General features: G+C 53.5%; 57 protein-coding genes (2 of these 57 only partly in view). 20 read left to right on the top strand and 37 right to left on the bottom strand.

All coding sequences use genetic code 11. The annotated features are described in order from the left end of the window. The 10 genes from Q0955_RS07220 to Q0955_RS07175 all read right to left on the bottom strand — a co-directional run. Positions 1–1601: the 5' portion of a sulfotransferase family 2 domain-containing protein gene (locus tag Q0955_RS07220; protein WP_299421884.1), read on the bottom strand. The gene continues 115 nt to the left of window position 1, outside the view; 1601 of the gene's 1716 nt are visible here — the first part of the coding sequence; the start codon lies at positions 1599–1601; its stop codon lies off the left edge, out of view. Between the two features lie 106 nt (positions 1602–1707). Continuing rightward, positions 1708–2379, bottom strand: a complete 672-nt coding sequence (locus Q0955_RS07215; RefSeq protein WP_299421881.1) for a hypothetical protein — start codon at positions 2377–2379, stop codon at positions 1708–1710. Between the two features lie 29 nt (positions 2380–2408). Further along, a complete protein-coding gene (locus Q0955_RS07210) occupies positions 2409–3377 on the bottom strand; it encodes a GDP-L-fucose synthase (protein ID WP_299421879.1) in 969 nt (322 codons plus the stop codon). Positions 3378–3392: 15 nt separating this feature from the next. After that, the gene (gene gmd, locus Q0955_RS07205; protein ID WP_299421876.1) at positions 3393–4517 is read right to left on the bottom strand and encodes a GDP-mannose 4,6-dehydratase; all 1125 of its coding nucleotides are present in this window, start codon (positions 4515–4517) and stop codon (positions 3393–3395) included. A gap of 166 nt (positions 4518–4683) precedes the next feature. Then, positions 4684–5634, bottom strand: a complete 951-nt coding sequence (locus Q0955_RS07200) for a hypothetical protein (protein ID WP_299421873.1) — start codon at positions 5632–5634, stop codon at positions 4684–4686. Further along, entirely contained in the window at positions 5631–7157 is a 1527-nt protein-coding gene (locus Q0955_RS07195) for a hypothetical protein (RefSeq protein WP_299421870.1), read from the bottom strand. Before Q0955_RS07195 ends, Q0955_RS07200 begins: the two co-directional genes overlap by 4 nt. Before the next feature lie 124 nt (positions 7158–7281). Beyond that, positions 7282–10608 carry an exostosin family protein gene (locus Q0955_RS07190; RefSeq protein ID WP_299421868.1) on the bottom strand — a complete coding sequence of 1109 codons (3327 nt, stop codon included), beginning with the start codon at positions 10606–10608 and terminating at the stop codon, positions 7282–7284. A gap of 272 nt (positions 10609–10880) precedes the next feature. Further along, complete coding sequence (locus tag Q0955_RS07185) at positions 10881–11201, bottom strand: hypothetical protein (protein WP_299421865.1); 321 nt, start codon at positions 11199–11201, stop codon at positions 10881–10883. A 13-nt stretch (positions 11202–11214) separates the two neighbouring features. After that, on the bottom strand, positions 11215–12417 hold the full coding sequence (locus Q0955_RS07180; RefSeq protein ID WP_299421862.1) for a DUF2793 domain-containing protein: 1203 nt from the start codon (positions 12415–12417) through the stop codon (positions 11215–11217). A gap of 183 nt (positions 12418–12600) precedes the next feature. Beyond that, entirely contained in the window at positions 12601–15654 is a 3054-nt protein-coding gene (locus tag Q0955_RS07175) for an FG-GAP-like repeat-containing protein (protein ID WP_299421860.1), read from the bottom strand. Positions 15655–15779: 125 nt separating this feature from the next. On the opposite strand from Q0955_RS07175, the gene Q0955_RS07170 reads away from it, so the two are divergent. Further along, positions 15780–16412 (top strand): sulfotransferase family 2 domain-containing protein, encoded by a 633-nt coding sequence (locus Q0955_RS07170; RefSeq protein WP_299421857.1) that lies wholly within the window; start codon positions 15780–15782, stop codon positions 16410–16412. Here Q0955_RS07170 and Q0955_RS07165 read toward each other — a convergent pair. The 6 genes from Q0955_RS07165 to Q0955_RS07140 all read right to left on the bottom strand — a co-directional run bounded on the left by Q0955_RS07165 (position 16409) and on the right by Q0955_RS07140 (position 22627). After that, positions 16409–17134, bottom strand: a complete 726-nt coding sequence (locus tag Q0955_RS07165; protein WP_299421855.1) for a hypothetical protein — start codon at positions 17132–17134, stop codon at positions 16409–16411. The genes Q0955_RS07170 and Q0955_RS07165 overlap by 4 nt on opposite strands. Before the next feature lie 77 nt (positions 17135–17211). After that, the gene (locus Q0955_RS07160) at positions 17212–18354 is read right to left on the bottom strand and encodes a hypothetical protein (RefSeq protein ID WP_299421852.1); all 1143 of its coding nucleotides are present in this window, start codon (positions 18352–18354) and stop codon (positions 17212–17214) included. A gap of 46 nt (positions 18355–18400) precedes the next feature. After that, positions 18401–18835, bottom strand: coding sequence for a hypothetical protein (locus Q0955_RS07155; RefSeq protein WP_299421849.1), 435 nt, complete (start codon positions 18833–18835; stop codon positions 18401–18403). A gap of 172 nt (positions 18836–19007) precedes the next feature. Then, the gene (locus Q0955_RS07150) at positions 19008–20198 is read right to left on the bottom strand and encodes an SEL1-like repeat protein (RefSeq protein ID WP_299421847.1); all 1191 of its coding nucleotides are present in this window, start codon (positions 20196–20198) and stop codon (positions 19008–19010) included. Then, entirely contained in the window at positions 20195–21796 is a 1602-nt protein-coding gene (locus Q0955_RS07145) for a tetratricopeptide repeat protein (protein ID WP_299421844.1), read from the bottom strand. Before Q0955_RS07145 ends, Q0955_RS07150 begins: the two co-directional genes overlap by 4 nt. 78 nt (positions 21797–21874) lie before the next feature. Continuing rightward, the gene (locus Q0955_RS07140) at positions 21875–22627 is read right to left on the bottom strand and encodes an A24 family peptidase (RefSeq protein ID WP_299421840.1); all 753 of its coding nucleotides are present in this window, start codon (positions 22625–22627) and stop codon (positions 21875–21877) included. A 149-nt stretch (positions 22628–22776) separates the two neighbouring features. Here Q0955_RS07140 and gspG point away from each other — a divergent pair, with 149 nt between their 5' ends. Genes gspG through gspM form a run of 7 tightly spaced genes read left to right on the top strand, consistent with a single transcriptional unit; the run spans position 22777 to position 27411 of the window. Beyond that, on the top strand, positions 22777–23235 hold the full coding sequence (gene gspG / locus Q0955_RS07135) for a type II secretion system major pseudopilin GspG (protein WP_299421837.1): 459 nt from the start codon (positions 22777–22779) through the stop codon (positions 23233–23235). Continuing rightward, positions 23220–23669, top strand: coding sequence for a prepilin-type N-terminal cleavage/methylation domain-containing protein (locus Q0955_RS07130; protein WP_299421834.1), 450 nt, complete (start codon positions 23220–23222; stop codon positions 23667–23669). The genes gspG and Q0955_RS07130 overlap by 16 nt, the downstream gene beginning before the upstream one ends. After that, positions 23660–24031, top strand: coding sequence for a prepilin-type N-terminal cleavage/methylation domain-containing protein (locus tag Q0955_RS07125; protein ID WP_299421832.1), 372 nt, complete (start codon positions 23660–23662; stop codon positions 24029–24031). The genes Q0955_RS07130 and Q0955_RS07125 overlap by 10 nt, the downstream gene beginning before the upstream one ends. Continuing rightward, the gene (locus tag Q0955_RS07120) at positions 24031–24717 is read left to right on the top strand and encodes a type II secretion system protein GspJ (RefSeq protein ID WP_299421829.1); all 687 of its coding nucleotides are present in this window, start codon (positions 24031–24033) and stop codon (positions 24715–24717) included. Before Q0955_RS07125 ends, Q0955_RS07120 begins: the two co-directional genes overlap by 1 nt. Continuing rightward, entirely contained in the window at positions 24714–25649 is a 936-nt protein-coding gene (gene gspK, locus Q0955_RS07115) for a type II secretion system minor pseudopilin GspK (RefSeq protein ID WP_299421826.1), read from the top strand. The genes Q0955_RS07120 and gspK overlap by 4 nt, the downstream gene beginning before the upstream one ends. 50 nt (positions 25650–25699) lie before the next feature. After that, positions 25700–26917 (top strand): type II secretion system protein GspL, encoded by a 1218-nt coding sequence (gene gspL / locus Q0955_RS07110; RefSeq protein ID WP_366140658.1) that lies wholly within the window; start codon positions 25700–25702, stop codon positions 26915–26917. Further along, on the top strand, positions 26914–27411 hold the full coding sequence (gene gspM / locus Q0955_RS07105) for a type II secretion system protein GspM (protein WP_299421821.1): 498 nt from the start codon (positions 26914–26916) through the stop codon (positions 27409–27411). The genes gspL and gspM overlap by 4 nt, the downstream gene beginning before the upstream one ends. 15 nt (positions 27412–27426) lie before the next feature. Here gspM and Q0955_RS07100 read toward each other — a convergent pair whose 3' ends face one another. Further along, a complete protein-coding gene (locus tag Q0955_RS07100; protein WP_299421818.1) occupies positions 27427–27933 on the bottom strand; it encodes a tetratricopeptide repeat protein in 507 nt (168 codons plus the stop codon). Between the two features lie 108 nt (positions 27934–28041). On the opposite strand from Q0955_RS07100, the gene Q0955_RS07095 reads away from it, so the two are divergent. Beyond that, entirely contained in the window at positions 28042–28515 is a 474-nt protein-coding gene (locus tag Q0955_RS07095; RefSeq protein ID WP_299421816.1) for a type II secretion system protein N, read from the top strand. A gap of 16 nt (positions 28516–28531) precedes the next feature. On the opposite strand, the gene Q0955_RS07090 is transcribed toward Q0955_RS07095, so the two are convergent. The 8 genes from Q0955_RS07090 to hrcA form a co-directional block, all read right to left on the bottom strand. Then, positions 28532–29746 (bottom strand): type II secretion system F family protein, encoded by a 1215-nt coding sequence (locus Q0955_RS07090; RefSeq protein WP_299421813.1) that lies wholly within the window; start codon positions 29744–29746, stop codon positions 28532–28534. Next, positions 29743–31209, bottom strand: coding sequence for a GspE/PulE family protein (locus tag Q0955_RS07085; RefSeq protein WP_299421811.1), 1467 nt, complete (start codon positions 31207–31209; stop codon positions 29743–29745). Before Q0955_RS07085 ends, Q0955_RS07090 begins: the two co-directional genes overlap by 4 nt. Before the next feature lie 41 nt (positions 31210–31250). Then, positions 31251–33227 (bottom strand): secretin N-terminal domain-containing protein, encoded by a 1977-nt coding sequence (locus Q0955_RS07080; RefSeq protein ID WP_299421809.1) that lies wholly within the window; start codon positions 33225–33227, stop codon positions 31251–31253. A 235-nt stretch (positions 33228–33462) separates the two neighbouring features. Continuing rightward, positions 33463–34074, bottom strand: a complete 612-nt coding sequence (locus tag Q0955_RS07075) for an NUDIX hydrolase (protein WP_299421807.1) — start codon at positions 34072–34074, stop codon at positions 33463–33465. Then, the gene (locus Q0955_RS07070) at positions 34049–35377 is read right to left on the bottom strand and encodes a UDP-glucose/GDP-mannose dehydrogenase family protein (protein WP_299421805.1); all 1329 of its coding nucleotides are present in this window, start codon (positions 35375–35377) and stop codon (positions 34049–34051) included. Before Q0955_RS07070 ends, Q0955_RS07075 begins: the two co-directional genes overlap by 26 nt. 116 nt (positions 35378–35493) lie before the next feature. Further along, positions 35494–36588: a YgcG family protein gene (locus tag Q0955_RS07065; protein ID WP_299421802.1), complete on the bottom strand. Its 1095-nt coding sequence runs from the start codon at positions 36586–36588 to the stop codon at positions 35494–35496. 12 nt (positions 36589–36600) lie between these two features. Next, a complete protein-coding gene (locus Q0955_RS07060; RefSeq protein ID WP_299421799.1) occupies positions 36601–37161 on the bottom strand; it encodes a nucleotide exchange factor GrpE in 561 nt (186 codons plus the stop codon). A 9-nt stretch (positions 37162–37170) separates the two neighbouring features. Further along, a complete protein-coding gene (gene hrcA / locus Q0955_RS07055; protein ID WP_299421795.1) occupies positions 37171–38235 on the bottom strand; it encodes a heat-inducible transcriptional repressor HrcA in 1065 nt (354 codons plus the stop codon). A gap of 116 nt (positions 38236–38351) precedes the next feature. Here hrcA and rph point away from each other — a divergent pair, with 116 nt between their 5' ends. The 4 genes from rph to Q0955_RS07035 are packed head-to-tail and all read left to right on the top strand — an operon-like array spanning position 38352 to position 41177. Then, complete coding sequence (gene rph / locus Q0955_RS07050) at positions 38352–39065, top strand: ribonuclease PH (protein ID WP_299421792.1); 714 nt, start codon at positions 38352–38354, stop codon at positions 39063–39065. After that, positions 39062–39673 carry an RdgB/HAM1 family non-canonical purine NTP pyrophosphatase gene (gene rdgB / locus Q0955_RS07045; protein ID WP_299421789.1) on the top strand — a complete coding sequence of 204 codons (612 nt, stop codon included), beginning with the start codon at positions 39062–39064 and terminating at the stop codon, positions 39671–39673. The genes rph and rdgB overlap by 4 nt, the downstream gene beginning before the upstream one ends. Further along, positions 39666–40823 carry a radical SAM family heme chaperone HemW gene (gene hemW / locus Q0955_RS07040; protein ID WP_299423206.1) on the top strand — a complete coding sequence of 386 codons (1158 nt, stop codon included), beginning with the start codon at positions 39666–39668 and terminating at the stop codon, positions 40821–40823. The genes rdgB and hemW overlap by 8 nt, the downstream gene beginning before the upstream one ends. After that, positions 40824–41177, top strand: a complete 354-nt coding sequence (locus tag Q0955_RS07035) for a YbaN family protein (RefSeq protein WP_299421786.1) — start codon at positions 40824–40826, stop codon at positions 41175–41177. Here the strand turns inward: Q0955_RS07035 and Q0955_RS07030 are convergent. The 7 genes from Q0955_RS07030 to Q0955_RS07000 form a co-directional block, all read right to left on the bottom strand. After that, positions 41167–42060 carry a ParB/RepB/Spo0J family partition protein gene (locus tag Q0955_RS07030; protein WP_299421785.1) on the bottom strand — a complete coding sequence of 298 codons (894 nt, stop codon included), beginning with the start codon at positions 42058–42060 and terminating at the stop codon, positions 41167–41169. The genes Q0955_RS07035 and Q0955_RS07030 overlap by 11 nt on opposite strands. A gap of 12 nt (positions 42061–42072) precedes the next feature. Then, positions 42073–42882, bottom strand: coding sequence for a ParA family protein (locus Q0955_RS07025; protein WP_299421782.1), 810 nt, complete (start codon positions 42880–42882; stop codon positions 42073–42075). Then, positions 42860–43432: a 16S rRNA (guanine(527)-N(7))-methyltransferase RsmG gene (rsmG, locus tag Q0955_RS07020; RefSeq protein ID WP_299421780.1), complete on the bottom strand. Its 573-nt coding sequence runs from the start codon at positions 43430–43432 to the stop codon at positions 42860–42862. Before rsmG ends, Q0955_RS07025 begins: the two co-directional genes overlap by 23 nt. 65 nt (positions 43433–43497) lie before the next feature. Then, on the bottom strand, positions 43498–45360 hold the full coding sequence (gene mnmG, locus Q0955_RS07015) for a tRNA uridine-5-carboxymethylaminomethyl(34) synthesis enzyme MnmG (RefSeq protein WP_299421778.1): 1863 nt from the start codon (positions 45358–45360) through the stop codon (positions 43498–43500). A 23-nt stretch (positions 45361–45383) separates the two neighbouring features. Next, positions 45384–46682 (bottom strand): tRNA uridine-5-carboxymethylaminomethyl(34) synthesis GTPase MnmE, encoded by a 1299-nt coding sequence (gene mnmE, locus Q0955_RS07010; protein ID WP_299421776.1) that lies wholly within the window; start codon positions 46680–46682, stop codon positions 45384–45386. Between the two features lie 10 nt (positions 46683–46692). Then, the gene (gene rho / locus Q0955_RS07005; protein ID WP_299421773.1) at positions 46693–47964 is read right to left on the bottom strand and encodes a transcription termination factor Rho; all 1272 of its coding nucleotides are present in this window, start codon (positions 47962–47964) and stop codon (positions 46693–46695) included. A 122-nt stretch (positions 47965–48086) separates the two neighbouring features. Then, on the bottom strand, positions 48087–48536 hold the full coding sequence (locus tag Q0955_RS07000; protein ID WP_299421771.1) for a CopD family protein: 450 nt from the start codon (positions 48534–48536) through the stop codon (positions 48087–48089). Positions 48537–48950: 414 nt separating this feature from the next. Here Q0955_RS07000 and Q0955_RS06995 point away from each other — a divergent pair, with 414 nt between their 5' ends. Genes Q0955_RS06995 through dnaQ form a run of 4 tightly spaced genes read left to right on the top strand, consistent with a single transcriptional unit; the run spans position 48951 to position 51697 of the window. Beyond that, on the top strand, positions 48951–49550 hold the full coding sequence (locus Q0955_RS06995; protein ID WP_299421768.1) for a Maf family protein: 600 nt from the start codon (positions 48951–48953) through the stop codon (positions 49548–49550). Beyond that, entirely contained in the window at positions 49547–50380 is an 834-nt protein-coding gene (locus tag Q0955_RS06990; protein ID WP_299421765.1) for a shikimate dehydrogenase, read from the top strand. Before Q0955_RS06995 ends, Q0955_RS06990 begins: the two co-directional genes overlap by 4 nt. Next, positions 50377–50970, top strand: coding sequence for a dephospho-CoA kinase (gene coaE / locus Q0955_RS06985; RefSeq protein WP_299421763.1), 594 nt, complete (start codon positions 50377–50379; stop codon positions 50968–50970). Before Q0955_RS06990 ends, coaE begins: the two co-directional genes overlap by 4 nt. Continuing rightward, positions 50963–51697 carry a DNA polymerase III subunit epsilon gene (gene dnaQ, locus Q0955_RS06980; RefSeq protein ID WP_299421760.1) on the top strand — a complete coding sequence of 245 codons (735 nt, stop codon included), beginning with the start codon at positions 50963–50965 and terminating at the stop codon, positions 51695–51697. The genes coaE and dnaQ overlap by 8 nt, the downstream gene beginning before the upstream one ends. A 57-nt stretch (positions 51698–51754) precedes the next feature. Here dnaQ and secB read toward each other — a convergent pair whose 3' ends face one another. Continuing rightward, positions 51755–52252: a protein-export chaperone SecB gene (gene secB, locus Q0955_RS06975; RefSeq protein ID WP_299421757.1), complete on the bottom strand. Its 498-nt coding sequence runs from the start codon at positions 52250–52252 to the stop codon at positions 51755–51757. A gap of 53 nt (positions 52253–52305) precedes the next feature. Continuing rightward, positions 52306–52848 (bottom strand): FxsA family protein, encoded by a 543-nt coding sequence (locus tag Q0955_RS06970; protein ID WP_299421754.1) that lies wholly within the window; start codon positions 52846–52848, stop codon positions 52306–52308. A 104-nt stretch (positions 52849–52952) separates the two neighbouring features. On the opposite strand from Q0955_RS06970, the gene Q0955_RS06965 reads away from it, so the two are divergent. Genes Q0955_RS06965 through Q0955_RS06955 form a run of 3 tightly spaced genes read left to right on the top strand, consistent with a single transcriptional unit; the run spans position 52953 to position 55230 of the window. Continuing rightward, on the top strand, positions 52953–53612 hold the full coding sequence (locus Q0955_RS06965; RefSeq protein WP_299421752.1) for a Tim44/TimA family putative adaptor protein: 660 nt from the start codon (positions 52953–52955) through the stop codon (positions 53610–53612). Next, the gene (locus Q0955_RS06960; RefSeq protein ID WP_299421749.1) at positions 53609–54646 is read left to right on the top strand and encodes an MltA domain-containing protein; all 1038 of its coding nucleotides are present in this window, start codon (positions 53609–53611) and stop codon (positions 54644–54646) included. The genes Q0955_RS06965 and Q0955_RS06960 overlap by 4 nt, the downstream gene beginning before the upstream one ends. Then, entirely contained in the window at positions 54643–55230 is a 588-nt protein-coding gene (locus tag Q0955_RS06955; RefSeq protein WP_299421746.1) for a Smr/MutS family protein, read from the top strand. The genes Q0955_RS06960 and Q0955_RS06955 overlap by 4 nt, the downstream gene beginning before the upstream one ends. Here the strand turns inward: Q0955_RS06955 and Q0955_RS06950 are convergent. The 3 genes from Q0955_RS06950 to hslU all read right to left on the bottom strand — a co-directional run. Then, positions 55219–56439, bottom strand: coding sequence for an MFS transporter (locus Q0955_RS06950; RefSeq protein WP_299421744.1), 1221 nt, complete (start codon positions 56437–56439; stop codon positions 55219–55221). The two genes, Q0955_RS06955 and Q0955_RS06950, sit on opposite strands and share 12 nt — an antisense overlap. Further along, on the bottom strand, positions 56436–57212 hold the full coding sequence (locus Q0955_RS06945; protein ID WP_299421741.1) for an alpha/beta fold hydrolase: 777 nt from the start codon (positions 57210–57212) through the stop codon (positions 56436–56438). Before Q0955_RS06945 ends, Q0955_RS06950 begins: the two co-directional genes overlap by 4 nt. A 389-nt stretch (positions 57213–57601) precedes the next feature. Continuing rightward, positions 57602–57671: the 3' portion of an ATP-dependent protease ATPase subunit HslU gene (hslU, locus tag Q0955_RS06940; protein WP_299421739.1), read on the bottom strand. 1241 nt of this gene lie beyond the right edge of the window; the window shows 70 of its 1311 coding nt (coding positions 1242–1311); the start codon falls outside the window, past its right edge — the gene reads right to left on this strand; it ends in the stop codon at positions 57602–57604.

The raw sequence follows: 57671 nt of genomic DNA, 5'->3' as shown, positions 1-57671 counted from the left end.
CTGTCAGTCACTTCCGGTTTCACTGAACGACCGGCGACGCGAAAATAATAACAGTGGATATCAAAACAATCGACGACTTCTTCTTGCTTGTCCAAGCATACATTCAAGACGCTTGTTGTAGGTCCCATTGAAACGATTAATCCACAGACTTCTTGAGCTTGAGATAGTTGGAAAGTTACTGTTTCCCCTTCTCGGATTCGCACCATTTCAGTTGAGAACCCGTTTCTGGAAAACATCTGGCGGACTCCACAATCCGACACGACATCCGCGACGGCGTAGCAGTCAAAAATCGGCAATTTCTTTCCAGCAGGAAGCGCTTTTGGTGTATGCACCAGAACCTCTGACAACAAATGATTTAGAGCCTGCGCATATACTGCCTTTCCACTTGCCGTGGGATGAACATTGTCTTTCAGGTTCTCCTTCTGCAAGTCGACAATAACTCTTGGGACTTTGTATCTATCACAAATCTCTTTGTGAACGCGGAACATCCAGTCATTCTGAGGAACAACTCCTGTCTGGGGAAGGTCCAAAAACCCAATGCTGATACCGCGCTCCTGACACACGCCAAGCAAGCTCTCGATGGTCGCAGCGTGATCTGCACGTCTTTCTTTTGTGTCTGGTTGCAAGCGTGATATCGCGGTGGAAATTTCGACGATCAAATGATCGGGCTGCCAACGGTCCAAAAGATCCCGTACCAAATGGCGCGCGTGGTGCGGTTGCAATCCGCCTATACCAGCTTTATCCAACCTCAGATCGGGAAAATTCTTTGCAAATGTTTTTTGCCACTCTTCCACATATCCCGGCGTGTCAGCTGTGACACTAAAACCGTACACCAAACACCTAGATCGCGTATCTTTCAAGGCTTGCATATAGGGCGCGTCTGGCGCTTCTATCGCATTAATAATTGGACCATTTTTTTTCAAATCCTGAAATAGACCAAAGTCATTTTTTGCTGCTGGTCGGAGGATTTTTGCCAGATCATCGCGTTCCGATGCTTCAATGAACGGTACATCAGCTGGCTTGATTTCAGGAAGATTTGGGGCAACAAGCTCAGCGGTTTTGAGGAAGGATAAAAGCTGTGGCAATTGTTCTACCGTACCACAAAACGACAAATTCTTCTTACAGAACTCAAATATGGTATCCTGCTGCTCGGGTACACCCTTGCAACTGGACACAATACCAGATGTTTGTGAACTACGCCCTACGTCAATCTGATTTTGGACTGCCCAGTGGCAAGCTTCAATCAAAGAACGCTCAGAGAACACCTGATATAATGGGTGTTTTGGAGAAGCACATACCTCTAAATAACTACTTACAAACCGATCTACAGGATTTTGCACAACTGTGAACCGATTACACTTTGTTAAAAGGTCTCTGACAGGCGTATGTGCCGCCGAGAAACGTCCCCACAGCACGGACCAGTTTTTGACCGTGACCGTATCCACAAATTTTCCCTGATGTGCCGGATTAAAGTGCACGCATTTGGGACCGAGAAAATCAATTAGCTCCGGTGACAAAAATGAAGACCGTGTCTTTGCAAACTCCAGATACGTAAAACGTGGCTCAGGCCAGTCTGACGAAAATTTTGACTCATGAGACATCTCTCATCCGCCCCTGACCAGCTCAATCTTACGCATAAATTTTTCTGAATGTTTCAACACTGTCTTCCAGCAATAGCACCAGATTGGCAGGCCCATATTTGCGCCACTAGTTCGCAAATCCGCCAGTAGTCCGCACAGCTTCATAGAGTTGCAAATCCTCAGCAACAGCCGGCTCTAGGGCGGTTCGCAAAGCATCACGATCCCCTTTGCGAATATAGGGTGCCTTAATCTTGAGCTTCGCACGACTTTTTGCAGGCAACACGCCTTCTTGCTTCAAAAAATTGAGAAGCTGAATTGGCTTATCCGCACAGGCAACGAAAGAAAAGGCATCAGCCCAAGATTCCAAAGCGGCAGCGGCTGTGGACTGTGCACCGGCCGTCAATGCACTACACTGAGAATTGCGGCCATAGTCCAACCCCTCATCAATGCAATACTGCGCTGCCTCCACAGCCGACATATTACTGTACTTTTCGTACAGTGGATGCGTTCTGACCGTGCGCGCTTCCTGATAAGATGCGTAAAAGCGTTCGATCGGGTTTTGGACAATCGTAAAGAGCTTACAGCCATTCAGAACCTCTCGCACCCCTTGGTCAGCAGCGTTAAACCGCCCAGCAATTAGGGTCCAATGCTTGCTGTCTAGCCGCTCCAGAAAGGCGACTTGATGCGCAGGATTAAAGTGGACATATCCATCACCGGTGACCTTTTCCAGAAACGGCAGGACCGGGTCGTCAGTTGACTTTAATAATTCAAAATACCCGTAGTGATCTATTTTAGACATAATGGCCTCTTGGTTAAAAAATTTTGCCCTCAAGCTCGGTAATCAGATTGTGCACAAAACCAATCATATGTCTCAGCAAGCCCGTTTTTTAAATCCACTTTTGCTTTCCAGCCCATGTCTGCCAAGCGGCCGACATCCATCAATTTTTTCATGGTGCCATCGGGTTTAGAGGGGTCGTTGCTGATTTTTCCGGTAAACCCGGTGACTTTCGCAACCATCTGCGCCAACTCCATAATGGAGACATCGGTGCCCGTGCCCACGTTAATGTGGCTCAACATAGGGTCTGTGTTGGCCTCGTAGGTTTCCTTTGCAAGGTCCAGTACAAACAAGCTGGCCTCTGCCATGTCGTCCACATGCAAGAACTCACGCATCGGTTTGCCCGAGCCCCAGATTACGACCTCGTCAACTCCGTCACGGGCCGCTTCGTGGAAACGACGAATCAAGGCCGGCAACACATGGCTGTTTTCCGGATGGAAGTTGTCACCGGGGCCATAGAGGTTTGTCGGCATCACCGAGCGATAGTCGGTACCGTGTTGGCGGTTGTAGCTTTCACAAAGCTTGATGCCTGCGATTTTTGCGACCGCATAAGGCTCATTTGTGGGCTCCAACGTACCGGTCAACAACGCGTCTTCTTTCATCGGCTGCGGCACAGCTTTGGGGTAAATGCAGGACGATCCCAGCTGCAGCAAGCGCTGCACGCCAGCCTCGAAGGCCTGATGAATGACGTTACATTCAATCATCAGGTTCTCGTAAATGAAGTCCGCAGGATAGGTATTATTGGCATGGATGCCGCCCACTTTGGCGGCTGCCAAAATCACCACGTCCGGCTTTTCAGACTGCATAAATTCCCGCACGGCGATCTGGTTGGTTAAATCCAGCTCTGCATGGGTTTTGGTGAGCACTTCCAGCGCTTCACCGGCCTTTTGCCTGTCCTGAAGGCGGCGCAAAATAGCACCTCCAACCATACCGCGATGACCTGCAAGGTAAATTCTTTGCATGAGAAGGCCTTTCCCTTAGCCGTTTTCAACGGCAACCGGCAGCTCATAGCCGTGCTTTTGAAGCAGGGAGTGACGCTTGGAAACTTTGAGATCCTCAGACACCATCTCAGCGCACATTTCCTGTGTGGTGATCTCAGGAACCCAGCCAAGTTTGGCTTTCGCTTTTGACGGGTCACCCAACAGGGTCTCAACTTCGGCCGGGCGGAAATAGCGCGGGTCAACACGGACAATAACACTGCCAACACTCAACGCTGGCGCATCGTCGCCTTCAATCGCAACAACAGTTGCAACTTCATCCACACCCTCGCCGGAAAACTCCAGTGTGATGCCCAGCTCCGCGGCCGACCAAGTGATGAACTGGCGCACCGAATATTGAACACCGGTGGCAATGACGAAATCTTCTGCGGCTTCTTGTTGCAACATCATCCATTGCATCCGCACATAGTCTTTTGCATGGCCCCAGTCACGCAAGGCATCCATGTTGCCCATGTAGAGACACGGCTCCAAGCCCTGTGCGATGTTGGCCAAACCACGTGTGATTTTGCGGGTTACAAAGGTCTCCCCTCGCCGTGGGCTCTCGTGATTAAACAGAATACCGTTGCAGGCATACATGTTGTATGCCTCGCGATAGTTGACGGTGATCCAGTAGGAATAGAGTTTGGCCACGGCGTAAGGAGACCGCGGATAAAACGGTGTCGTCTCTTTTTGCGGCGTCTCCTGCACCAGGCCATACAGCTCGGATGTGGATGCCTGATAAAAACGCGTCTTCTCTTCCAGCCCTAGAAAACGGATCGCTTCCAGCAGGCGCAATGTGCCCATGCCGTCAACATCCGCAGTGTACTCCGGCGCTTCAAAACTCACGGCAACATGAGATTGTGCACCCAGATTGTATACTTCATCCGGCTCAACTTCACGCATGATGCGTGTTAAATTTGACGTGTCCGTCAGATCGCCGTAGTGCAGCTTGAACATTGCATTGTCGACGTGGGGATCTTGATAGATGTGATCCACCCGAGAGGTATTAAAGGAGGACGCACGGCGCTTAATGCCATGAACTTCATAGCCCTTAGCCAGCAAAAATTCCGCAAGGTAGGAGCCGTCCTGACCCGTTACACCGGTGATTAGCGCTTTCTTAGTCATAAATTCTTTCCATTAAAATGAACCGGGCCGATGGTGTCGACAGAAGACGTTAAACTCACATCTCAAAATCATATCATTGGCTAATAAACTCTGATCGCTGGTTATCAAATGTCCAGTAATCTCGCAAGACAGGAAAAATCTCCGATGCACAGAATTGAGTGGTCACCTATGTCACCACCACCGCCGGTGCATCCGGATCCGGATTGTAATTTAACCTGTCACAAAGCGCATGATAGGATCGGCAGCCCTTCATCAATTGTTCCTTGATAGTGTCTGGCACATCTCGCCTCGAGCGCGCCGTTATGCGGGGGGAAGAGCGACCACTGTCCCCGGACAGCTTGATGGTTGGGAGAAAATCTTGCCAACGAGGCTCGAATGGTAATTCCAGACATTCAGCCATTCGTTTACACTCGACGTCCGGTTCTTGCACAAAATGCTCGTAGTGAAAAATCTGGGGCGCTCGGTAGGAATCCAGAAAGCTCAAGTAGCAATTGGCGTAACCTTCCAAAGTGCCCGTCAAGTTTCTCGCCCAGCCATTGCGCCTGAGTGACATGTAGGAATCCAAAGGGTGACGCACTGACAAAATGGCGCGTGTCTCAAACCGACTGGCAAGCATGCTGCCCATTGTTGGACGTGAGCTCAGATCTGAAAACTCGCAGAAATGGGAATGGGAATGGTCTCTCACGACCAGATTCTCGCCGCGCTGATCCGTGGCTTTGTACAACACTTCTAGTTGCTGCAGGAACATGTCCACAATTGTTTTTTGACTTGGTGGGTTGCGGTTGTTGCGGGCCAAATGGATCAGGTCGCTTGGGGCAAAGCCGGTGGACACTCGGGCATTGGAACTAAAGGGATCAACCTCACTAAGAACCATAGTATTGGGCTGACATGCCAAAGCGCGGGTAATCAAAGTGCCACCAGAGCACGCGAAGTGATGAACCACGCGAAGTGGAGTCACTTGTGTGGTCTTGAGGATCTCGACTTGCCGTTGGCACTGTACCAACAGGCTGCCCAAAGCGACATCGGAGGTCAATTCCGTTCTGCTTTCAGTTGCGTTGACCTCCAGAAGTGAAAGCGTGTCCTCTACAAAGCTAACAAGCTCTACTTTTCCTGTCATGGCTTGGCGTCGCCTTGTGGCTTACTGTCCTCGCCAGGTACAACAGACGTCTTCAAGGCAGGTGGGACTTCAGATTCCCCAGAACCGTTCAGTTGGTGAAGATACCCTGAAGCCGCTGTCAAACGGGCGGTTACCGTCATAAGCAACGTGTCTTGGTTCTTCTTGTCGAGATACAGCGCCTCGTATTTCTCTTGGAGCTTGGTAAAGTCAGAGTGCAGCGCTGCTTGACTTCTAAGCAGAACACCATGCTCCAATTCCTTTTGGTCGAGCTTGGTCTGGAGGGCTTCGATCTCCAACTGGTCAGAGTTTTTTGTGTCTTCTTTCGCGACATCGGAAGACGCTTCTCGCTCACGCAACAACTCGGTCATTTGGTTTATTTTGGACGTAGCTGCCGTCAACTCGGCGCTTTTTTGTTCAAGATCGGTTTCGACTTGAGTTAGGCGTTTTAGGCCTTCGACCCGCGCTGTCTCTTCCGATTTTAACCGCTCTTTTGCCTCGCGCGCTTCCTGTTTTAACGAGTCAACTTGCGTCGAGATCTTAGGCTGTCGCGCAGTCAATTCTGCCAGTCGCGCATCCCGGTGCACGCAAGAGTCTTCAGCGGTCTTTGCTCGGGCTTCCATTTCAGACAACTTGACCTGCAGGCTGGCCACCTTGTCCTGCAGCAATTTGTTTTCTGACCCGACACTTTTATTTGCAGTAGTTCGCGCTCCAACATTGCGCATTCGCTCAATTTCGGCGCGGGCAATATCTCTCTCTGAGGACGCTACCTTAAGTCTGGATTCGCTTTTTTTGCGCGCACGTTCCGACGATGTAAGACGCGCGGCTATTTCAGAAAGCTCCGCGTCGGCGGCCTGAAGTTTTTGGTTCGCATCCTGGAACTGATCAATCAAGCTTCTGCGTTCAAACACATACCGCGACACTCCAAATCCCAAATGCTTATGTTGCCGCAGTTCAAACCCTGCTGATTGCACCAGCATCAAGCAAGTTTCAGCGCTCTCGTCGGTATCAAACAACTTCTCTTGAGACACGCTGAGCGCAACTTGATTGAAACTGTCCAACAGAGACAACGCAATGAGTTGCCGAATAATTTCAAGGTTTTCGCCCATCGCCTCAAGAACAAGCGTGTTACTCCTACCATCAGCCAGTTCAACACGCTGAAAGAGATCTTTGACGCCAAGAACCTCGACAGTCGCGGTGCTTACTTTCCGTATCCCTGGGAAGTAATTAAGCAGCCCATCGCCCTGTCGCAGCCCGTTAAAAGCAGCATTGTTCCAGAAGTGCATAACACCATAAGACGATTTTTGCGTGTTCCCCGCCACCGCTACAGGAATAATGGTCAACCGATCGTCCGTTTTCGCATGAGCGCGCAAACTCTGGCCACACTCCGGATCCGGGTCAACGAGATACACTCGCCGCGTGCCCTCACACAGGTAGCTGGCGAGTTGATCACCGTGGCCCGCACCAATGACGATAATTGTCTCCGGTGCAGAACACTCAACTCCGTTTGTCGTAAAGTCTTCCATCACTAATTTGGTCCCATGTCGGTGAGTGTAGCTATAGCGAATTGGCGCAGCATGGCCAAATATTCCACCACTTGAAGGCGCACAAAAAACTGCAACGTGTCATTTCGCACGCCGTGTCAGCCCTCTAGAGCTTGTCGACCTCACGCAAAACGGCCTCCGCAACACGAACTCTCTCGGCCACAATAGCATCATGGTCTGTAAAGGTTTTCCGCAAGTATCTCGCGGTTTCGATCCAGGCTTCCGCCATTTCCAGATCCGGTGCTACCTCAGATATCATTTTCGCACCCTCATCCGCGGATTTACCAAACGTATTGATCACACATCTGGGTGACACAAGCTTGTGAATGCTGTGATCCTTGTCAGCGAAATAGGTAGGAATTCCTCCCACAACAAACGCATCGACAATTTTCTCGGAGATATAGTCTTTTTGATGCGTATTTTCGAAACTGGACATAACACGGACACGCCCATTCAGGGCTGCTAGCTTATCCAGATGCCAATCTGGCAAATCTTGTCGCGGTTTGTCGCTATGCCAGCCTTTCCCCTCCCGCAACACATTGTCACCGATGGTTTTAGCAGCGATCTCAGACCGATAGCTACTTAAGGTATACACTGCATGTTCAGGCACGTTTTTTGTGTATTTGCTGCCTTCCCGTCTTTCAGCAATAAATGCAGCCGATATGTCAGCGTTTTGCCACCGATCCAGGAGTTCTTTGGGCTTGAGATTGCAGTTTGGGGCAATGAGAAGCCCATAACGCGCCAAAAGATCATCGTTTGTGAGCAAGAAATAGGGGATTTTGTCGAACGCATAAATTTCGGAGTTCGAGTGGTTCAAAAACACGTAATCTACTTCAGCATCACCACATTTTGCCTTGCGGTTTTGTGATGAAAATCCTCCGCTCCATAGACTGTCCCAAAGGGGTTCTTCGGAAACAACCATAAACTTGGTGTCGGGAGAATTTTGGGAAATGGTCTCATAGACTTCAACATTCTCCCTGAAGTCTACATTGTACCCCGTCATAATCACATCTGCGCGCGTTGGATCACTCGCAATCTGAAATTTGCCCTGCACAGCTTGTTGAAATGCCGGATAACTCAATGGTGTGCGGTTTGAATGGTTGCCAAAAAAGCAGATACTTGGCCCAGACGTGGCAACCACACTGGGAGTATACACAGCAGGCGGGTGTTCCTGCGATTCGAAGTGAGATGCCACGCCATGGTAGTGTTGAAGAGTCACGTTGTCCGCGGGCAAAATCTCCTGCGCTAATTCAAGCACCTGCCCCAATACGGTGCCGTCATCTTTGAACTCTTCCAGCAATCCACCACCTTCAAGAAGGAGGTCGGAACTACAAACACGTAACAACAGCTGGGCCTGCCTGTCCGTGATTTTGTCTGACAGGCTCATTGTTTCTGCTAAAGTTTCACGGAAGGCTGCGGAAGGCGTCGTTTCGTCGACGCCCGGTACTTTGGCTTGATGCCCAAGCGTCAGCATGAACTTATGTACGTCGTAGACAAAAGAGTCCGGGCCGTAGAGCAGCCAAAGCTGCGCACAGACTTTGCGCATTGCTTCCAACTTGTGAGTATCTTTCGCGAGTTCTATCAAACGCGCCGGTAGCTCCTTGATAGACTCCCTGTCCTCTTTACAGAATACCACACCAGCCTCCCACAAAGCCGGGTCACCAGGCATCGCGTAAGAGTCGGCCATAATGACAGGAATGCCTCCTGCCCCAAGGGTTTCCCAAAGGCGGATCGAATTCGGCCCGGTGCCGGACGGACACAGGGAGAAAACACTCTTTACCATCGAAATTCTGAATTGCTCCGATGCTGATTTGTCGATCAAATCTGCAGCATTTCCACCCTTTTTCTCAGGTTTGATTTGGTGCTCATAGACCACTTTGTTGTAGTGCCACGTATCTCGCCCGATGATCAGTCCTCTCGGGTGATCCTTCAATTCGTTCAGGATCCATTCGCGGGCTTGCGTCAGGTAATATTGATTTGACTTGGCGCCAATGAATGAGAACAGATACGGTCGCTCCGAAATCGGCAAAATTGTATCCGCTTCCGGAATTTGCACCGGAAACAGCGGAAAAGGATGAATGTCGAACCCAGCAGTGTCCTGATCTACTGTCTCTCTGGTTGTGGCATGCGACCAAAAAATATGACTAATTCCGGCCTGCTCAAACAAGTACAAAAAGTTACGCAGCTTAATATGCTGACAAGTGGTGACCCGCACCGTGCCCTGAGGCAAGCCATCAACAAATTTACGAAACAATGACAAATGAAGTTCAGAATCTTTCGCGTGTGTCTGAATTTTATCAATCAGGTTTGCCCAGGGGTACGCAACATACGTAACTGTCTCCGGGATGCTGCCCACATTCTTCAATTGGGTGAAGGCGTGCTGTTCCGTAATTGCAGGAAACTGCCAATCACGATCATAGGCAGCGATGTTGTTATCAAAGGAGACAAAATCTTCCAACGGCACCTCCTCCACAGCTTCAGGAGATGTTCCGGTTGCAACGATTCTCGGTTGCGCCGAGTTTTTTCTGATATTGGGTTTTGCCTTAAGAATCTGTGACAGGCCACTCGACACCGCCGCGTTGCACCCGCGTTCTAACACTTGCAACACATCTTCACCTTCCAGCTCTTTGACCTGTCGGCAAAGAAATTCGGCATCGGGCTTGGCCAAATCCTCGAGAATTTCCGCTCGCAGAGTTTGAGGGAGAGACTCGTTGATTTCTGACTCAACACTGGCTTCCGTATCGTCATCGTTCAAAGTGCGCGCCGCGAAAGCAACTGGCGACTGTACCAAAGAAGCTTTGGCGGCGAATAGCGACCAAAGCTTCCAGTCTCCCGCCCATTCCATTGATGCAATTTTGTTGTCGGCATCAACCGACTCCCACAACCAGCGCCGGAAGAAGGTTCCAGCCTGTTGTAACCGGGGCCAGTGTATCCCGTCACAAAGGCCGGCTGCCAAAAACGCCTTTGGAACATCAATGGAAACGGATTGATCTGGAACCGGCACTTCATCTTTTAGCACACTTGGAGCGCCACTGATCCAAGACACCTGAGCCGGCGACATTTGCGACGCGATTTTTGCAACAAATGACAAACATCCAGGTTGAAGTATGTCGCCAGGTTGGAGCCATGTTACAAACTGATTTCTAGCCGGAGACATGGCCTCTAAGCCTTGGCACACAGATCGGAATGTACTACTCCCAACGTCCGCGCCAATAGAAATGTCGATACTAACACACTGAAGCGGAAATCCCTTTGAGCTAAGTCGCCGTTTCCACCACTTCAGCCGATCCACAACTTCGGTTTCAGGCGTTCGGCAGTGCACATGAAGCCTGATGGAAAAATTTCCCGTTTGCGTAACGATGCTGAGTATCGAACGGTCAATCGCTTTGATGTCATCGTTACCAGGAATGGTAATAAAAAGCGTTTCTGGCATGATCGGCCCTATGAATTTTCACTAATAATATAATCGCCTATTAAATACCTTGAGGCGCCCTTACCGCTAACTAGCGGCTCGCACGCTGAAGAACAATGGCTTTTCCCAATTCACACCACGTTCAACGGACTTATGATTGATACAAATGTCAAAGCTCCCCGCCACCCATACACGCATCCAACTTTTTGATTTTGCCGTGCTTAGTTGAACATCGTGCAAGGAGTTAGGGTCTTGGGGGAACTCACATGACGCATACCCCAGTCATAGGCACATCAATCTCTATCCCTGTCTGCACTCCAATTTGGCACTGAAATTGGTCCATTTCTCGCATTCTGAACCGGAGTCGGAAACAGGGTGTCGTGCGGCGCGTCAGGGCCATGAGGCAATATAAGCCCTACCTCCAACCGATCAGGTTGCCGCACCACCGCTCCGACAAACCATTCACTGTTAGGGCCCGTAGGCAATACGCTTTCTAACGTTGCCAGACCTGAAAAGTCAAACTCGGTACCATTGACAATCAAAACATCGTCTCGACGCTCCAAAGTCAGTTGTTCGCTGCTGCGCATAGGGGAAAACGATAACTGCATATTCATCTTGAGCACCTCCTTAGAACCAACGGCCGAGCCACATTTTGTTACCGTCGATTTTGGTTGTGACGCCAGCAAACGAGGCCGGCGCCGTTGTTATCGGCAAGTTATTGTTTGTGCAGATCTGAGTACCATCCGCCCACCTTGTATAAGTTCCGTTGGAGTTTTCTCCGCTTTCGACGATCGCACCTGAGGGTGTCCCGTTTACTTGCGAGACTGCGCCAACAATATTGTTGTGGTGCATGACTTCACTCCAAAACAGGGGTTCCCCCGCCCCACCAGAACCACCTTGTGCGCCGATCCAAAAGCGCAAAGCCTGACTGCCAGTGGTTCGAATTGCTAAGGCGGCCAAGCGCTCGGACCCAAGGCCTGGATGGCTACGCATGACCACCATGTTGTGCCCCCACGCGCCTTGCTCGGGGCTATCGATCGGGCCATTTGAAGCGTAGCTGTATAATCCCGGCTTGAGCGCGCGCGACACCAAGGCGCTGGATCCCGTCAAAAGTTGCGCCGCGCCTAGCCCAAATGCGCCAACCGTCAGCAGCTTCCCGTTGCCATCATCAGTGGCGTTGGATTGGACCGCAGCACCTTGTGCTGTGCCGTTGCTTTGATCCAACACCAAAGCCTCCGTCCAATTAACACCGTCCGGGCTCACTTTGATTGAAAAATCATCGCTGGCGGCCGTGCCCATTTCGGCACGACCCGACCAATCTGTTTGAAACAACACACTGGCTGTATCGCCTTCTTCCGCTTTGTTCACTTTGAGCTGATGCCCACTTCCCTCATGGGAAAAAAGTGTCGCTGGTGCAGCCACAGAGAGCCGATTTGTCGGATCAACTCCGGTGTTCACGCCAAGTCCCTGCAGGTTTTCAAGCGCTTCAACAGAAGGAGTTTTCCAGACCTCTCCGTCCCAAAGGCGCATGACCGATGTCATTTTGTCTAAGGCAATCAGGCCCTCTTGCAGAGGCTCGAAAACCCAGTATTCGTCACTCCAAATTGCAAAATGGAATGCCTGCCCTGCCCAAACATCTGTTGGCATAGCACCGAGAGCCCAGATCTGCCCTTCTTCAGGCAGCGCGGGCGGTGTGGTCGCATCGAACCCTTCGACAAGAGTCTGAACCAGTACGTCCAGCTTTTGCAGGGCATCATTGTGGGTAACGTGTTTTTGCGCTTGTGACGGCATGAGATAGGGCAGTCCAAGACGGGAAGAATGTTCTGACATATGGAAACTCCATCAATGAGAGATGGACGCAAGAGTCAGAGACCGGAATTGCCAAGAGGAAAACGCAACAATCGCAGGTGTTGCACACTCAAAAACGACGTCGGTATGCCGTCTGTATCATAACGGTTTTGCGGAGGTGCAAATCCGGCGATTTTTTTGAGCATTCAACATGGCAAAACCCAATCATGGTCGACGGGTGATTGTATAGATCTGGCCCGCTCGAAATGGCCCCTGCAAATAGGTTGTACTGCTGTCCGCCCACGTAACAGATGCCCCCGAAACTTCTGATTTTGAACCGAGACCAAAATGCGCACGCGGCGCATCAAAACTCATGAAGCCGCCGCCCACCTGCAATTCTCGCATCTGATTGCCGCCGCCGGTTTCTATCAAAGTCACTCGTGCGCCGATGCCATCCCGATTGCCAATGTGGTCTTCAAGTCGGAACACCAAGGCAGCCCCCTGCGCGTTATTGCGGAACGCCACCAGCGGTCCGTTGACTGGGTGGGTTATCAAATCGAGATCGCCGTCGTTGTCAAAATCCATCTGAGTGGCGCTGGCCGTCATGAGGTAGTCCTCCAACCCAAAGGGACCGGAGGCCTCGGCAAAGGAGCCGTCACCTTCGTTGTGGAAGAAGAGGTTGGACGGGGACACCTCGTTGGGCACCCATGTGCCGTTCACGATGTAAACATCCTGCCAACCATCCAGATCAAAGTCGGCGACTTTGGTGTCCCAGCTCCAGCCGCCCACGTCGAGACCAAGGGCCTCGGCCTGATCTTCCCAACCCGCGCCTTTGCGGGCCAGCAAGACGTTGGAGCGCAAAATTTGCGGATGGGTCAGAGCAATCTCGTCAGCACTAGGCGTGCGGGTCGGTTGGAAATGCCAGTCACAATAGGCGCGCGGAATAGGTTGGTCGGCGCGGATCAATTCGCAAATCGAAGCGTCGCGTTTTTGAATAGCTAGGTCTTTCACAAGCATCGCCTTGCATTCCACTTGATCGCGGCCCGTCAGCGTTTGGCAGTTTTTGGCATAAGTCGGGTCGAAATTGTTGCCGGACTTGTACCAGGATTTGATCTGCATGTTCTTCACACAGCGGGCTTTGGCCTCCGCGTTCTGGATGCCATCACAGTAGAGCTCCAGCGGCTGCATCTTGAGCGTGTCAGATACGCCAGACGAGCGCCCGGCAATCTGGGCCATGTAGATGTCTGTGCTGCCGTCATTGGCCAAATCCGCAGTTTTAATCGCCATTGTAGTGGTGGTGGTGTGCGGAATCAGCCCCTGTGGCTCAGTCAGCATGGCAAAACCGCCGGTCCCATCGCCACGATAGAAATAGTCAGGGATGTCAAAGTCGTTGCCAACAATCAGGTCGGTGGCGCCGTCGTCGTCAAAGTCAGAGAACAGGATGGAAAGGGTTTCGCCGGGCAGACCTGGCATGTCGGCATAGGTTTCGCCGCTGAGCGCCCCATCGGTGTTGAGGATCAGCCGGTTGCGGCTCTCTTCGCCCGGAATGCGGCGGTACCAGCCTGCCGCCCAGTTACCCAGCGCCACGTCCAAAGTGCCATTAGCATCCACATCCGCCAGTGCCACAGCAAGGGATAGTGGAGTCTGCGGGTTGTTGGGCACGGCTTTGGGGGGCTCGGTGCCAAAACTGCCCTCAACGTTGCGCCACCAGTAGTTGCCTTGCAGGTAGGTGGTGAGGAAGAGGTCCGGCCAGCCGTCGTTGTCTATGTCGGCGAAAACAGCATTAAAAACTGGTGCGGAGACCAGTTCACCCAAAGGGGCGCTGGCAGGGGTAAACACACCCGAGCCGTCATTTGTGTAGAGATACAAGCCCACTTCAGTAGAGGCGATTGCAAGATCAAGATCGCCATCTCGGTCAAAATCGGCACTGGACAGGCTGCGGCCTTCCCAGAAGGGTGGCCACATATCACGAAAAGAGAATTCGACCGGCTTGTCGATTCCAATCGTGTCCGCCTCCATGCGCGTGAATGGCTGATCTGCCATTGGAGATGCTGGCGCCAATGGTGTGCTTGTGACGGTGATTGAAGGGGCCTCCGAGGCGGCGGCAGCCCACATCGGCTGCACCTGGTCTGGTGCCCGACTTTCAAGCAACATCTCCAGAGCCCGGCGGCTTTGCCATTCGTGATAGCCTTGAGCGCCCATGCCCGCCAGAACACCAAGCACGGCGATGGTTGCTGACAACATCCAAGCGGCGCGGACGCCTACGGATTGCACAACAATCAGGCACGAGTAGACCGAGAAGATCCCCAGAGTGAAGAGAAGCCCCATGACATAGCCATGCGCGAGACCGGCGGACAACAGAGCGCCTGTGACAACCACATCGAAGGCTATGGGGACGGGGAGAAACAAGCCCACAATCACAATGACGATCAAGGCCGCAACGCCAAAAGCCAGCCCCGTGATCAGGTCTTGCGGTAACAGCACAGCAACAAGCGCCCCAAGAAATCCAGCCAACAACATCAGCGGCACTGTCATTTTCACGATGTACCAGAGGTTTTTCAGGAAGCCCTGCGCGACGGCCAGAATGGCGGTGCCCAGTGGGTCGGAGGCGGGCTGACCTTGTGACAACTCATCCACGCTCCAGGGCGTGGCCTCTTTTAGGTCTGCGGACGCGATTTCGGTTTGCGGCAACAGGCGGCAAATCAGCGGCACCGCCACAAGGATCACCACCAGACTGAGCGCGATCTTGGCGACAGCCATGTAGAAGGGCAGAAGCGAGAACAGCATTGTCAGGACAACAATGTTTAGCGTTGGGGAGGCAATCATGGCAGACAGCGTGGTTTCCGCGCGCATGCCGGCGGAGTACATGCCACGCGCAATCGGGGCGGCGCAGTTCACACAAACGCCAAGCGGGGTGCCGATGGCCAACCCAAGGAGTGAATTGGCAAAACCACCGCGAAAGCTGCGCTGTTTGAGGTAGCTGGCGGCAGTGAGGAAGGCAGCGGCAAACAAGACGCCAAAAGTCATGCCCTTTTTGTTGGTGTTGATCCAATTGATCGTGGTGTAAAAAATCCGCTCGAGCGTACTCATGTCGACAGTCAACGGAAAGAGCGCCTCAAAGCCCAAAGGGTCTTCCAGCTGGATAGCCCCTGACATCATCGCCTTTTCATCCAGCGCAGGATAACGAGATCCGGTCCAGAAAAGATAAGCCAACACCGCGACAATGAGAGCCGCTAGAAAGAAGCGTTTTTCGTAGGGGGCGACGACCATTTTTTGCATCAAGATTTTCCTACACATCCTTGGTGGTCCGATATAACTTGACGTCTCAGCACAGCCATTTTTTTGGAAAAGCCGGTTGGCCACTTCCAACTTCCCGTTGATCATCATATTGGCAGAGTAAGTAAATGATATCTTCTTCTTTCCAGTTCATTTACGTCCATATACCCAAAACGGCCGGCAACTCTATTCAAACCGCACTGTTGCCCATCAGCGACGACAAGAAACTCGTAGCCAAAGGATTTAGAGGACAAGAGCGGTTCGGGATAGTAGGAAAAGTTACCCCCTCAAAACACGCAACGCTTCAGCAGTACTCAGAGCTACTCTCAGGTCGATTGGACCAGTTCTTGGTAGCGACGTCGGTTCGACACCCATTTGAAAGGTTAGTTTCCTATTATTTTTCACCTCACAGATGGCAAGACAGCGAAACCAGCGGAGATTGGCAAACACCCACTTTTGACGAAGAGAGTTTTCTTGCTTTAGCGCGCGATCTAAAGCCAATGACCTGGTTTTTAGAGATTTCTGGAAGTATTCCGGCCGATGTTTTCTATATCCGTCATGAGTGCGCCAAACGCGACTTTGCGTCGTTTGTAACGAAAATCGGCGCAAACGGTGTTGTGGCAGAGTTGCCGCAGCTCAATCGGAGTCTCGCGTCGCATGACCAATTGTCGCGTATTAAAAAAAGTCGAACCTTAAGGACCGCTACCGAACCATTTTTGCGGAACGACTTACAGGTTCTCGAGTACGATCTTTTTAATTAGCTACGTGACCGGGTTGCCCAAAAAGGCACTTTTTCGCGAGATCGATCAAACGCACCTGCATAAGCTTGAACTTCGTAGTGTGTTGTCTCAACACCACGTATTTTACAAAGCAGGCTGTAAATACTTTGAGTACGATGCTCCTGAAATCTGGGATGATTCTGTGTTTCTGAGGGCGTGTCATCAGAGAACCGATAGTTACTCTCCACAGCGACCTCTGACCAAAGGCGTATCATATCAATATTTTCGCGTGTCTTCTTAACAAAAATTAGCCCACTCCCCATTTGAGCCGTGAGCAAATGTCTCGAATCCGCTTGAAGCCCCAACCGACTGGCCACATCGGCTTTGCACCAATGCGCCTCTACAAACACATTCTGAAATGCTAGCAGTCCACTTGGGCTGTCGTGCACAATTTGAAGGTACTCGTCGAAACGTGACTGTGCATTTGGATTTAATGTGAACCCTGCATCAATATAAATCGCGCAGTCACCAAACTCTAACCGATCCAGAAGATCTAAAAGAATGCGGGGTTTCCAAATGCAAAACCCGTACTTCTTGACTCCAACCATAGCCCGATGATGTTCATCAATAAACCACTTGGGAAGTGTTTGGCCATTATGCACTTCGACACTTGAGAAACGGCCAAACTCCTCGGCCTGTCTTTGCATCACAGGGCCCCTCTTGGAATATTCACCATCGGCAAAGGAAACTAACGACACCTTCATAGTTAAGATTTCTCCGGATTCTGAACCCAAAAAAAGGCCCCAGAATTCTGGGGCCTCATTTTCCTCAAGTCTTTGCTTCAGCCACGCTCTGCTTCGAGGACTTCCAGACGCTTATGGAGTTGCTCGATGTAGATGTGGGCATGCTCTAACTCGTTAAGCATGCGGCCCAATTTATCTGTAAGATCAAAGGCTTCATTTTCGATCGTTGGCCCAACATTGGGCAGGTAACCGTTCTCCCACATCAAAGCGGCACGCTGTTCTATTGGCAGAATTTCATATTCATCGGTAAACACCAAATCACATCCACCACCGCATGTCGTTCCGGTTGTGGTTATTGTTCCAGCCAACGTTAGGTTTCCATTACTGTCCAGCACAAACTCATCTGCAGCTGATCCGCCGTTACTGGAGATCTTAAAGGTGTTATTTAGGTGCTGAAACAGACGCCATTTGTGACTGTCAGTAGAATTTTCCATTACGATAGAATTACCGCCAGCACTAATCAGTTGGAGCATGTTAATATTAGCTCCCGCGCCACCAGTGTCTTCGACCATAAGCTTTGCAGTCCCGTCTGTTTTTCGGACGTGCAAAGTGTGACTTGGGTTATCGGTTTGCACACCCACGCGGCCGTTGCGGATTACCAGGCCATCATCGTTTTCATTACCTGGGAAAATCCGGAAAGACAGGGCGCTGCCACCGTTTACATCCCGAATGAAGAAGTTGGTCTCGTTGCCAGCCATATCCCAAGTGTAAGGCGTGAAGCCAGAAGAGCCATCTTGCTCAAGGCGCAGGGTTGGCGTGTTGCCTTCCACCGCATGCAAGTTCACGACAGGGTTGTTGGTGCCAAAGCCCACATGCCCGGTGTCTTCAACAAAGAGCGCGTTGGTTGGTGTATTTGCCTCAACAGTAAATGGAACTCGTCCATTGGTGACGTCGTCAATCGAGAACTTGTTGGCGCCACCGTTGGAGCTGTCATTGGCGGTCAACTGCCAATCGTTGTTTGGAAAGCTCCCGCTTGTGGATGTATCATCGAACTTCAGCCGGGTATTGTTTTCCTTCATACGAATTGTGTCGAAGCCAAAGCTTTCAGAGCTGACACAGTCAATACCGACACAGGCGCTGCCTTGCACGATCAGATCGGTCGCAAATACCTGCTGTGCATGCGCCGCGCCGGTAATAGCAAAGGCAGCAACGCTTGCGAGTAATGTTGGTGTTTGTTTCATAGCTAGAATCCTGTTCGCTAGGACCAACCGGTTTGAAACCCGCCGGTCACTCCTCCTTGATGTCTTCAGGGGTCACAATGACCCCGCGCTCCACCAAAAAAGTGCCGGTGGAGTAATAGGGCACAGCAACAGAGTCTCGCTGTGCATCGCCACGACCCTGGTTCGTAGCGTTGACAATTTTCTTCTGTTCCTCAGTCGCAGCGCGTAACTCGTACCGGTAGTAACCGTCTTGAATGTCGCGGCCAGATAATTGGAACACAGGTGTACCCGAGGCTGCAAACACCTCGATTGTTTCTCCGTTGGGCGCCATCACCGACAACGTTGCATTGCTCAGCCCAATCCAGTTTTCGAACCACACCGCATTTGAGTTATGTAGTTGTACAGGTTCAGGGGTTGCCGCTACGGCAACCTGAAGAGAAAAACAAAAAAATGCTGCGCCAGTAAGAAATCGTCGCATTAAAACACCAATGCTATCGGTCATGAGGAGAAAGGCAAGGCTCCTAACCCTGCCATCCGAATAGCTTAACGCAAGTTTAAAAAAAATGGAACGTTTTTATGGAATTCCAGACTTTTGACCCACTGAAACGGCAAAAAAGATGGGAAACCAGATTTTCTTAACAGCGCAGTATTGCGATCTCGCAACAGGCCATGGGCTATTGGGCGCGCTTCTGGGCCTCGCTGACTTGCTCAACGGTCATATGGGACGCCAAAAACTCCGCGAGACCGGGATCGCCAGTATGACCAAATCTAACCGCTCGGATCATCCACATTTGCGCGAGAACATAATCTTGCGGCACCCCTTCGCCACGTGCGTATAGCCCTGCAAGATTGATCATTGCAGGGGCCAAACCAGCCTCGGCAGCCGACCTCATGTGTGTGGCGGCTTGGATTTGTGCGGCTGGCGTCCGGTCGGATTGTATCAGAAGCAACCACCCGAGCTGAAATTGCGAAATTGGATCCCCAAGATTGGAGCTCTCCTGAAGCAGCTTTAACCCTGCTTCACTGGTATCGGGTTGGCTCAAACGCGGATCGTAAAAAGGATCCGCAGATCCAGAGGACGCAGTGGAACCGGTTTGGCCAGCCCCTTCGCGATAGAGCTCCGCCGCTCTGGCCTCATCAAGCGGCACTCCAAATCCATTTTCGTACATAACGCCCAAGTTTGTCTTGGCCACTTTCAGCCCCTGCTCACTTGCTGCTGCAAACAATTCCGCTGCCCTCACATAGTCTTGCGTCACGCCTTCGCCGCGCACATACAGCAACCCGAGATTGTTTTGCGCACGCGGATGATTTTCGGAAACGGCAAGTTCATAAAACTGTTTGGCGCGAGCGAGATCCTTGGGCACGCCAGTTCCGTTTTGAAACAAAACACCAAGGCTCACCATGGCCTCCAAATGGCCCTTTTCGGCGGCACGGGCATACATCTGAGCCGCTTGACTCATATCCCCCAGTGCCTCTGGTGCGGTTTCCAAGGCGCTTGCATAGTCAAACACGTGATCCGGGTCGCCAGCCTGAGCGGCCGCTTTCAGCCAAAGTAGACCCGTTGCCGGGTCTGCCGTGCCACCATAGCCAGTGAAGAGGTATTGGCCCCATCGGTTTTGAGCCGCGACATGGCCCTGTTGTGCGGCGCGTCCAAACCATTCTCCAGCGGATGCAAAATTTTGTAGAACGCCTTCTCCAGAATGAAATTGCATACCGAGGTCATACATCTCCTGCGGTGTATACTCCTGACCTGTATCTGAGACTTCCGGTGCCACACCTTCGCCTGTTTGCGCGATCGCCAGAGTGCCCACCGCCGCAGTGCCACAGAACAGCAAGAGCGTGATGAGAGCACCGTGCCATCTCATTGGGACACCCCTTTGGGCAATTGATTGGCCGCGTCCTCAAAAAACCGGCGAGCAATGGTTTGGGCCTGAGCGATTTCTTCTGCGGTCATCAAATCCGTGACTGTGCTCCGCACTTCAGCTGCCTTTGAATGACCTCCAGTGGCGGCAATATTGAGCCAAGCGTGGGCCTGCACATAGTTTTGCGCCCCTCCGTCCCCACGTGTCAGCATTTGGCCCAGACGAAATTGCGCCTCAACATCCCCAGCCTGTGCCGCCAGTTCAAAAAAAGGTACCGCGTCTTCCGGCGTGTTGCCTTGCTCCGTCAGCCAAATGGCCCATGCCGTTTGCGCCGGGCGAATGCCAACGTCCGCCTGTTGCTTCAACCAATCTCGCGCGGCAGTGTCTCCCTCAGCGGCGGCGTCAAACGCCCAAGGCACAACTGTGTGTGGAGCCACCAGGCCGTCAAGCTTGCCATCCCCTGCCAACTGCCCCAACGCAATTCGGGCCGGGGTATACCCCTGATCCAGCGCGGTGCGATACGTGTTCAAAGCAGCTTCCAGGTCGACTGGCCGACCATCCCCGCTTGCAAGCATCCCCGCAATCGCAGCGGTGGCGCGACCATACTCCCTGTTTGAAGCTTGATTGTACCAAGCCCAGGCGTTTTCGGAATCCTTGGCAATGCCATAGCCTCCGCCAAAAGCATCTCCGAGAAGGGTCATGGCCTCCGCGTCGCCACGCTTGGCAGCCGTTGAAAGCCACGTCATTGCCGCAGAGGGGTTCGCGGCGACATCATCTGCTATCAGATAGCGGCGTCCAAGCACGCGTTGCGACTGGACATGCCCAGCCTCCGCAGCTCGTTGTAGCCACACCAATGACTGGCCCCGATCCAACGACACACCACGCCCTTCGTCATAGGCGCGTGCCAGGTTGAACTGTGCGGAGGTGTGGCCATTCTCTGCGGCGAGCGTCAGCCAGTGCACAGCCATGTTCGTGTCTTTTGTAACACCCTCGCCACGTGAATACGCGCGACTGACCGCAAGTTGTGCGTCTTGATGATCCTGCTCGGCTGCGGCTAGAAGCCAATTGAAAGCGGTCTCCAAATTTGCCTCAATCGAGAGGCCGTCTCGGTAAACGAGGCCCAAATAATATTGGGATTCCGCCACCCCACGCGCCGCCGCACTGGAAAACAGCTTAATCGCGCGTTCGGGCTGATAAAGGTCACCATCTTGTGGCGCCGAAAGATACAGACGCGCCAACAAGTTTTCAGCAGCTACAAACTTGTGAGCCGCTGACTTTTCCAACCAAAAAACGGCACCCTCCAAGTCTCGCGGTCCGCCCAGCGCTTCCAGAAGAACCCGACCATAGCGGAATTGGACCAAGGGCTGGTCGGTGTCTTCGACATGCTGGCGCAGGCCTTCGCGCACAAAGACATAGTTTTTTTCCGCCCATGCCGTCTCGATTTCCGCCATTGAGGAGCGTGGAGAAGTTTGCTCCGCTGCTGGCGCCTCGGTTTCGCTGGTAATCGGCTTAAAAGTCGGTGCCTGTTGAGACATTGCTGCGGGCGTCATCAGCGCCAGACCAAACAAGAACGAGGGAAAAACGCGGAGCGGAAATTGCATAGGGTCATCCAGATTTGTGTCTTTGCGGCCAATGGCTCGTCGCGTCCTATACGCCGGCTGTACCCTAGCTACGTGGCACTAATTCAGCAATCCCGTAACACGGCTCAGCCACATCAGTGCCGCTGAGAGGCACAGCGCAGTGCCAAAAGGAATTGCCTGTCTGCCCAGATTTTCACTTCGCCAATGCCGGACCAAACCAAACAGGATCCCTATCGTAGCACCACCAAGCACCAGAGCTGGCAAATCAAATGGTCCAGCAACAGCTCCCAAGCCTGCCATAAGCTTAACGTCACCCAAACCCAGCCCTTCAGCTCCCCGCAACGCGCGATAGCTGATGCGCAGCGCCAAGAAGCCACCGGCGCCCAGGCCAGCACCCAGCAATGCCACCTCAATGCCGGCCCCGCCCACAGCCATTGACCACGCCAAAGCAAGGCCAAACAGAAGCCCAGTTAGGACATTTGGCAATCGCATCCAAAGCAGGTCCGATACCGCCAAGCCGAGAAGGAGCCAGAGAAAAGCTGCCGTGAATAGCATGGTGGGTGTGGAGTCGCTGGTTATGATCGCAAACCCTGCCGCCGCAATTGCTGCGATTTCCAAATAGAGCAACCATGGGGAAAGGCTGCTGCTACAGTGACGACACCGTCCCTTTGCCCAGACAAAGCTTAGAATAGGCACGAGATCAAAGGGCTGCAGCTGCGCCCCGCAAGAGCGGCAGAAAGAGCGACGGGACACCACGTTTTCGCCGCGCGGCAATCGATCAATCAGCACGCCAAGAAAAGATCCAACCGCTGGGCTGACAAGCAAAAGAAACAAAGAGATTGGATCGGTCACAGGCGCGCTCAGATAATTTGGACAGCGCAGTTTTGCGCAGTTTGGAATAATTTGTCCATTGCTTGGCCATAACACACTCGCGTTTGGGGAGAATGGACAAACCGTCCCTGCTGCCTTTACCATGGCCGTCAAATAGAGCGAGCCAGTTTATGTCATCCAATTCTCTCCCAAGCTCCCAACACGCCAAAAACGACGCCGGGTTTTCCCTGCTGGAGTTGATGGTTGTTGTGGTGATCCTATCAGTTTTGGCACTGGTGATTGTGCCACGTGTGATTGACCGTCCGGATCAAGCCCGGGCGGCGCGTGCCCAGGCTGATATCGCCGCGGTTGTGAGTGCGATCAATTTGTACCGGCTCGACAATTTCAGATACCCAACAACGGAACAGGGGTTGGACGCTTTGGTCACACAACCAACCAGTGACCCCGTGCCAACAAATTGGGCCGCCAACGGCTATATGGATCGCCTGCCGATCGACCCTTGGGGGCAGCCGTACCAATATTTATCCCCTGGTGTGCACGGGGATTTTGACGTGTTCAGTTACGGCGCAAATGCAGTTGCCGGCGGCACAGGTGCGGATGCGGATATCGGATCATGGGCCACGCAGTAACCCCAGACCCCTCTGGCGGTTTCTCATTGATCGAGCTTCTGATTGCTGTAGCGGTCATGGCCGTGTTGGCAGTGGGCGCAAGTTTGTCGGTTGGCCGATCTCAAGCGACTGCGCCACAAGATCAGGCTTTGTTTCAGCACACTTTTGACCAATTGAGTGACTTGGCCATCACTAGCGGCCAAAGCCGGGGCATGAAGTTCACCCCCAAAGGCATGCAACTGGCCACAAGCACTGCCCAAGGCTGGAACATTTCTGACCAAGTCCTTCGCTGGCGCGGCCAAGTGGTGGTCACGTCACACCCATCTGCCTCCAATGCACCCGAAATTGTGTTTTTGGCCAACGGCGAGAACACGGTGTTCTCCATAGTTTTTAGCAAAGAAAGCCACATTAGCCGGTGCCTGTCGGATGGGCTGTTGGGGCTGTCATGCCAGTGATTAAGCACCAAAAAGGATCAAAGGAGTCGGGTTTAACTCTGATCGAACTGGCCATTGCAATTGTTGTTCTGGCATTGGGCACCATCGCTGCGACTCGAGCTGCAGATCAATCACGAGTCGCCATTGGCGGAGAAACCCCGCGTTTGCTGGCACGGATTGTGGCGCACAATCGGGTGGAAGAGCGTAAACTTCTTGGAATGTCCGCCTCGTTGCCCGCCACGGTATTGATGGGCGCACAAAATTTTGTGATTGAAGAAGACGTTGCCATCACCGAAGCGGGCTTGGTCCGCATTCGTGTGACAGCACGAGGCCAATCCGGTGAGGGGGCGCAATTGAATGCCTACCTCAAAGGTGGGCGGTGATGCATCGACCACAAAAGGGACCACCAAAAACGCAAAGCGATCTCGGACTTAGTCTGATCGAGCTTGTGGTCGCCTTAGCCCTATTTGCTTTGGTGGCAATCATGGGGGCACAAGGACTCTCCGGCATGTTGCGGCTCCGAGATGGCTTGCAAGATCGCGGTGAGACGTCAGCTGAACTGGTCCAGGCAATAAGCCTCTTGCGACGGGATGTTTCTTCTGCGGTTCCAATGCCTTTCTTTTCTCCCGACGATGGCCCCATTCTGTCAGCACTCACCGAAGACTCGGGAGGGTTTTCCCTTTCCATTGGAGGGCAGCCGACACTGCACTCGGATCGAAAATCGCAACCGATTTTGCATCGTGTAACTTGGCGTTTTCAGCCGAGTTCGGGTCGATTCATACGACAAAGATGGGCGACACTAACTCCGCTCAACACCTCAGCACTTGGTCCAGAAGTCCCGGTGTTGGAGGGTGTCACAGGCATTCGGCTGCGAAGCTATTGGGGGGAACTTGGATGGATCAATGGTCTGCGACCGCCACTACAGGCCATACCAAGCGCGGCCAACCAAGATGAAGACGGCGGCCCGGCGGCCACGGTCTCATTTTCCAGCGTATTGCCAGACGGCGTGGAAATCACGCTGGAGACAAAGGCCCATGGAGACATAGTGCTGTTGGAGTCTTTGAAATGAATGCGCCTTCGGACAATAAAAATGGCTATGTGTTGGTCAATGCGTTGGTGTTGGTGGCTGCGTTGTCCGCTGTGGCCGTTTTTCTTTTGGCGCGGGCGGACGCCGGTCGTAAGCGACTAGATGCAGGACTGACAGCAGCGCAGCTGTCTTTGAACCTGAACGCTTTTGAAGCCTTGGCCAAAACCGTCTTAGAGCGTGATGTTGGCGCCGTTGACCACAACGGAGAAAACTGGGCCAAGCCGGTGATAGACATGCAGCTCACACGGGGCCGAGTGACCGGGAGAATTTCGGATGAACAGGGACTATTTAACCTGAATTGGCTGTCAAACCCAGATCATCACACCGCGCACGACGCCTTTAAAAAGCTGTTATCGCAACGCGGCGTGCCGCAGCAGGTTGGACAACAAATCCACGATTTACTGAGCGCAGATGGCCCTGTGGATCCAGCCGCTTGGAGCAGAAAAACGCCAGCCGAAGAACCTGTCTCCGGCCCCCTATTGATGGTTGACCAGTTGGCGCATCTGCCTGGTATTTCGGAACGACACTTGGCGCGCTTGGCACCGTTTGTGACTGCGCTGCCCGGCGACAGCCCGCTCAACATCAACACAGTTTCGGAAGAAGTGCTGCGCGCCTTTTTGCCAAACATGTCAGCCGCTGCGTACAACCAAGTCTTTCGCGATCGCACAAATCAGCCATTTTCTTCGGTTGACGCATTTTTGGCGGCGGTCGGCGTTCCTGCGCCAGATGCAGACAATCCGGAAGGACCGCCGCCACCTTTGTCGCCAGAACATCTATCGGTAGGGTCACAATGGTTTCGGGCCGAGATATCGGCTTCGCTTGATGACCAATTTGCCCAGCGCAGTATTGTGTTTCAGAGACAAAGCTTACCGGTTGGTGTAACCACCCACTGGAGGATCACGACAAGGCCATGAAACAAAAGCAGGATTGCACTCTATACCAGAGGCCTGCATTTTGCTGACAGGTGAATTTAACAGGAGCGCTGGTGCGACACGTCAGAAAATCGTCCCCCCCAGCACAACATGGAGAGGCGTCCACATTGTTTGCACGGGTTGGTGACGGAATACAATCCGCGCGACATGTCGTATTGGCGCCTGGACATGTGGTTCCGTTAATCCACTTGGACCTCCCAAAGTCGCTACGGGGGCAAGCCCGGGAACAGGTCGCGCGGCGGCAACTCACCGATCGAATGGGGCTGGATGACACAGTGGCGATGAGACCCTGCAATCTTGGTGCCAACGGAGAAGACTGGTCCCAGGTGTTTGTTGCGGATCACACCCATATGGCAGAGTGGCGGAGCTATGACTGCCAGGCAGTGATACCGGACTACCTGTCACTGCCAACGTCAGAAGGGATTTGGACGCTGTCCCAAATCAAGCTGGACGGCTCAACAGCCGTCATGATGCGGTTTGGTCCAAACGATGGTGCCAGCACGTCACTGGAAATGGCTGAAATCGTCTTGTCGCAAGCACTTAGCGCCAGCCCCAATCGCCCCACTGCCGTGCTTTGGCATGGTGAAGCACTGTCGGCCTTTGACAGCTTGATGAGCGCGCATGGAGTGCCTGTTGTACTTGATCCAAACCAGTTGCCTGAGTTGGGCGTTGACCGACCTTCAGTTTTGAAACATGGCGAGTTGGATTGTGATCTGCGCGCAGATCCAATGGCCGCTCGTACGCGGTTGGCGCAGCGGGTTTTGCCGTGGCGGTGGACTGCTTTATCCGCGGCATTGGCCGTCGCGCTATGGAGTGTTGGTCAACTTGTTGCCATTGCGCGCATTGAGGCTCAGACCGACGAAATCACCACACACACCCAAGAAATCGTGAAACAGCACTTTGTACCAACGGGTCCAATTTTGGATGTACGGAGCCAAGTCAGTCGGGTGCTATTGGATCTACAGAATTCCCGAAGGGATGGCGGAGCAACGCTGGATGTCTTGGATTTGACCGCAGAAGTTGGTGCTGTCCTAGACGCCGCGAACGCCGTACCGGAGATGGTCAGCTACACAAAAGGCGATGGGCTTATGATTGTTGTGCGAATGCCAGATTTTGGCAGTGCAGAACGGCTCACTTCAGCGCTGCAATCTGACCATATGACCGCGGATCTGGAGGAAAGCCGGGTCAGCGACGCGCAGGTCGGCGTACGCACAGAGATCCGAATTTTGCCGAAGGAACCATCACCATGAGCGATCGGCTGCTGGAATTTCTTCTTCAACTGACTCGCCGAGAAAAGGTTTTACTGGCCAGTTTGGCAGGCATTGTGGCGCCGCTGGCCTTGGTGTTTGGTCTGCTCATGCCGCTACAAGAACGAAGACAGGCGGCTGAACAGATTCAGCGAGACGCGGTGGCATTGCAACGCTGGGTAACCAGACAAGCCAGAGAGCTCACAATTCTGACGCAAGCCGCACCGCAGCCAGAAATCGGAGACCCGATTGGCTCCGGCGGGATCGAACAAGGGTTAATTGCGGCCCAGCTGCGCAGGTCCGTAACAGTTTTGGACGCGGACGGCGCAGACGGGATCGAACTTCAGTTTGAACGCGTTGATTTCCTGAAACTGGCTTCCTGGCTCAGATCGGCACACCCTGATTGGGGATACGACATTGTTGCCTTCCGTCTTGAGGCAACAGAAGAGCCAGGCGTTGTATCCACCTGGCTCGACCTTCGACCTCTTCAAAGATAAGTCTTTTGCGCTGAATCAGAGACGCTGGAGCCGGGAAGAAATCTTGGCTTGGCGCCCTGCCATTGCACCCAGAGGATCCAAATCTGGATTTGATTTGAGCACCTCTTGTAGCGCAGCATTTGCCGCACTGAGATTTTGCTGACCAGCTGCGGTGTTGCCTTCGGACAGCTGTTTCATGCCCAATTCATGCTGTGCAGTACCTTGAACCGACAAAGCCGCACTGCGCGCCAACCCCGTTTGGCTGGCCGCAAGCGAAGCGGCAATTTTTGCTGCTTGTTCGAAATTGCCAGCCCGCAACTCAGTATGGGCGTACTCAAGTTGAAGCCGCGGAGCGAGAGGGCCTGCTTGTTGCAGCAACTTTTGATAGCTGCGGCGCGCACGGTCGTATTGGCCGCCTTCAAGTGCATTTCTGGCGACAGCATATTGGCTTTCAAAGCTGTTGCGCGACACCATTTCATCGCCGCAACTGCCTACCCCAATAAGCACCAGACCGGCGAGACCGGTTCGGAGAATGGAAGACATGGTTTGTACCTGCTCAAGATTGTCGTTTTTTCTTATTTGTAATAGCTTAGCATAATCGCGGCCCTGCGTCTATCTTGCAGAGGTTTGGCGAGAAGAGAGTGGGTATTTATGCGACTAATCGCTGGGTTCTGCACTTTGGTGTGCTTAGGGGGTGCCGCTTGGGCAGGGTGGCAACTGGCCGAGGAACTGCGTACTGCGCCGGATCCGCTGACGGTAGCAACCGGGGCATCGCAATCTGATGTCGCATCGCCACCATCCCCTGTGCGGCAACCACGCCGATGGACCGCTTTGTTTGGCGAGCGTCAACCTCCAAGCCCGCAGACTGCACCGCCACAACCAGCTGAAGAACCACAACCACCAAAGGCGGCCAAACCGCCTCTGTCCAGTCTCGGCTACACATTGAAAGGCATGGTTCGGGACGGGGCGTCATCGTGGGCCATTGTCGGCCATCCCACAGGAGACCGGCTGTTGCGCGTGGGTGATATGTTGGAACCAAACGTGCGGGTTGCAATCATTGATGCGCAGGGCCTTTGGGTCTCACGAGATGACGGTGATCCTGAACTGATGGCTTTCCCTGAATAGGTTCAGCTGGGATTCACTACCCTGCGACCACCGCTTGCAAATCAAAGATCGGCAGCAACACCGCAAGCACAATTGTAAGCACCAAGGCGCCAACCAGCATCATGAGCAATGGCTCCAGCAGTGCGGCGATGCGTTTGCGTTCCGTTGATAGGCGGTGCTCCACCAAAGCGGCAGCGCGGTCAGTCATGCGGGCCAGACGGGCGGAGGCTTCGCCGGCGGCAATTAGTTGGCGGGCGACCGGCGGAAGAAACGACAGCTGAGACAAGGCGGACGACAGGCTTTCGCCTTGCCGCACGGCTGTCGCAACCGCATCACCCTCACTTTGAAACTGCGCAACCACCAGAACATCTTTGGCGTTAACCGCAGCGCTGAGGACGGCATGGCGCGCCCCGAGCACCAACGCCAATGTACGCATGTATTGCACTGAAGCGGAAAGTCGCAGTAGGCGTCCCGTCACAGGCAGGCGCAAAAGCCCCCGGTCTCGAAGATCCCGCAAGACAGGAATATGCGGTGTGACTATCGCCAAGGCGGTAAGCAAGCCCATAAGCACAGCAAGAAGGATTGCGTTGGCCTGTATCCAGTCGCTTATAGAAAGCACGTATTGCGTGAGGGGCGGTAAGGGGCGTCCAGAAAGTTCAAACATGGAGACAATTTCAGGGGCGACGCTGGTCATCAGGATTGCACAAACCAATAATGCCACAGCGGCCACGAAACCAGGGTATATCAGCGCGGTGGCAATATCTGCTTTCTCGGTCCCCAGTTGCTCCAAGTGATCTGCCAGCTCTTGGAACACCGTTGCCAATTCGCCAGCGCCCTCACCCGCCCTTAGCGCAGCAAGGTAGTAAGGGGGAAACCCGGCACCCGTCTCCGCCAATGCATCTGACAAGGTGGCACCTTCCATTAGCGAGGCACGTGCTTGCGCCGCTACTGTATCCAGCACGGTTTGGCTCTCACTTCGTACGGCCTCCAACGCAGCTTCCGCAGTGAGGTCTGCTCCAAGCAATACCGCCATTTGGCGGGTAAACACCGACTGCAGATCTGGGTTCAAACGAGACCGGCGTGACAGGCGCGCGGTGTGTTTGCTGAGCTGTGGTGTTGTCTCATGAACCTCAGACACAAACAAGTCTTGCTGCGCCAACTGTGCAGCAACATCAGCCTCGGTTTCAGCAACAATAGTGCCTGTTTTGCGCCGGCCATTACCGGTGTAGGCGGTATAGGCGTAGGCCTTCACGCTACGTCTCCAACAACGCGCAATGTTTCAGACAGGCTCACATCACCGCCAGAGGCGGCCAGCAGACCCTGACCAATCAGGGTTTCTCCGGCAGAGAGCGACATGGATGCCATTTCGGTTTCGGTTGCCCCACGATCAATCGCCGCACGGAGCGTTTCGCCAATTTCCACCATCTCAAAGACACCCATCCGACCGGCATGACCCGTTCCTAAACAGACTTCACACCCAACAGGATCATAAAGCGTCTCGGGAATTGGCAAACCGTGGCGGGTGAAATGCGATGTTTCTTCACGAGTTGGATCGTGAGCCGCGCAACAGTTTTGGCACAATCTGCGCAGAAGACGTTGCGCAATCACACCGCGCAAAGTGGCGGCTATGAGAAAGTTATCCACACCCAAGTCCCGCAGACGGACAATGGCACCAACAGAGCTATTTGCGTGCAAAGAGGAAAATACCAAATGCCCAGTAAGGGCCGCTTGCGCCGCAGTGGAGGCGGTTTCCGGATCGCGGATTTCGCCAACAAGAATAACGTCTGGGTCTTGGCGCAACGTGGCCCGCAAGCCCGCAGCAAAGGTCATGCCGATGTCTGCGTTGATTTGAGATTGGCTCACGCCAGGCAGATCATATTCAATCGGATCTTCGACGGTGACGATGTTGTGCTCGTCCCGATCCGCCAATTGCAGCAGGGAATAAAGCGTGGTGGTTTTTCCCGCACCAGTTGGACCTGTCGCCAAAATGATGCCATTTGGCAGAGACGCAAGGCGCTGCAACAATGCCTGCTGCGCCTCTGACAAGCCAAGATCCTTGAGTGGCATCAGACCAGCCGAGCGGTCCAGAATACGCAGGACAATGCGCTCGCCATAGTGGCCAGGCAGCGAAGACACCCGCGTGTCGATCATGCGCCCCCCCAAAGACAGCGCAATGCGTCCATCTTGCGGAAGGCGTGTTTCGGAAATATCTAAACCGGCCATGACCTTCAGTCGCGACACAATGCGTTTAACCGGCACGTCGGCACGGTCCATCACTTCCTGCAAAAAGCCGTCGACCCGCATGCGCACGCGAAGGCCGTATTCGTGCGGCTCCACATGCAAATCAGACGCGTGGCCCAGCACAGCTTTGCGCAGCAGCCGATTGACCAGCTGGATCACTGGCGCATCTCCCGGTTCGTCCAGCAGATCTCGCTGACGCGAGGCAAAAGCCGCTTCTTCGAGATCAAAACTCAGCTCGGTGTCGCTTGTCGGATCCGGCCCCGTGTCTGAGCCGTCATAAAGTTTCGCCAGCTGTGTTTCAAACTCTGGCTGCGCCAGCTGGTTGAAAACCACATCAACCAAGCCCACGCGCCTTTGTGCCTCCCTGAGACCCAAAGCAGTTACCGCGGGTCCAGCAAACACCTGAGTGCCCTTGAGTAGCACATGATTGTCACGGGCAAAAGCAAACGGCAGGCGGTTGTTTGTATCACCCATGACACGCTTGCTCCGTCTCTGGTATCACACGTTCGTCTAAGTCAGTTTCCGTTGAACCGCAGGCGGCTCGGAAGCGGTGGAAAATTGCGGCTTTGCGCAAGCGCATCGATAAATCCAGCATCAAAAGGTTGGTTCAAATCCGCCCCATCGTAAGGCAGCAGGCGTTGGTCAGCCCGAGGATAGCCTCCCTCATCCAGCGGCTGAATGGAAGCACTGGTTGCATAAGCTTTATCGGTGAGATTTTTGGTGATGCGACGCGCCTCGGCATCGTTTGACACAACCTGCGGACGGAGCAACACCAGCAAAACACGCTGGTTCTTGGTTGAGTTTTTGCCGCGAAACAACCCGCCGACCACTGGAAGGCTAGAAATGCCGGGCACACGTTGATTGACCGCTCCAGAACCATCCTCAAGCAAACCGCCGAGCATAATCACGTTGCCATCGCGCACCAGAGCAGTGGTTGAGAGCGCGCGACGGGCGGTTATTTCCCCGCCAGACGTCGACGTGGAATTTGTCAGATTGGACACTTCCTGCTTGATCACCATGCGTACGGTGCGGTCCGCGTTGATTTGAGGTGTGACGTTCAGCGTCAAACCGACATCCTGGCGCTCGATGGTTTGGAAGGGGTTTTCCGGATTGGCGCCGTCCCCTGTCGACGTGTAGCTGCCCGTCACAAATGGCACGTTTTGAGCCACAACAATCTCTGCTTCTTGATTGTTGAGCGTTAAAATTGATGGGGTTGATAACAGGCGTGTGGAGTTGACTGAAGCAATGGCCGTGATCAAACCCGCAATGCCGTTTCCAGTGCTCGAATTGTAGGTACTGCCGCCCAGCACACCCGCAGGTCCCAAATCTGGCGCATTGCCATTTGACACTGCAGACACAAGGTTGATCAGGCTTGTGCGTCCCGGGAGGGCAAATTGGACTCCTCCCACCAGCGCATCATTGAGAACGGCGGCAAATTGAACGGAGAGATCCGAAAACCCGTCCACGGTCATCTCAAAAATTACGGCTTCAACAAGAACTTGTGTTGGACGTTGATCCAGATACTTCACGATCCGCACAATCTCGGACATACGGTCTTGCGGCGCAAAGACCAACAATGTGTTGGTCTGAGGTTCTGGCACAATCCGGACGTTTGCCTGTGCAGCATCCCCACTTGCATTGACGGTCCGCAAAACAACATCGGCAATTGCAGCAGCATCGGCGTAGTTCAGAGAGATTGTCCGACTGGTTACACTTTCTCGTTGCGTATCCAGTCGACTGGCCAAAAGCCGTACCCGCTGGCGCATTTCATCGGGACCGGACACCAGAAGCGCGTTGGACCGACGGTCAATGCTGACCGATGCACCATTGGGCACAATCCCCATGGACTGCACCACTTGCATAACATCTCCTGCTTGGGCGTTTTGCAGCTGAATCATCTCGATTGGATCCGTTTGCCGGGGCTGATCCAAACGTTTGATCAAGCGGGTGATACGAGCATGGTTTGCGCCACGGTCCGACAGAATTAGCAAACTGGCGCCTGGCACTGGTGTGATCACTGCTTCTGACGGCAGAAGGGGCCGCACCACCTCAATGACCTCTTGCAACGGCGCGTGGCGCACAGGAATGACCCGTGTTTCATAGCCAGAGGAAACACCGGATGCATCGCCAGACGACAACTCTCTGGCTGTGTTCATTTGAACAATGCGATCGGCGCCAGCGCCTTCGATGACTGTCAGCCGATTAAGTTCCAAAACAGACAGAAAGACCTCATAGAGCTCATCTGCGGTGAGTTGATTGGGCGCCAGGACAGTCACATTGCCCCGCACGGCCGGATCCACAACAAAACTGCGGCCAGTGTTTTCCGAAACGATCTCGACAAAACTGCGCAGATCCGCGTCGCGCAGATCAAGTGACACCTGCGCATTGGCGGCGCCAACCCCAATAGCAAAACACGCAAAAACACTGACAACCGCACCGACCATCGCCGATGCCACAGCCCGACGCGGGCTTAGGCGTGCAAATAGTTTCATGACCTGCTCTCTTGTCACGGGCTGTCACCTGATCCGTTGATCGAACCTAAGCCGCCTTGCCTCTTTGAGGCTTTATAGCGGATGTGGCCACGGATTGCACTCTTTTCCACACAGTTTTCCACAGGCTGTAAGCCGAGTTGTCCTTTAGTGTGACAACATCGCTACGCGTGAATGCTGGCCACCCGGAAATTGTCCTGCATCAGGTAGGTTGTGAACTAACTGATTTCCGCTCAATTTAGGCTGAGCATTGTATTTTCCACAGGCCCCAGGCCGCCACGTGGTGCATCACGCCAACCTCGCCAGACCGAATAGCTGTTTCAATTTGAGCTGGTGTAAGCGCTTCATATGCAAAATCTTCTAAGTCACCTGGGTTGGGCTCTGTGACACGACGGCAATGCGGCGCAACAAAGTAATGCCCGTGGCACACACGTTGATTACCGTGATCCACAAACGAGCCCAAATGCACCAACGTATCGGCTTGCAACCCGGTTTCTTCCAAGAGCTCACGCCGCGCGGCGGCTTCAGGATCCTCTCCTGAATCCACATGCCCAGCCGGAAAACCAAGAACTTCGCGGGCCGGGCCATGTTTGTACTGACGGATCATTTCGACACGCCCATCGTTCAAAAAGGGAATGACAACTGCAAAATCCATCAAACGGATCTGATAGAAGTCATCCACCACATGACCCGGTCTGATCTCCACTTGTTCCTGCTGCACTTCCAAAAAGGGCGGCCGATTGAGTAGACTTTTTGTCGATAGTGTTTTCCAAGTCATGTGAGGATGCCTTTCTGGAAACAAGGTTTCTAAACCATGCAGGCGGTTATTCGTCCACCGATGAAAATCCAACGCGGCCTATGCTGGCATATGCTTGAAATCCAGCCCGCTTGGCATCCCGCACTGAATAGATGTTGCGTAAGTCTGCAAGGCACGGGGTTGTCATTTTGCGAGCAATCTTTTTCAAATTCAAAGCCCGGAACTCATTCCACTCAGTCATGATCACCAAGACATCAGCGTTTTGCGCCGCTTTGTAAGCATCGTCCACCCAGATCACGCCAGGCAAGAGTGCTTCGCCTTCATGGCGCCCTTGCGGATCTGTGACGCACACCTTGGCGCCGCCACCAACCATTGCCGGGATTAGTGTCAAACTTGGCGCATCCCGCATGTCATCTGTGTTTGGCTTAAAGGTCACACCCAATACACCAATGGTTTTACCATTGAAACTGCCACCACACAAATCAAGCACCTTATCGATCATGCGGCGCTTCGTTTCCTCATTCACTTGAATGACAGTTTCTGTGATCTGCATTGGAACCGCGTTGTCCTGACCAATGCGGGCCAAAGCTTTGGTATCCTTAGGGAAGCAGGAGCCACCGTAGCCAGGGCCTGCATGCAGAAACTTGTTCCCGATGCGCCCGTCCATGCCCATGCCTTTAGAAACTTGCTTCACATCCGCACCAACCCGCTCACACAAAGCGGCAATTTCATTGATAAAGGTGATCTTGGTGGCCAAGAAGGCATTGGCGGCGTATTTGATCACCTCCGCGCTTTCCAAATCTGTCGAAACAATTGGAAAATCCCGCAAGTAGAGGGGGCGGTAAATGTCATTCATCACTTCGCCTGCGCGGTCATTATGCACACCAATCACCACTCGGTCTGGCTTCATAAAATCCTCTATGGCGGCGCCTTCTCGCAGGAACTCCGGATTGCTAGCCACATCAAAGTCAAGCTCCGGATTGGCTTTGCGCACCGTTTTCTTGACCTGTCGATTGGTGCCAACGGGCACCGTGGATTTGGTGACAATCACTACATAATCCTGGGCGGTACGGGCAATTTCTTCAGCTGCCGCCATCACATATGTTAAATCTGCATGGCCGTCCCCTCGACGGGTTGGTGTCCCAACGGCGATAAAGACCGCTTGGGCGCCATCCATGGCCTTAGTTAGATCAAGTGTGAAGCTAAGCCGCCCAGCTTCAACGTTTTTTTCCATCAGTGTCTGCAAGCCCGGCTCGTAAATCGGGACTTCGCCGCGCACAAGCTTTTCGATTTTGACGGGGTCCTTATCAACGCAGACAACTTCATGTCCAAAGTCGGAGAAACAGACACCGGAAACCAATCCAACATACCCCGTGCCGATCATCACAATTTTCATTTGTGCCACCCTTTTTTCCCTGCCCGTGGTGGTCCGTTAATGGGCGCGACAGCAAAGCCTGTCAACGAAGCAACACCTGCTCAATTTCCTCAGAAAGGCAGTCCTGTGGATCAATGTCACCAACTGCCGGATGCACCGCCTCCAGACGAACTTCCGCCACTGGACGACCCGCCAGAGGACGACGAACTTGACGATATGCGTGGGATAATTTTGCGCAGGCTCCAGGTGTCCTGACAATGCAGGCAGCTGTAGTCGACACGTTTCAACCCCGTTGAATGGCGCGTTGCGCTTTCTAGGATGGTGCTGTCTGACTCGACTGTCTTGTATCCACACGAGCGGCAGGCGCTATAACGCGAAAACCAGCCTTTATAGGCCTCAATGGTCATGTGGTCACAGCGCATGCATTTCCACACATCATAATCGACGCTTTTGAGCCTCTCTTCAGTGATTTGTCCCGGTTGCAGATGCTGATCATCCCACTCTTCCAACATGCGCTCCATTTTGGAACTGTCGTTGGGACAGATCCGTGGGCGGTGTCGAAGCCAACGGCGGAGAAAGACCCCGCCAGCACCAAGGATTGCAGTGAAAACTCCATATAGCCACCCAGGAATCCTCTCAAAAATACTGGGTTGAACAGGCACGGTTTCCGCAGCAAGCTCGGCAGCTTCCCGTGCCCGGCGATTGCGACCGGTAACCTCGTCAATTACGTCTGAAACCCCCGCGCTGATGCCCTCGGGCATGTCTCTTTCACGAAACCGGGGTAAGATTGTCCTGTCGATGATTAGCTGCATAGGTGTATTGAGTTCGAGGCCATAGCCTGCCCCTACTTCGATGCGAATGACACGATCTGAGACCGCAACCAGCATCAATACGCCGTCGTTTCTAGACGCGTCCCCTACACCCCATGTGTTGAATAATGCCGTAGCGTAGGGTTCAATTTTGCCGTCGTGTCCATAATCTTGCAGACTATTGATGGTAAGGACCGTAAATTCAATGTCGTTGTTGCGATGGACTTCCACCAATTTGGCTCTGATTTCTGCCTCCTGATTAAGCGTCAGGACATCCGCAAAATCGTTCAAAAACCGATCCGCCCGCTCTGGGTAAGTCACTGCCCAGGCGGGTGTCACCGCTATGGAAATCGCAAAAAATACTTTTAGAAAAATGTGCAAAAGAAAAGCTCCCGAAAACTTCGGGAGCTTTGTAGCAAGCATTTTGTCGTCTGTTTAGCCCGGGTTCGAGCTCACGCCCACTTGTGCGGGCCGCAGAAGGCGGTCATGCAACATGAAGCCCTGGGCCGAGACTTGAATGATCTCACCAGATTTGGTGCCTGGGACCGGTGCTTCGAACATGGCTTCATGTACATTTGGATCAAACTTGTCGCCCACCTCAGGCGAAACAACTTCGATGCCGTGTTTGGAGAAGGTTTTCAGCAGCTCACGCATAGTCAGCTCGATGCCTTCGATCAACGCAGCGGAAGCTTCTTTCTGCTCATCGGTGATGGTTTCAACCGCACGTTTCATGTTGTCAAACACGGGCAGCATATCACGCGCCAGTTTAGAGCCGCCGTATTGCTCCGCCTCACGACGGGCTTTGTCGCCACGTTTGCGGGCGTTTTCGGCATCTGCCAACGCACGCATCCAGCGGTCTTTCAGCTCGTCACGTTCGGCGCGCAGCTCATCAATTTCGATGGCCTCGTCATCCAGCTCATCCAAGCTTTGAGCAAATTCTTCGGCCTCGGCATCTGCGATGTCGTCCAGAAACTCGTTTTCTTTCGGCTCAGCCATTTGTCACCTCTAACCGCGGTCGGTGATCAACTTCCCGACCAGCTGTGCCGTGTAATCCACAATCGGCACGATGCGTCCATAGTTCAGGCGCTTGGGTCCAATAACCCCGACAGCACCCACGATCTTACGATCAGCGTTCATATAGGGAGACACCACCAAAGAGGAACCCGAAAGTGAAAAAAGTTTGTTCTCAGAGCCAATAAAAATGCGCACACCGTCGCCCTGCTCCGCCAATTCAAGAAAATCAGCAATGTCTCGTTTACGTTCGAGGTCATCAAACAACGTACGGATGCGCTCGAGATCCTGTTCTTCCTCATCTGTGCCCAGCAGATTCGACCGACCGCGCACAATCAAACGCTCTTGCTGTCCACCCTCATCAGCCCAAAGCGCGAGCCCGTTTTCAACCATGTCAGCCGCCAGGCTGTCGATCTCCTGACGGCGTTTTTTGATCTCTTCCTGAACGGCAGTGCCCAACTCGCTCAAGGTGCGCCCTTCGGCAACCGCATTGAGGAAATTTGCCGCTTCTCGCATTGAGCTGGGTGTTTGGCCAACTGGAGGTGTGAACAGACGGTTTTCCACATGACCATCTGCAAAAACCAGCACCACCAAGGCACGTTCGGCACCAAGGCTGACAAACTCGATATGCTTGATTGGGGCTTCATGTTTTGGGGCCAGTACAAGCGATGCGCCCTGTGTGACTCCCGACAGCGCAGTAGACACGCGATCCAGCATATTGCCCACATCGGCACCTGTGTCGCCAAGCGTCGCGTCAATTTTTTGACGATCCCCTTGGTCAAGATCACCAACTTCCAACAAACCATCCACAAACATGCGCAGGCCTTGCTGTGTTGGAATACGTCCGGCGGAGACGTGCGGGCTATCCAAGAGACCAAGATACTCCAGATCCTGCATCACATTACGGATGGTTGCCGCACTTACCTTTTCAGACAGAGAGCGTGTTAGGGTGCGCGATCCGACCGGATCACCGGTCTCCAAATACCCCTCAACCACGCGGCGGAACACCTCGCGGCTGCGGTCATTCATTTCTTCGAGAATTTTGCTGCTGTCTGTCATTCGCCCGTGCCTTTGTCTCCTTAATAAAATAGCCTCACAGGCAAAGGTCAATCGGGGTTGCGCACAACCTTATCCCGCGGTTATCCCCAGCCCAAACCTAACAAAGGATATTTGCCATGCGCCCTTCCGGCCGTCAGCTTAACGAAATGCGTGAAGTCTCGATTGAAACCAATGTGACCAAACACGCCGAAGGCTCCTGTTTGATCAAAATGGGCGACACCCACGTTTTGTGCACCGCATCTTTGGAAGCGCGCGTGCCACCGTTTATCAAGGGCTCTGGCCTGGGTTGGGTGACCGCAGAATACGGCATGCTGCCGCGTTCCACCTCTTCGCGCATGCGTCGCGAGGCGACTGCGGGCAAGCAAGGTGGTCGCACCGTGGAAATTCAACGCTTGATTGGCCGTTCTCTGCGTGCCGGCGTTGATCGTGTGGCTTTGGGAGAGCGCCAGATCACTGTGGACTGTGACGTGATCCAGGCTGACGGCGGCACACGCTGTGCATCGATCACCGGTGGCTGGGTTGCGCTGCGTTTGGCGGTGAACACGCTAATGAAAGCCGGGGACGTAACAACTGATCCGCTGATTTCTCCTGTGGCTGCTGTGTCTTGCGGCATTTACGCCGGTCAGCCTGTACTCGATCTGGATTACCCGGAAGACAGCGAAGCGGGTGTGGATGGTAACTTCATCATGTTGGCCAATGGTCAGATGATCGAAACACAGATGTCTGCTGAAGGCTCCACCTATTCCCGTGCGCAGATGAATGAACTGCTGGATCTGGCGGAAAAAGGCGTGGCGGAGTTGGTTAAAGCACAACTGGCAGCCTCCGCATGACCCGTAAATTTGAAGGCGACCGCTTATTGGTCGCCACTCACAACGCGGGCAAACTGGCCGAGATCACCGAGATCTTGGCCCCACACGGAGTGTCCGTGGTGGGGGCTGGCGATATGGATCTGCCGGAGCCGGACGAAACCGAAGACACATTTGTCGGCAACGCCCGTATCAAAGCACATGCGGCGGCCAAGGCAACTGGGCTCCCTGCCCTGTCCGATGACAGCGGTATCACCATTGACGCGCTGGACGGCGCGCCAGGTGTTTACACCGCGGATTGGGCGGAGACCGACAATGGCCGCGACTTCATGCGGGCCATGACCCGCGCCAATGACGAAATTACCGCCAAAGGCCCGGGTGCACCGCGTTCTGCGCAGTTCCGCTGCACGCTGGTTTTGGCGTGGCCTGACGGACACGACGAGGTGTTTGAAGGTGTCATGCCTGGAGAGTTGGTTTGGCCGATCCGAGGTAAAGGTGGGTTTGGCTATGACCCTATGTTCATGCCAGACAGCTATGACGTGACCTGCGCCGAGATGCCAAAAGAAGAAAAGAACCAAATCAGCCACCGTGGCCGCGCGCTGCAAGCTTTTGTGGCGGGCTGTTTTGGCTGAGGATTGGCAAAACGGGGGCTTTGGCCTGTATATTCATTGGCCGTTTTGTCAGGCCAAATGCCCCTATTGCGATTTCAACAGTCATGTAAGCCGTGAAATTGATCAACTCCGCTGGCTTAGAGCCTATTTGAGCGAGTTGGATCGGGTCGCTGCAGAAACCTCCGGTCGGGTTTTGAACACCATTTTCTTCGGCGGCGGCACGCCAAGTTTGATGGATCCAGAAGTGGTTGCGGCCATCTTGGAACATGTACGCAAGCTTTGGCCCACATCCAATGACATGGAAATCACGCTGGAAGCGAACCCCGGATCGGTAGAAGCTGGCCGATTTGTCGCCTATCGCGACGGGGGCGTGAACCGGATATCAATGGGCATCCAGGCGCTCAATGACCGAGACCTGCAACGATTGGGGCGAATTCACTCGGTTTCTGAGGCCAAGCAGGCATTTGAAATTGCGCGAAAAACCTTTGATCGCGTGAGTTTTGATCTGATTTACGCGCGCCAAGACCAAACGCTGAATGATTGGCAATCCGAACTGCGCGAAGCGCTTTCCATGGCGATTGACCATCTGTCTCTCTACCAACTGACGGTTGAGCAAGGCACTGCCTTTGGCGACCGATACAATCGTGGCAAACTGCGTGGCCTGCCGGAAGACGATCTCGCGGCAGACATGTATGAAGTCACGCAGGACATCTGCGCCGAAGTCGGGATGCTGCCTTACGAAGTGTCAAATTACGCCGCAATAGGCTCTGAATCACGCCACAACCAAATCTATTGGCGCTATGGGGATTATGCCGGGATTGGCCCTGGAGCCCATGCTCGGTTGACCCTCAACGGCCAGCGGCACGCCATCGAAAACTGGCGAAACCCAACCAAATGGTTGGAAGCGGCGGAGGCCGGCAATGGAGAAAACCTGCGAGAAGCCGTTTCGCAAGAAGGGCAAGCAACTGAATTGTTGCTGATGGGACTAAGATTGAGCGAAGGGGTTGATCTGTCCCGTTATGAAGCGTTGGCGGGAAAACCGCTTGAAGGGACACGTGTCGACACCCTGCAAGACATCGGCATGATTGAAATCAAAAAATCAAGATTGCGCGTCTTGCCGCAAGGGCGGATGGTACTTAACTCGGTTTTGTCAGAACTATTGGTGGACTAAATGCGCGTACTTTGGCTGATCTGTGGACTGACCTGTGTAGCGCTGGCCCTGATTGGCGTTGTCCTCCCCCTCCTTCCAACCGTGCCGTTTCTGCTTCTCGCCGCTTTCTGCTTTGCCCGCTCTTCTGAACGGCTGCACAGCTGGCTTTTATCTCACAAAACCTTTGGCCCCATGATTGAAGACTGGAACAGCAACGGCGCAATTCGACCATCAGCCAAAAAGGCAGCTACGCTGTCCATTGTTGGGGTTTTTGGAATTTCGCTGCTGGTTGGCGTCAAAACCACCGTGATTGTCATTCAAATGGTGGTTTTGAGCGCGGTACTTTTTTTCATCTGGACGCGGCCTAATTCGTAGACGACAAAACTCGGCACAATTCATCCAACTCATCAAGGGTTTGATAAGTAATAGTAATTTTTCCGTTTTCTCCGCCGGAAACGTGATCTACGGAAACTTTCATGCCCAAATTGGCCGAAAGATCGCCTTCTAGCGCGACTGTGTCGGCGTCCTTATGGGTCTTTGGTCGAGATTTTTTATTTTGTTCGACGAGAGAGCCTGTTTTTTTCGCCAGTTTTTCCGTCTGCCGTACCGACAAACCGTCCTTCACCACTTTACGAGCCAACTCAGATGCGTTGTCTGTGGTCACCAGGGCGCGAGCATGACCGGCCGACAGGTGACCTTCACGCAACATAACCTGCACATCATCCGGCAGATTGAGCAGACGCATCAAGTTGGCAATGTGGCTCCGGCTTTTACCAAGCGCCTCAGATACCTTTTCCTGCGTATGGCCAAACTTCTGCATCAGCTGGCGGTAGCCCATTGCCTCTTCGACTGGGTTCAGATCGGCCCGTTGGATGTTTTCGATGATCGCAATTTCGAGCACCTCGGTATCATCATACTCGCGTACAATAACCGGCAGCTCGTGCAGTTGTGCCATTTGGGACGCCCGCCAGCGGCGTTCACCGGCGACAATTTCATAGCGATCGCCAGGCTTCTTGCGCACGATAAGAGGTTGAATCACCCCTTTCTCACGAATGGAGTTTGCAAGATCGTCGAGTTGTTCCGGCGTAAAATCACGCCGTGGCTGATCCGGGTTGGGCTCAATACGCTCAATCGGCACAACAAGATCCGCGCGACGCGGCGCCGCGCCTGCGTCTGGTCGAGATGTATCTTCCGTCACATCCGCCATGAGAGCGCTGAGACCGCGGCCAAGACCACGCTGTTTTTTCTTGTCTGCCATTATGGGCCTCCTTTAAGCGGCGATCTTGAAATTTTTGGCGAGCAGTTCTTTGGCCAATGCGCGATAGGCTTCCGCGCCTTTGGAGGTCGTGTCGTAATCCAGGACAGCCTGTGCAAAAGACGGTGCCTCAGACACCCGGACATTGCGCGGAATTTTGGTTTCAAACACCAGATCACCAAGGTTATCCCGCGCGTCTTGCTCCACCTGTTGCGACAGGTTGTTGCGGGCATCAAACATTGTGAGGACAATACCTTCGATCCGCAGCCCCGCATTTGCAGTTTGGCGCACCTCACGCACAGTCAACATGAGCTGAGACAGGCCTTCCAACGCGAAAAACTCACTTTGCAGCGGAATAAGCACAGAATGCGCTGCAATCATCGCATTTACTGTCAACAGGTTCAGCGATGGCGGGCAGTCAATGAGGATGTAATCCAAGTCATATTTGTCCATTGCCGTCTGGCGCAGGGCGTCATGCAGCAAAAAGCTGCGTTTTTCATTGGACATCAGCTCGATGTCGGCCGAGCTGAGATCTACGGTTGCTGGGACAATCGACATGTTTGACGAATCTGTGGCTTGGATCACATCCTCCAACTCCACATCCCCCGTCAGAAGATCGTATGTGGTGTGGGTGCGGTCCTCAACATCGACACCAAGGCCGGTGGAAGCATTGCCTTGGGGGTCTAGGTCCACCAAAAGCACTTTATGCCCTTCTTCAGCCAGCGCTGCTGCGAGGTTAATTGTCGTTGTGGTTTTGCCCACGCCGCCTTTTTGGTTGGCCACTGCAATGATTTTGGGCCCTTCAGGGCGTGTGGGATCCGACACGATTGAGCTCTCCGATCTTCAGAATGACCGCTTCTGGGTCCGTGATACTTTTTACCACTTCGTAATCAAATGACCACGATTTCTGTGCGGATTGCAGCTCTTTTTGCCAACGGGCTCCTTTTGGAAACACGGCGGTGCCGGTGGTCTGCAAATGACGTTCCGCAAATTCACACAGCAGTGTGAGATCGGCCAAAGCCCGTGCTGACAACACATCCGCTTCCTGCGGCACGGCACGCTCAATGCGTTCGGTCACAACAGACGCTTTCACGCCGGTTTCGCGCAGAACAGTGCGCAAAAACGCGCATTTACGCTGGTCACTCTCGATCAACGTGACCTTTTTCGGAGCTTCCGGCTCTGCGGCCATCAGCGCCACAACCAAGCCTGGGAAGCCGCCGCCACTGCCGATATCCACCCAATGGCCGACATTTTGGGGCGCACAACGTAAAACTTGAATCGAATCCAGGATATGCCGCGACCAGAGGTCGTTGAGCGTGGACTTGGACACCAGGTTGATACGCGGGTTCCATTTCACCAGCAGATCCGCGAGCATTTCAAGGCGAGTCAATGTTTCACGTGAAACGTTCAACTTGGATTCGATATGGTCAGGGCAAGACATTACGCAGACTTCGCCTTTTTTGCCTGGCGCAACTTGGCAAGGAGCAACGTTAAAGCTGCGGGAGTCATCCCATCAATTCGGCCCGCTTGCCCCAAGTTGGACGGACGCACGGCGTTCAACTTTGTTTTTAATTCTGTGCTGAGCCCTTCAATCACATCAAAGTCAAAATCCGACGGAATGATCTGTGTCTCATCCCGGCGCATGGCTTCTACGTCGCGCTTTTGCCGCTCGATGTAATTTGCATACAGCGCATCTCGACCCAGTTGCTCTCGAATTTCCGGTTCAACACCCGCAAACCGATCATCCAACGGGATCAGATCGCTAAATCCGACCTCCGGGAACGCCAGAACTTGAAACGCCGATCTACGATTGCCATCCTGATTCACCGCGATCCCAGCAGCATTGATTTCTTTGGGTGTGAATCCCTTTTCATTCAACAGAGATTTTCCGGCAGTTAGCTTTTCCGATTTTGTCCCAAACGCCGCTTTTCGCGCTTCTCCAATCAATCCAAGATCCAGTCCAATTGGGGTCAGCCGTTGGTCGGCGTTGTCAGCCCGCAAAGACAAACGGAACTCTGCGCGGGAGGTGAACATCCGATAAGGTTCCGTCACACCACGGGTGATCAGATCATCCACCATGACGCCAATATAGCTGTCAGAACGGCTGAAGTGATGTGGATCTTTGCCTTTCGCGGACAACGCTGCGTTTAAGCCCGCAACCAGACCTTGCGCTGCCGCCTCTTCATATCCAGTTGTGCCGTTAATCTGACCGGCCAAATAGAGACCCGGTACGTTTTTTACACCTAACTCTGCATTCAAAGCGCGTGGGTCAACGTAGTCATATTCAATTGCGTAACCAGGCTGCAATATCTCAATATCTTCCAACCCATAAATGGAACGCACATATGCTTCCTGGACATCGACGGGCAGCGAGGTCGAAATCCCGTTGGGATAGACCGTGTCGTCATCCAGTCCTTCGGGTTCCAAAAACACTTGATGTGAGTCTTTGTCAGCAAACCGCACAATCTTGTCTTCAATGGACGGACAATAGCGGGGCCCAACCCCATCGATATGCCCACCATACATCGCTGACCGCGCCAGGTTATCGCGAATGATGTCATGGGTTTTGGCATTTGTATGTGTGATACCGCAGGCAACCTGACGTGCAGATGGTCTCTTATTCAAGAAGGAGAACATCACAGGCTCGTCATCACCGGGTTGGTTGTCCAGCAGATCCCATTTTATGGTTTTGCCATTTAAGCGTGGCGGAGTGCCGGTTTTTAGGCGGCCCAAAGGCAACTCGAAACTATCAATACGTTCTGCAAGCTTTACCGAGGCGTTGTCCCCCATGCGGCCACCGGAATGCGAGACATCGCCAATATGGATGACACCGCGTAGGAATGTCCCAGTGGTCAGAACAACGGCATGCGCGGCGATCTCAGACCCGTCAGCCAAAATGATGCCGCGGACTGCCTGCCCTTCCATGCGAAAATCAATGGCTTCGCCCTCAATCACCGTCAGGTTCTGCGTCCCTTCTATTTCTGCCAGCATCTCGGTGCGGTAGATCTTTCGATCAGATTGCGCACGGGGACCTTGGACTGCTGGACCTTTGCGACGATTGAGCAAGCGGAACTGAATCCCAGCCTTGTCCGCAATACGGCCCATCACGCCATCTAAGGCATCCACTTCGCGCACGAGGTGGCCTTTTCCCAAGCCGCCAATGGCCGGGTTGCAGGACATAACGCCAATGCCGGATTTCTTAAGGGTCACAAGCGCGGTCGACGCGCCCATACGTGCCGAAGCCGCCGCAGCGTCTGTGCCAGCGTGCCCGCCCCCAACAACAATGACGTCAAAATGTTTCACGTGAAACACTCCTCAAATTTGAATCACTTTCCGATACAAAAGCTCGAAAAGATTTCGTCCAGCAGGTTCTCTACATCAACATGGCCAACGATGGAATCAAGGGCGCGAATCGCAGTCCGCAGTTCTTCCGCGCCGATATCATAGTGATCCGGACCCAAAGCGAGAACGGCGCGGGCCGCATCCAAGGATTCCGATGCGCGTTTCATAGCTATACGGTGCCGTTCGCGGGTGGCCACACCGGAACGCCCCGCCTGTTCCGAGAGTTTCTCGGTGATCTCAGCCACAAGTTCAGAAACGCCAAACCCGGTTTTTCCGGAAATTGCATTTTTCGGATCGGAAAGCATGTCCGCCTTGGCAGCACGGATCACATCGTTTGGAAGTGGGGTAAAGTCCGGCTCTTCCTCATCTGTCTTTAGAAACACGCGAAGGTCAGCCGCCTCAGCCCGCTCTCGGGCGCGTTGGATGCCGATGCCTTCGACGTGATCGTCAGTTTCGCGCAGGCCTGCGGTGTCGAGCAAAGTGACTGGTAACCCGTTCAGCTCCATACGCACTTCGATCACATCGCGTGTGGTGCCGGCATATTCCGACGTAATTGCAGCTTCGCGACCAGCCAATGCGTTCAGCAATGTAGATTTGCCAACATTGGGCGCGCCAAGGATGGCAACTTCAAACCCTGTACGGATGCGTTCCGCGGTATCAACACCTGCGATTTCTTTGTCGAGTTCACTACGAACCCCAGAGAGAAGTTCCGTAACCTCCGGCGTGACATCGACAGGCACATCTTCATCGGCAAAGTCGATGGTGGCTTCGATCAAAGCCGCGGCTCGGATCAGATCAGTGCGCCATTTTCCAGCGAGATTTCCGAGATCCCCCGACAGAACACGCAAGGCTTGGCGCCGTTGAGCTTCAGTCTCAGCATCAATCAAATCCGCCAGACCTTCAACCTGCGCCAGATCGAGACAACCGTTTTCCAAAGCGCGGCGGGTGAACTCACCCGATTCCGCCAAACGCAAGCCTTCCATTTCGGAGAGTTCACGCAGGACGGCATTCACCACGGCAGTGGAGCCGTGCAGGTGTAGCTCTAGAACCTCTTCGCCAGTGAAGCTGCTGCCTGCCTCAAAATGAAGTACCAAAGCCTGATCCAGTCGTCGACCTTCCCTGTCTTTCAGCAATTTGAGGGCTGCAAATCGCGGTTTTGGCAGATCACCAAAAAGCGCTCTGCCCGTTTCAATCACGCGTGTTCCGGATACACGAACGACAGCGACCCCCGCTTTACCGGGGGCCGTTGCAAGAGCGAAAATTGTGTCAGCCACATAGGCCATCACAGCATCCTTAGGTGTTCATCGAGTCAAAGAACTCGCCATTGGTTTTGGTTTGCTTGAGCTTGCCAAGCAGGAATTCCACAGCATCGGTGGTGCCCATCGGGTTGAGAATACGGCGTAGGACATAAGTCTTGGCCAAATCGCCTTTGTCGATAAGCAGATCCTCTTTCCGAGTGCCGGATTTGAGAATGTCGATCGCAGGGAAGACACGTTTGTCGGCCACTTTGCGATCCAGAACAATCTCAGAGTTACCGGTGCCTTTGAATTCTTCAAAGATCACCTCGTCCATGCGCGAGCCAGTGTCGATCAGCGCGGTGGAGATAATGGTCAGTGAGCCGCCTTCTTCGATGTTACGCGCCGCACCAAAGAAACGCTTTGGACGTTGCAGCGCATTGGCATCCACACCACCGGTCAAAACTTTACCGGAAGATGGCACCACAGTGTTGAACGCACGGCCAAGTCTTGTGATCGAATCCAAAAGGATCACAACATCTCGTTTATGCTCAACAAGACGTTTGGCCTTTTCGATGACCATTTCAGAGACTGCAACGTGGCGCGTGGCAGGTTCATCAAAGGTCGAGGAAACAACTTCACCTTTCACGTTGCGCTGCATGTCTGTCACTTCTTCAGGACGTTCATCAATCAGCAAAACGATCAGATAACACTCAGGATGATTGGCTTCGATGCTGTGTGCGATGTTCTGCAACAGCACGGTTTTACCCGTCCGAGGTGGCGCAACAATCAAGGAACGCTGGCCTTTACCAATTGGCGCAACAAGGTCGATGATCCGAGCCGACCGATCTTTGATGGTCGGATCTTCGATCTCCATCTTCAAACGCTCATCCGGATACAGCGGTGTAAGGTTATCAAACGCAATTTTGTGTTTGGCTTTCTCTGGCGCCTCAAAATTGATCTGAGACACACCTGTAAGCGCAAAATAGCGTTCTGTGTCACCTGGAGCTGTCATAACCCCGTTCACGGTATCACCGGTACGCAGAGAGTACTTACGGATCATCTCAGGGGAGACGTAGATGTCATCCGGACCTGGCAAGTAGTTCGCCTCTGGAGAGCGCAAAAACCCGAAACCGTCTTGCAACACCTCAAGCACACCATCGCCGGAAATTTCCCATCCATCATCTGCACGTTCGCGCAGAATCTGGAACATCATCTCGCCTTTGCGCATGGTGGAGGCGTTTTCGATCTCCAGCTCTTCGGCCATTGCCAAGAGATCTTTAGGGCTTTTGGCTTTCAACGTGCCAAGAGCAAGCTTTTCTTGTGTCATGAAAATATCCTGTGCTGCCTCACAGTAAGGCAGATCATGTACTCTGTATTTGGAAGACACTTAGCCCGGACGGGCCAGTTGGCGGCAGTTCTACGCCACTTTCTTCGCCTGAGTCAAACGCTTCAGAATTTCACAACGACGGAGACAACAATCAGGACCATCAAAACCGTCGGAACTTCGTTCATCATGCGATACTGGCGACCGGAGAGTTTGTTTTCATCGCGGCCAAATTTCTTCCGCATAATCATCAGCCAATGATCAAACACCGTCATGGAAATCACGCCAAATGCTTTGGTGTAAGGCCAGATTGCAGACCAATCGACCACCCCAGGTATAAACACAAGCGTGAGACCTGCGATCCAGGCCACAATGCTTGCAGGGGCCATGATGTAGCGTTGAAGCTTAAATTCCATGATCTTCAGAGTTTCGTCGAGTTGATCGCCCTTCTCTGCCCGCTCTGCGTGATAGACGAAGAGACGCGGGAGATAAAAAATACCTGCCATCCAGCTGATCACTGCGATGATGTGCAGAGAAAGCACGTAAGGATAAATATCGACGAGAAAGTAACTCATGGTGGTTTGATCCTGATCGAAGCCGGACCCTCTCTATAATAAATAAATATATATAGAAAAGGATGATGATTAAGTAGGGACGTCCAATCCTGTGGATTATTGAGTTTCCCTAGGACTTACCCACATCTGAATGGGCCGCTCTGATCTGTATCAACATCTGGTGAGAAAGTTTAAAGGGTATAATAATTTCAGTGACTTGAGGGAAAAGTGACAGCTGTGTGACTGTGGGTAACTGCGTGGAGAAACCGGTATGCAGGTGATTCCTCCCACAGGCAGAGTTTTCCCCGTCCACCGTGCAGAAAATCGGGGGATTTCCGTGAGACGGGGGTGAGTTTCCCCAGCTTGCAAAACCTCACAGAAGTTTCCAGAAAGGACTCCAAAGAAGTTCCTTCCTTTCTCCACGGATTTATCCACATGACCGCACCCCTGATCCTTGCTTCAGGCTCCGAGATACGGGCTCAGCTCCTATCTAAAGCCAAAGTTGGTTACGAAACCGTTAAGCCACGGGTAGATGAGGAAATGATCAAGCGATCTTTGCAGGCAGAGGGGGCCACACCCCGGGATGTGGCAGACGCTTTGGCGGAGTCTAAAGCGCGAAAGGTGAGTTTGAAACGGCCGGAGGCGCTGGTTTTAGGGTGCGATCAGGTGCTGGATTTTCAGGGCACGATTTTTTCCAAGCCTGCCAGCGTCGATGATGCGCGCAATCAGTTGCTGTTGCTGCGTGGTCAGCGTCACATGTTGTTATCAGCGGCGGTGATCTATCAGAATGGCGAACCGCTTTGGCGTCATGTGGGGGTTGTACGGTTGTTCATGCGGCAATTCAGCAACGACTTTCTTGAGGGCTATCTGGATCGCAACTTTGACAGCATCCGCCATTCGGTTGGCGGGTATAAGTTGGAAGAAGAAGGTGTGCGGCTGTTTGATAAGATCGATGGGGACTATTTTACGGTCCTTGGCATGCCACTTGTAGAAATTCTGTCGTTTCTGACGACACGGGGAGAACTGCCACAATGACATTGCCGTCAATTCCTTTAGCGGGTGTGATCGGGAACCCGATTGCGCACTCAAAATCACCGGTCCTGCATGGGCATTGGCTGAAGACCTATGACATTGCCGGACATTATGTGCCGCTAGAGGTCGAGGCGGACGCCCTCGGCGATGTTTTGAAGGCGATGCCAAAGATGGGGTTTGTCGGCTGCAACGTGACGATCCCGCATAAAGAGCGGGTAATGCAGTTTGTGGACCAGATCACGGATCGCGCAACGCTGATTGGGGCGGTGAACACGCTGATCTTTCTCAATGATGGTAGTATCTTGGGTGACAATACCGATGGGTATGGGTTTATTGAAAACCTGCGTCAAGGCGCGCCGGAATGGGATGCCTCTTCTGGGCCAGCAGTTGTATTGGGTGCCGGTGGCGCCGCGCGGGCAGTTGTGGCGTCGTTGCTCGATGCCGGGGCGCCGGAGATTTTGTTGACCAATCGTACGCGTGTGCGGGCAGATAAGCTTCGTGAAGACTTTGGCGCGCGGGTGAAAGTTGTTGAGTGGGTGCAGGCGGGTAATATTCTGGAAGAAGGCGCTACGTTGGTGAACACTACCTCTCTGGGTATGACCGGTAAATCAGAGTTGCGTGTGCCGATGGATGGGCTGCGTAAGGAAACCGTGGTGACCGATCTGGTTTATACGCCGTTGACCACAAACTTCCTGCGCACAGCCAATGAGATTGGCTGTGTGACCGTGGATGGATTGGGCATGTTGCTGCATCAAGCGGTTCCCGGTTTTGAACGCTGGTTTGGGCGCCGTCCCGCGGTGGATGACGAAACCCGACGCGTGGTTCTGGGATGAGCTTCAAACTTGGCCTGACAGGTTCGATTGGCATGGGCAAATCGACCACGGCGCAGATGTTTGTCGATCTCGGCTGTGCGCTTTGGGATGCGGATGCGGCGGTGCATCGGCTTTATGACATAGGCGGTGCGGCTGTTGCGCCGATGCAGGCAAAGTTTCCGGAAGCCGTGGTCGCCGGCGCTGTGGCGCGCGACAAGCTCAAAGAGGTTATTGGGCGTGACCCTTCGGCGCTCAACTCGATTGAAGAGATTGTGCATCCTTTGGTGGCGCAAGACCGTGCCGCCTTCATTACTTCTGCCAAAGCAGACATTCTGGTTTTTGACATTCCGTTGCTTTTTGAAACCGGCGGAAATGAGGCAATGGATGCGGTTGTATGTGTCTCTATTGCAGCTGAACTGCAGCGAAATCGGGTTTTGGCGCGAGGCACGATGAGCGAGGCGCAGTTTGAGCAGATCCGTGCCAAACAGATGCCAAATGATGAGAAAGTGGCCCGCTCAGATTACGTAGTGACCACAGACACGCTTGACCATGCCCGCCAGCAGGTGGAGAAGATTGTGACCACCATCAGGGGACAGTTGGCCAATGCGTGAAATCGTACTCGATACGGAAACCACAGGGTTTGATCCGTTCTCCGGCGACCGGATTGTCGAAATTGGGGCGTTGGAATTGTACAACCATCTGCCGACTGGTGAGACCTTTCACGTTTATATCAACCCCTTGCGGAATATGCCGGAAGAGGCTTTTGGCGTGCACGGGATTGGGCCGGATTTGCTGGATGTGCCGCGGGATGCACAGCCGGGTGAAGTGACTCTAAAAGACAAGAAGGTCTTTGAGGCGCATGGTCAGGCGTTTTTGGATTTCATTGGCAAAGACAGTAAACTGGTCATTCACAACGCCAAATTTGACATGAAGTTCCTGAACGCGGAACTGAGTTGGATGAACCTGCCGGAGATCCCGATGGATCGCGCGGTGGATACGCTGGCTATGGCGCGTACCAAATTTCCTGGCTCGCCAGCCACGTTGGACGCTTTGTGCCGACGCTATGGGATCGATAACTCCTCACGGACGTTGCACGGCGCGCTTTTGGACTCCGAAATCCTGGCGGAAGTCTATCTTGAGCTGATTGGTGGCCGGCAACCGGATCTGGTTTTGGCTTCCGGAGGTGGTGGAAAAACCAAATCGGTGCAGGTGGACGATTGGCGGCCCACCAAACGCGCGACACCCCTGCCCTCCCGCCTGACCGAAGACGAAGCAACAGCGCATAAAGAGTTTGTTGAAAAGATGGGCGACAACGCCCTTTGGACCAAACTGGGATAGGCTATAAAAAAGGCGCCGCCCACGAGGGCAGCGCCTGAATTTTCGTTAGCGGATCGCTTAGTTTGCGACCGGCTGCTCTTCTGCCTGCTGCTCCTGCGCGCGGCGTGCCAGCTCGGAGCGATACAGAGCCACAAAATCGATGGTTTCCAGGTTCAGTGGCGGGAAGCCACCGTCGCGTGTCACGTCGGAAACGATGCGGCGTACAAACGGGAACAACATCCGTGGGCATTCGATCAGCAGGAACGGGTGCAGCTGGTCTTCTGGCACACCTTCCACGTGGAACACACCGGCGTAGTCCAGTTCCAGAATGAACATTTCAGCGCCGTCTTCTTTGTTCTTGGCGGTGATGTTGAGTTTCATCGCCACTTCAAACTGATGATCGGCGTTGCGCTTTTTGGCATCCAAGTTGACCTGAACCTGAACGTCCGGTTGTGGGTTACCCGCAGAGCCTTTTTGAGCCAAAATGTTTTCGAACGACATGTCGCGTACAAATTGGGTCAGTACGTTCATTTTCAGTTGCGGCGCTTGTGCTGCACCGTTTTCATTTTCCGCCATGGGAGTCTCCAGAATATTCGTTTGCCCTGCTTTAACAGGTCAAATTGGGTGTCTCAATGTTTAGTCCAACCGGATGGTTTATGCGTGGGATTTTTGGCGCTGTCCAGTTGCTGTGCCGCACCGTTTTGGGTGGGATCAACCTCGGAAAACTCACCATCAATCACGTCTGACTCAGCAGGGTGATGTCTGTGGTTCGCCTGGCCGGAATGAAAGGTCGCAGATTGCTGGCTGCCCATCGTGAAGCTTTGCACGCGCACCCGGCTGCGCGCAAAATTGAACATGATTTTCCGAAATGCGGGCGTGAGCAGAGCAAACCCAACTGCGTCCGTGAAAAAGCCAGGTGTCAAAAGCAACACTCCGGCGATGAGGATCATTGCACCATGGGCCAAGGGCTCTGTTGGGTCATTTAGTTCGTTGAAGGATTGTTGCACATTCCCAATGGCCGCGAGCCCCTGAGATCGGACCAAATGCGTGCCTAGGATGGCGGTGAGCAATACAATGGCGAGTGTCGGCCAAAGGCCAATGGCCCCACCAACGCTGATAAACAGGGCAATTTCGATCATGGGGATCGCAACAAAGGCCAACAAGAGCCACATCTTAGCTTTACTCCAATGCTTCTTTTGGCGAGGTGGACTTGACCCCGCCTGTGACTTACATAAGTGCGAGAGAACAGTGTTTCCATGCCCAACATGAGGTTCAAATGAACTCCTCCTTAATTCAACTTCTGGTTCTTGCCGGTATCGCCGTGTTTCTGATCTTGCGCTTGCGCAATGTTTTGGGGACTCGAGAGGGATATGAAGAGCCCCGTCAGGAGGGTGTGACCTCTGCACGTCGCAAGGGCCCAGACCTTGAAGTGATTGAAGGTGGACCGGATCAGGACATTCTCGATCATGCCGAAGAAGGCAGCGTGAACGCGCTTGCACTGGCCAAAATGAAGTCGATTGATCCTCAGTTTGGTGTAAGCGATTTCCTCGGTGGCGCACGTGGTGCCTATGAGATGATCCTGATGGCCTTTGAAAAAGGCGATTTGGCTGAAATCAAAAGTTTCCTCGGTGATGAAGTGTATGAAAGCTTTGCTCAGGTTGTGGAAATGCGCGCCGACAAAGGGTTGACCGTTGAGAGCGAGTTTATCGGCGTGCGCGAAATGTCGCTGCAAGCGGCGCATTTTGACGAGAGCACCAAAGAGGGTGAAATCACCGTGCGCTATGTTGGCGAGCTGACACATGTTGTGCGCGACAACGGCGGTGACATTGTTGAGGGCAGCGAAAGCCAGATTAAGCGCCAAAAGGACGTTTGGACCTTTGCCCGCGCGATGGGATCAAATGATCCAAACTGGCAGCTTGTTGCCACCGGCGAATGATCCGGGCGTTTCGGGCGGCGCTGGCCGCGGTCTTTGTAATGGCCGGAGGGGCTGCCATGTCCGAAACTCATATGAAAATTCTGTCTTTTGAAGACCTTGACGGGTGGGCCGCGGATGATCACGAGGTCGCCCGTCAAGTGTTTCTGAACACCTGTGGTGATTTTGATGCACCGGATTGGCAGACGCTTTGTGCGGCAGCCACCGGGATCGAAGACGCACGGAAGTTTTTTGAGCTGTTGTTTCGGCCGGTGTTGATTGAAGAAGCAGACAAGAGTGCGCTGTTTACAGGGTATTTTGAGCCAGAACTGGACGGATCACTGACGCCAGGTGGGCGGTATCGCTTTCCTGTTTACCGCCTTCCAGCAGAGGCCCGTGATGGAAAATGGATTTCGCGGCGGGAAATTGAAACCACCGGTGCCCTTCAGGGGCGCGGTTTGGAAATTGCCTGGGTGGATGACTCTGTTGAGTTGTTCTTCCTGCAAATTCAGGGGTCTGGACGTATCCGCCTGCCAAATGGATCTTACATCCGTGTGGGTTACGGCGGAGCAAATGGGCATAAGTACCGCTCGATTGGCGCGGAGCTGGTACGGCGTGGCATCTACAACGCCCATCAGGTGAGTGCGCAGGTCATCAAAAATTGGGTGAAACGAAATCCTGTGGATGGTGCAGAATTGCTGCGTCACAACGACAGCTTTGTGTTCTTTCGAGAAGTGAGCCGCGTACCGGCACACAAAGGCCCGTTGGGGGCGATGAACCGGTCGATTACGGCAATGCGGTCTGTGGCGGTGGACCCGAAGTTTATCCCATTGGGGGCACCGGTTTGGGTGGAGAAAGATGGCGATGGACCCTTGCGGCGGTTGATGATCGCGCAGGACACAGGTTCCGCCATCAAAGGTGCGCAGCGCGCAGATATTTTCTTTGGCACCGGGGACGCGGCGGGCAAAGCTGCTGGCACGCTTAAGGACCCGGGGCGCATGGTGGTGTTGCTGCCGATTCAGCGGGCCTATGCGATGTTGCCGGAGTCGGTTCTGTGACACGGCGGAAATTGAGTGAAGACGAAGTCACCCTCTGGCGGAAGGTGGCGGATACAGCTGAGCGATTGCATCCTGAGGCCAGCTCGCACGAGTTGCCAAAGCCCAAGCCAAAGCCACATAAGAAGCCGCGCCCGCATTTGGACCCTGCCCTGTCAAGTTTTGAGGTTGGGTCAAAAGCGCCGGTTGGCCGATCTGGACATGATCTGATGGGGAGCGTGTCAGATCGGGTGGCGCGACAACCGGTTCAGATGGACAAAAAGACCTTTGGTCGGATGAAGCGTGGCAGGCTGAAGCCGGAAGGTAAAATTGACCTGCATGGTATGACTGCGGATCAGGCCCATGGCGCGTTAACCGGATTTATTTTGCACGCACACGGCGAGGGCAAACGTTTGGTTTTGGTCATCACCGGCAAAGGTAAGAGTAAGCGCGATGATGGGCCGATTCCGACGCGTCGGGGTGTGTTGAAACATCAGGTGCCGCAGTGGTTTGCGCTGCCGCCGTTGAAGTCCTGTATTCTTCAGGTGGCTGAGGCGCATATCCGACATGGCGGTACGGGTGCGTATTACGTCTATCTACGGCGCTAAAGATTGACGGGCGCGTGCAAATGGCAAAACCATGATTGCACTTGCGCATGCAAAGCAGACAGCAAAGGCGAAGAGCTGTTGTTCATAGGGCACACCACGGTCAATCAGCCAGCCAGACAGACCCGGGCCAAGTGCTGATCCAAGCACAGCAAAAGCAGCCACGGTGGCTTTGATAGCGCCGAGGTGTTTGGTGCCGAAGAACTCCGACCAGACAGAAGCAGGTAGTGTGGCCTGACCTCCCCCCGCAAGCCCCATCAGGACAACGCCAAGGGCGACCCAGCCAACCGATGGCGCCCAAGCGTGCACAGCAAAGGCGGCCACCAGGGGCAGGAGATAAAGTGGCATCAACCGAGAAGCGCCAAAGCGATCAATGAGCCAGCCAAAAGTCAATGTTGAGAGGCCAAATGCCAAAGTCCCAAGAGGAAACACTGACACCAGAGATAAGTGGGACCAGCCTTTGATCTCTGCAAAATAGGTCTGTTGAAAGAAAAACACCGTGGCAAAGGCAGGGAAAGCCATCATTGCAGGAATGGCGGAAAGAAACACCGGGTGACGGATGGCTTCCCAACGAGTCCAAGAGCGGCCCTCCATGCCAAGTGACGTCGTGCTGTTTGCTGTGTGTTGAGGCTCGCGTTCTTGACGCAACAGTACGTAGATCACCGGTGCCATAAGTAAGCAAACACCAGCTGCAAGCATCCAGATGAGATGCCAGTCTAGCGAACCCTTTAGCCAGACCACAGTGATTGGCATGATGGCCTCTGCAAGCATGAATCCCATGGTGGCAAAGGCCAATGCACGACCACGAGAAACCGCAAACCAGCGGGCCATCGCAACGGCAGAAATATGCGGCAGCATGCCCTGTGCGGTGAACCTGAGGGCAAGGATGACAAAGGGAAGTGCCCAGACCCAAGACAGAAAAGCCAAGGCGACGCAGGCACCGGCAAGGCATATCAACATGATTGGGCCAAGAATGCGCACGCGGACATGATCTGCCAGCGTCCCCGCCCACAGCATAAGGAGTGCTGAGGTGCCGGTGCCAAGCATATAGATTGCCCCCCATAGGCTGTGGGACAGTTCAAAGGAAGCCCGGATGTCAGCGGCAAACGTGCCAATAAAAAAGGTTTGACCAAAGCAGGACAGGAACATCAGCATAGCACCCGGCAAAAGGTAGCGGCCATTTTGCCGAAGAAATGCGCCTGTCGAGATCATGATCCGCCTGACGGGCCGGAGACCTGAATGGCGATTGCCTGATTGGAAACGCGGACTTTTTCCGCTTGTCGCAGAAGGAAATTTGGATCGTCTGGTGCAAGCAATTCATCAAATGTGCGCGCATCACGCAGTAGTGCAATCAACGCAGGGCTTTCGGCAAATGTCATATGGTTGCTGCTGCCATCGGAAAAGCTCGACACGTCAAATACAATCACCGGAAGATCCGCGAGCAAATCGGGGTTGTCTAGCTGGCCCAACCGCTGAGATGATCGGTTTATTCGACTGGAGAGGCGTAGGGCGCTGTCTTCTGTCGATGTCAAAATCACGGTCGAGTCAGGCAGTGAATTTATCGGCTCCAAGTTGCGCAGGAACAAATCAACCGGCATGTCCGGTGAAATCAGTGCCAGCGCATCGATGTTGCGGGCCGTCCAGCCAGGCTCCTTGAGCTCGATCTGCCTCAGCGTTTCAGTGATCAAAAACGTGCCAAGGGAATGTCCAACGAGTAAAAGGCGATCAGATTTGGATTTGGCAAGGGTACGCAGCGTGCGCTCAAGATCATCGCGTGAGAACAAGGCGCTTTCCCGGTCGTGCGCATATCCCAAGGGGCTGCCTGCGCTGGCCCAGGCAAAATTTACCACGGTGCCAGGCATATTAAAATCGGTTTGAAGCTGGGCGATGCGGAACAGGCTGTCTTGGTAGGTATTGTAGAACCCATGCACAAAAACGGTGACTTCGCGATTGCGGCGCGGTTGGTCCGATAAGCTGGAAGACACCCTCTTTGCCAACTCAGGCAGGGAGGCAATTTGAGTTTCTTTTGCGATTACAAAGTGCTTTTGTGGATCCGGGTGGGCATGGAACGTAGGCGCTTCGCCAGCTGAGTGTTTAGGTGGAATAGACACTATTGTGTCCAGGAAAGTCAGCTCAGAATTCCGCGTGTTTGCGAGGTAACCCTGCGCGTTTCGCTGTCGGTTGGTGACAACAAAAATCTGGCGTGTGTTGGCGGAAGACAATGCCTCCGGTTGAACTGGAGCGGTGATACGATCTGCGCAGGCGGACACAAGGCAACACGTGAGTATGATAATAAGGCGGCGCACAAAAAAATCCCGGCAAAACTGAGTTGCCGGGACTATGCCGAGGAACGGAAAGTGCTGCTAGGGGGAAATCAGAGCACGTAGCGGCTTACATCCACGGATTTGGACAGCTCACCCAAGTTTGTTTCCACAAAGGCTGCA

This window comes from uncultured Shimia sp., from assembly GCF_947493595.1.
Lineage (GTDB): Bacteria > Pseudomonadota > Alphaproteobacteria > Rhodobacterales > Rhodobacteraceae > Shimia.
This window is presented reverse-complemented; position numbering and strand designations above follow the sequence as displayed.

Excerpts from the sequence above, each read along its gene's own strand:
- Q0955_RS07195 (WP_299421870.1), bottom strand. The coding sequence starts at position 7,157 with ATGGAAGACTTTACGACAAACGGAGTTGAGTGTTCTGCACCGGAGACA.
- rsmG (WP_299421780.1), bottom strand. The coding sequence starts at position 43,432 with ATGCTCGCGGATCTGCTGGTGAAATGGAACCCGCGTATCAACCTGGTG.
- Q0955_RS06950 (WP_299421744.1), bottom strand. The coding sequence starts at position 56,439 with ATGATCTCGACAGGCGCATTTCTTCGGCAAAATGGCCGCTACCTTTTG.
- gmd (WP_299421876.1), bottom strand. The coding sequence starts at position 4,517 with ATGACTAAGAAAGCGCTAATCACCGGTGTAACGGGTCAGGACGGCTCC.
- Q0955_RS07070 (WP_299421805.1), bottom strand. The coding sequence starts at position 35,377 with ATGAAAATTGTGATGATCGGCACGGGGTATGTTGGATTGGTTTCCGGT.
- Q0955_RS07145 (WP_299421844.1), bottom strand. The coding sequence starts at position 21,796 with ATGCAATTTCCGCTCCGCGTTTTTCCCTCGTTCTTGTTTGGTCTGGCG.
- Q0955_RS07165 (WP_299421855.1), bottom strand. The coding sequence starts at position 17,134 with ATGAAGGTGTCGTTAGTTTCCTTTGCCGATGGTGAATATTCCAAGAGG.
- Q0955_RS07095 (WP_299421816.1), top strand. The coding sequence starts at position 28,042 with ATGCGACTAATCGCTGGGTTCTGCACTTTGGTGTGCTTAGGGGGTGCC.
- Q0955_RS07185 (WP_299421865.1), bottom strand. The coding sequence starts at position 11,201 with ATGAATATGCAGTTATCGTTTTCCCCTATGCGCAGCAGCGAACAACTG.
- Q0955_RS07150 (WP_299421847.1), bottom strand. The coding sequence starts at position 20,198 with ATGAGATGGCACGGTGCTCTCATCACGCTCTTGCTGTTCTGTGGCACT.
- rho (WP_299421773.1), bottom strand. The coding sequence starts at position 47,964 with ATGACACAAGAAAAGCTTGCTCTTGGCACGTTGAAAGCCAAAAGCCCT.
- mnmE (WP_299421776.1), bottom strand. The coding sequence starts at position 46,682 with ATGGCCTATGTGGCTGACACAATTTTCGCTCTTGCAACGGCCCCCGGT.
- Q0955_RS07065 (WP_299421802.1), bottom strand. The coding sequence starts at position 36,588 with ATGCTTGCTACAAAGCTCCCGAAGTTTTCGGGAGCTTTTCTTTTGCAC.
- Q0955_RS07120 (WP_299421829.1), top strand. The coding sequence starts at position 24,031 with ATGCATCGACCACAAAAGGGACCACCAAAAACGCAAAGCGATCTCGGA.
- Q0955_RS07030 (WP_299421785.1), bottom strand. The coding sequence starts at position 42,060 with ATGGCAGACAAGAAAAAACAGCGTGGTCTTGGCCGCGGTCTCAGCGCT.
- Q0955_RS07130 (WP_299421834.1), top strand. The coding sequence starts at position 23,220 with ATGGGCCACGCAGTAACCCCAGACCCCTCTGGCGGTTTCTCATTGATC.
- Q0955_RS07190 (WP_299421868.1), bottom strand. The coding sequence starts at position 10,608 with ATGCCAGAAACGCTTTTTATTACCATTCCTGGTAACGATGACATCAAA.
- Q0955_RS07155 (WP_299421849.1), bottom strand. The coding sequence starts at position 18,835 with ATGACCGATAGCATTGGTGTTTTAATGCGACGATTTCTTACTGGCGCA.
- Q0955_RS06990 (WP_299421765.1), top strand. The coding sequence starts at position 49,547 with ATGACATTGCCGTCAATTCCTTTAGCGGGTGTGATCGGGAACCCGATT.
- Q0955_RS07215 (WP_299421881.1), bottom strand. The coding sequence starts at position 2,379 with ATGTCTAAAATAGATCACTACGGGTATTTTGAATTATTAAAGTCAACT.
- rph (WP_299421792.1), top strand. The coding sequence starts at position 38,352 with ATGCGCCCTTCCGGCCGTCAGCTTAACGAAATGCGTGAAGTCTCGATT.
- Q0955_RS07200 (WP_299421873.1), bottom strand. The coding sequence starts at position 5,634 with ATGACAGGAAAAGTAGAGCTTGTTAGCTTTGTAGAGGACACGCTTTCA.
- hrcA (WP_299421795.1), bottom strand. The coding sequence starts at position 38,235 with ATGACAGACAGCAGCAAAATTCTCGAAGAAATGAATGACCGCAGCCGC.
- Q0955_RS07080 (WP_299421809.1), bottom strand. The coding sequence starts at position 33,227 with ATGAAACTATTTGCACGCCTAAGCCCGCGTCGGGCTGTGGCATCGGCG.
- rdgB (WP_299421789.1), top strand. The coding sequence starts at position 39,062 with ATGACCCGTAAATTTGAAGGCGACCGCTTATTGGTCGCCACTCACAAC.
- Q0955_RS07210 (WP_299421879.1), bottom strand. The coding sequence starts at position 3,377 with ATGCAAAGAATTTACCTTGCAGGTCATCGCGGTATGGTTGGAGGTGCT.
- Q0955_RS07175 (WP_299421860.1), bottom strand. The coding sequence starts at position 15,654 with ATGCAAAAAATGGTCGTCGCCCCCTACGAAAAACGCTTCTTTCTAGCG.
- Q0955_RS06970 (WP_299421754.1), bottom strand. The coding sequence starts at position 52,848 with ATGTGGCTCTTGTTGGCCTTTGTTGCGATCCCCATGATCGAAATTGCC.
- coaE (WP_299421763.1), top strand. The coding sequence starts at position 50,377 with ATGAGCTTCAAACTTGGCCTGACAGGTTCGATTGGCATGGGCAAATCG.
- Q0955_RS07085 (WP_299421811.1), bottom strand. The coding sequence starts at position 31,209 with ATGGGTGATACAAACAACCGCCTGCCGTTTGCTTTTGCCCGTGACAAT.
- Q0955_RS06965 (WP_299421752.1), top strand. The coding sequence starts at position 52,953 with ATGAACTCCTCCTTAATTCAACTTCTGGTTCTTGCCGGTATCGCCGTG.
- Q0955_RS07170 (WP_299421857.1), top strand. The coding sequence starts at position 15,780 with ATGATATCTTCTTCTTTCCAGTTCATTTACGTCCATATACCCAAAACG.
- Q0955_RS07125 (WP_299421832.1), top strand. The coding sequence starts at position 23,660 with ATGCCAGTGATTAAGCACCAAAAAGGATCAAAGGAGTCGGGTTTAACT.
- Q0955_RS06960 (WP_299421749.1), top strand. The coding sequence starts at position 53,609 with ATGATCCGGGCGTTTCGGGCGGCGCTGGCCGCGGTCTTTGTAATGGCC.
- Q0955_RS07000 (WP_299421771.1), bottom strand. The coding sequence starts at position 48,536 with ATGAGTTACTTTCTCGTCGATATTTATCCTTACGTGCTTTCTCTGCAC.
- Q0955_RS07160 (WP_299421852.1), bottom strand. The coding sequence starts at position 18,354 with ATGAAACAAACACCAACATTACTCGCAAGCGTTGCTGCCTTTGCTATT.
- secB (WP_299421757.1), bottom strand. The coding sequence starts at position 52,252 with ATGGCGGAAAATGAAAACGGTGCAGCACAAGCGCCGCAACTGAAAATG.
- Q0955_RS07035 (WP_299421786.1), top strand. The coding sequence starts at position 40,824 with ATGCGCGTACTTTGGCTGATCTGTGGACTGACCTGTGTAGCGCTGGCC.
- gspG (WP_299421837.1), top strand. The coding sequence starts at position 22,777 with ATGTCATCCAATTCTCTCCCAAGCTCCCAACACGCCAAAAACGACGCC.
- gspK (WP_299421826.1), top strand. The coding sequence starts at position 24,714 with ATGAATGCGCCTTCGGACAATAAAAATGGCTATGTGTTGGTCAATGCG.
- Q0955_RS07100 (WP_299421818.1), bottom strand. The coding sequence starts at position 27,933 with ATGTCTTCCATTCTCCGAACCGGTCTCGCCGGTCTGGTGCTTATTGGG.
- Q0955_RS07060 (WP_299421799.1), bottom strand. The coding sequence starts at position 37,161 with ATGGCTGAGCCGAAAGAAAACGAGTTTCTGGACGACATCGCAGATGCC.
- Q0955_RS06995 (WP_299421768.1), top strand. The coding sequence starts at position 48,951 with ATGACCGCACCCCTGATCCTTGCTTCAGGCTCCGAGATACGGGCTCAG.
- Q0955_RS07180 (WP_299421862.1), bottom strand. The coding sequence starts at position 12,417 with ATGTCAGAACATTCTTCCCGTCTTGGACTGCCCTATCTCATGCCGTCA.
- gspM (WP_299421821.1), top strand. The coding sequence starts at position 26,914 with ATGAGCGATCGGCTGCTGGAATTTCTTCTTCAACTGACTCGCCGAGAA.
- dnaQ (WP_299421760.1), top strand. The coding sequence starts at position 50,963 with ATGCGTGAAATCGTACTCGATACGGAAACCACAGGGTTTGATCCGTTC.